Genomic DNA, 57,240 nt, shown 5'->3' with positions numbered 1-57,240 from the left:
CAGCCGCTGCTGGAGCAGCTCGGTGTGTGCCCGCTCGACCTCCGCCGCATGCAGGCCCCGCTCGTACGAGGTGGTCGCCCTCGCCGCCTCCTCGAACAGCCGGGCCACCTCGGCGCTGACGGTGGGTCCGTCACTTGCGGCGGCCGGTGGCGCGGGCAGGGCCAGCAGCAGACACATCAACGGCACAAGCAACAGCAGTCCGTGCCGGTCGCGGCGTTGGTGGCCCATTCCCTGATCGTCACACCAGATTTGTCTGATGTGCGGTATTTCGACTGTGCCGTACCGCCACCTGGCCCAACCCTCGCGCGAGGCCGTCGCCGGGTCCACCAGGCCCCGACTCACCGGTGCCTGAGGCCGTGTCAGGCAGAGGGATCTCGTCCTGAGCTCAGTGAGTCCGTGTGGCGCTATGAGGCGTGGAGAGCCGGCTCACGTAGTCGGCCGTCCAGCAGGTCCCCCGCCCGCTCGCGCTCCAGCATCCGGCGCAGCGGCCCTTCCGCCTCGGCCAGTTCCGCGTACGGCCCGCGCTGTACCGTCCGTCCTCCGTCCAGCACGACCATTTCGTCGACCGCGTCGAGTCCACGGAGCCGGTGGGTGATGAGCAGGGTCGTACGCCCCTCGGTGGCCGCCAGCAGGTCAGCGGTGAGCGCGTCCGCCGTGGCGAGGTCGAGGTGCTCGGCCGGCTCGTCGAGGAGCAGCACGGGGAAGTCGGCGAGCAGCGCGCGGGCGAGGGCGAGGCGCTGGCGCTGACCGCCGGACAGCTGGGCTCCGTGCTCGCCCACGAGCGTGTCCAGGCCGTCGGGCAGAGCGTCGGCCCACTCCAGCAGTCGGGCCCCGGCGAGTGCCGCACGCAGTTCGTCCTCGGAGGCGTCGGGGCGGGCGAGCCTGACGTTCTCACGGATGGTGCTGTCGAAGATGTGGGCGTCCTGAGCGCACAGCCCGACGAACCGCCGGACCGTGTCCCCGTCCAGGGCGGTCGTGTCCGTCCCGCCCAGGGTGTACGTCCCCGCCCTCGCGTCAAGGAAGCGCAGAAGCACCTGGGCGAGGGTGGTCTTGCCGGAACCCGAGGCACCGACGACCGCGATCCGCCTGCCCGCGGTGAGCGTCAGATCGAAGCCGCTGAGGGCGTCGTTCTGCCGGTCCGCGTGGCGGACGGCCAGACCGCGTATCTGGAGCGGGAACGCGGAAGCGGGTGCGGGAGCCGGGTGCACGGGTTCACGTACAGGCACCGGGGCGTCGAGCACCTCGAAGACCCGCTCGGCGCTCCGCTTCACCCGTTGCCGGTACTGCACGGCGAGCGACAGCCCGGTGACCGCCTCGAAGGCGGCAAGAGGGGTCAGTACGACGACGGCGAGCTCCACGCCTTCGATGCGGCCCGCGTGCACGGCCACGACACCCACGTAAGCGGCGCAGGCAACGGTCAGCCCGCAGGCGACGGCGGAAAGGCCACCACCAAGGGCAGTGGCGGACGCGGCGCGCGACGCGATCCGGGTGAGCGCGCGGTCGGCCTCCCGCACGGCGGAGATCCGGCCCTTGACCGCCCCGGCGACGGTCAGCTCGGCCGTGCCACGGAGCAGATCGACGACCCGGGTCGCCAGCGTGCCGCGTGCCGGGGCGAGCCTGCGCTCCGCCCGCCGCGCAGTCGCCCCGCCGACCATCGGCACCGCCACCCCGGCAACGAGCAGCCCGGCGGCCAGCACGGCTCCTGCCTCGGGCAGCAGCCACGCCGTGAACCCCACCGAACCGACGCCGACGACGAGGGCCGCACCCGCAGGCAGCAGCCACCGCAGCCAGTAGTCCTGCATGGCGTCCACATCGGCCACGAGCCGCGACAGCAGGTCGCCGCGCCGGGCGCGCCGCAGCCCGGCCGGCGCGATCCGCTCCAGGCGCCGGTACACCCCGACCCGGAGGTCGGCGAGCATCCGCAGTACGGCGTCGTGCGACACGAGTCGCTCGGCGTACCGGAACACGGCCCGCCCGATCCCGAACGCCCGTGTCGCCGTCACGGCCACCATCAGATACAGCACCGGAGGCTGCTCAGAGGCCCGCGAGATGAGCCACCCGGACACCGCCATGAGTCCCACCGCGGACCCCAGCGCCAGGCTCCCCAGCACCAGGCCGAGCACCAGGCGCCCTCGCAATCCCCCGGCCATCCCCCGCACCCGCGCCAGTACCCCGGCGCGCGGGGCCCCGTAGGGCGATCCGGTTTCTGCGGCCCGCGTCCCGACGAGCCCCTCACCCCGTACGGCCCGCGCGCCCTCCGCGGCGTCCTCCGACTGATGCGGCCGGACTCCGCCCGGCACCCGGCCGTCGCCGTCCGTAGCGACCTGCGAAGGCAGTGACCGCGGAGGCACGGAAGCCCGGCGGAACCTCCCTGCTTCCTCGGCCGACGGCGAGGGGGCGGACGAGGGCGCCGCCGGGGACGCCTGGAGCTCCACCACCCGGTCCGCGACGGCCAGCAGCGCCGGCCGGTGGACGACCAGCAGCACCGTTCGCCCGGCCGCCAGTCGCCGGACCGCCTCCACGATTCCCGCTTCGGTCTCCCCGTCCAGTGCCGCCGTGGGCTCGTCGAGGAGCAGCAGTGGCCGGTCGGCGAGAAACGCACGGGCCAGTGCGAGCCTTTGCCGCTGCCCTGCCGACAGCCCTGCGCCGTCCTCTCCGAGGAGCGTCTCCGTACCCTCCGGCAACGCGGCCACGAAGTCCTGGGCACCGGCATCCCGCAGCGCCGCCACGACCTCCGCGTCATCCGCGTCCGGCCGCGCAAGCCGCACGTTCTCCGCGACCGTTCCTGCGAAGAGATACGGCTGCTGCGGCACCCACGCGATCGACTCCCGCCACCGTTCCAGGTCCAGCGAGGCCAGATCCATGCCCCCTGCCCGCACCCGGCCCTCGTCCGGCGCGACGAACCCCAGCACGACGTCGAGCAGCGTCGACTTCCCGACCCCGCTCGGTCCCACCAGAGCCACCACCTCACCCGGTTCCACCACCAGCGACGCCGAGCCCAGCGACGGCTCCTCCCGCCCCGCACGACGGACCGTCACATCCGTCAGCTCCAGCCGTACCGAGTCCGGTACATCTGAGCCTCCACCGCGCGAGGGGGTCTCCAGTACCGCGAAGATCTCCTCCGCCGCGGACAACCCCTCCGCAGCCGCGTGATACTGCGCCCCGACCTGCCGGATCGGCAGATACGCCTCGGGCGCAAGGATCAGCACCACCAGGCCCGTGTACAGATCGAGTTCACCGTGGACGAGTCGCATCCCGATGCCCACCGCCACCAGTGCCACCGACAGCGTCGACAGCAGTTCGAGGGCGAACGACGACAAGAACGCGATCCGCAGCGTCTTCAGCGTCGCCTGCCGGTACTCGGACGTGATGGTCCGGATCGATTCGGCCTGCGCCTTCGCCCGCCCGAACACCTTCAGCGTCGGGAGACCCGCCACCACGTCGAGGAAGTGACCGGAAAGCCGCGACAGCAGCTTCCACTGACGGTCCATCCGAGCCTGGGTGGCCCAGCCGATCAGCACCATGAAGAGCGGGATCAGCGGCAGCGTGACCACGATGACCGCCGCCGACACCCAGTCCTCGGTGACGATCCGCGCCAGGACCGCCACCGGAACCACCACCGCAAGCCCCAGCTGCGGCAGATAGCGAGCGAAGTAGTCGTCGAGCGCGTCCACCCCGCGCGTGGCCAGCGCAACGAGCGATCCCGTGCGCTGACCGCTCAGCCATCCCGGCCCGAGCACCGCCGCCCGCTCCAGCAGCCGCATCCGCAGCTCGCTCTTGACCGCCGCGCTCGCCCGGTGCGCCGCCAGCTCGGTCAGCCACGAGACCAGCCCACGCCCCGCCGCGACAGCGGCGAGCATCATCAGCGGCGTCCACAACCCGGAGATGTCCAGACCTCGTTGGAACGCCCCGACCACCACCTCGGCGATGAGCATCGCCTGGGCGACGACCAGCGCTGCCCCGGCAAGACCGAGGACCACCACGGCCGCCATGAAGGAGCGGGTGGCCCTGGCGTACCGCAGCAGACGCGGATCGACGGGTTTCACGTGAAACATCCCTTCATCAACGGTGGCAGGTCCCCGGACGGTGCTGGGTCACGGCGCGGACCGGACTCGCTGTCAGTGCGCATCAGCAATGTGCTGAGTGCCGATCCGCTTCCGGAACACCCAGTACGTCCACCCCTGGTACACCAGCACCAGAGGTGTCGCGATCCCCGCACACCACGTCATGATCTTCAGCGTGTAGGGGCTCGACGAGGCGTTGGTCACCGTCAGGTTCCACTCGTCGTTGAGCGACGACGGCATGACGTTCGGGAAGAGGGTCAGGAACAGCATCGCGATCACGGCCACGATCGTGATGCCCGACAGTGCGAACGACCACCCCTCGCGCCCCGCCTTGATCGCCACGATCGCCGCCACGAGGGCCACCGCCGCGACGATCATCGCCACCAGGCTGGTTCCGTCGCCCTTGTCCGTCTGGGTCCAGCTCAGGAACCCGAGAGCCAGCAGGGCCGTGACCGGCCCCAGCTTCAGAGCCAGCTTCCGCGCGCGCACCCGGATGTCCCCGACCGTCTTCAGCGCGGTGAACACCGTTCCGTGGAAAGTGAACAGGGACAGGGTGACCAGTCCGCCGAGAATCGCGTACGGATTGAGCAGATCGCCGAGGTTGCCGACGTACTCCATCTCCGCGTCGATCTTCACGCCGCGCACGATGTTCCCGAAGGCCACACCCCACAGCACGGCCGGCACCAGTGAGGTCCAGAAGATCGCCTGCTCCCAGTTGCGCTGCCAGCTTTCCTCCGGCCGCTTCGCCCGGTACTCGAAGGCGACACCCCGCACGATCAGACAGATCAGGATGACCAGCAGCGGCAGATAGAAGCCGGAGAAGAGCGTGGCGTACCACTCCGGGAACGCGGCGAACGTCGCACCGCCCGCCGTGATCAGCCACACCTCGTTTCCGTCCCAGACGGGACCGATGGTGTTGATGAGGACGCGCTTCTCGGCCCTGTCACGGGCGAGCAGCTTCGTCAGGATGCCGACCCCGAAGTCGAAGCCCTCGAGGAAGAAGTAGCCGGTCCACAGGACGGCGATGATGACGAACCAGACGTCGTGGAGTTGCATGCCTCAGCTCCCAGATCTCGGTCTCAGTAGGAGAAGGCCATAGGCCGGTCGGCGTCACGGTCGTCGCCGCCGATCTTGGTCGGCGGATTCAGGTCGGCCTCGGTGAGTTCGGGAGGCCCGGCCTTGACGTACTTCACCAGCAGCTTGACCTCGATCACGGCGAGTACCGCGTAGAGCGCCGTGAAAATGATCATCGACGTGAGCACCTCGCCCGTGGAGGTACCGGGGGAGACCGCGTCCCGGGTGCGCAGCACGCCGTACACGGCCCACGGCTGCCGCCCCATCTCGGTGAAGATCCAGCCCCAGGAGTTGGCGATCAGCGGAAAGCCCAGCGTCCAGATCGCCGCAAGCCAGTAGACCCGGGTGAGCTTCGGCCCGAGCGGCTTCCGGTAGAGCACGACATGCGGCACCTCGTCCTCACCGACCCTCAGCGCCGACGGCAGCATGAACTTCTTACGGGTCAGCCAGAGTCCTGCCAGGCCGATCGCGAAGGACGCCATGCCGAAGCCGATCATCCAACGGAAGCCCCAATAGGTGACCGGGATGTTGGGCCGGTAGTCGCCGGGCCCGTACTTCTCCTGCTCGGCCTTGTTGGTGTCGTTGATCCCGGGGACGTACGACGTGAAGTCGTCGTACGCCAGGAAGGACAGCAGGCCAGGGATCTCTATCGCGACCTTGTTGTGGCCCTTGTCGACATCGCCGTACGCGAAGACCGAGAAGGGCGCAGGGCCCTCGCCGTCCCACAGCGCTTCGGCCGCCGCCATCTTCATCGGCTGCTGCCTGAACATGACCTTGCCGAGGAAGTCGCCGCTCAGGGCCGTCAACAGACCCGCGACGACGACCGTGACCAAGCCCAGACGCAGGGAGCTCTTCATCACCGCGACGTGCTTCTTGCGCGTGAGATGGAAGGCCGCGATGCCGACCATGAACGCGCCACCCGTGAGGAAGGCCGCGGAGAGGGTGTGGAAGACCTGGGTCAGAGCGGTGTTCTGGGTGAGAACGAGCCAGAAGTCGGTGAGCTCCGCACGGCCCTTCTCCTTGTTGATCCGGTATCCGACCGGGTGCTGCATCCAGGAGTTGGCCGCCAGGATGAAGTACGCCGACAGGATCGTGCCGATCGAGACCATCCAGATGCAGGCGAGGTGGATCTTCTTGGGGAGTTTGTCCCAACCGAAGATCCACAGCCCGATGAAGGTCGACTCGAAGAAGAAGGCGATCAGCGCCTCGAAGGCGAGCGGGGCTCCGAACACATCACCGACGAAGCGCGAGTAGTCGGACCAGTTCATGCCGAACTGGAACTCCTGCACGATGCCGGTCACCACCCCCAGCGCGATGTTGATCAGAAAGAGCTTGCCCCAGAACTTGGTCGCCCTTAGGTACTTCTCCTTCCCCGTGCGCACCCACGCCGTCTGCAGGCCGGCCGTGAGGGCGGCCAGCGAGATCGTCAGGGGGACGAAGAGGAAGTGGTAGACGGTGGTAATGCCGAACTGCCAGCGCGCCAGAGTCTCCGGCGCCAGAGCCAGGTCCACGTCGTCTCTCCTTACATCGGCGTGGTCACGTCGCCCTGATCACAGATCAGAGCAGCTCGCCCCTGCATATCCTCCGATATCTGGATGATCAGGGGTACGCTTGTGAACGCGTTCACATTCACAAGCAATTATGACTCATCCGAAATCCGTACGAGTGAGCGGGGTCCCTGGCTCACGGCAACCCACGCAGAAAGCCCCCGCGAGCAGGTGCTCGCAGGGGCTTTCCCGGTCTCCCCGGCCGCCTTCGGCTACATCTCCTTGCGGAACGCGCCCGCCGCGTGCAGGAACAGGTCGTTCGCCTCGCTCTCACCGATGGTGACCCGCACGCCCTCGCCCGGGAACGGCCGCACCACGACACCGGCGCGCTCGCACGCCGCGGCGAAGTCGACCGTACGCTCGCCGAGCCTCAGCCAGACGAAGTTCGCCTGCGTCTCAGGGACCGTCCAGCCCTGCTGCACCAGCCCCTCGTGCACCCGCGTGCGCTCGGAGACCAGGGCGCCGACCCGCCCGAGCAGCTCGTCCTCGGCCTGCAGCGACGCGACCGCCGCGTCCTGGGCGAGCTGGCTCACGCCGAAGGGCACCGCCGTCTTGCGCAGCGCCGCCGCCACCGGCTCGTGGGCGATCGCGAAGCCGACCCGCAGTCCTGCCAGACCGTACGCCTTGGAGAAGGTCCGCAGCACCGCGACATTGGGCCGGTGACGGTAGATCTCCGTGCCGTCGGGAACCGCCGAGTCCCTGATGAACTCGCGGTACGCCTCGTCCAGTACGACCAGCACATCGGAAGGCACCCGGTCGAGGAACCGTTCCAGCTCGGCGCGGCGCACCACCGTGCCCGTGGGGTTGTTGGGATTGCAGACGAAGATCAGACGGGTCCGGTCGGTCACCGCGTCCGCCATCGCGTCCAGATCGTGCACATCACCCGGGGTCAGCGGCACGGGGACCGACGTGGCCCCGCTGATCTGAGTGATGATCGGGTACGCCTCGAAGGACCGCCACGCGTAGATGACCTCGTCGCCCGGGCCCGCCGTGGCCTGAATCAGCTGCTGGGCGACGCCCACCGAGCCGGTGCCGGTCGCCAGGTGCGAGACGGGGACGTCGAAGCGGTTGGAAAGCTCGTTCATCAGCCCGGTGCAGGCCATGTCCGGGTAGCGGTTGAAGCCCGCCGCCGCGGCGACCGCGGTCTCGATCACTCCGGGCAGGGGCGGATACGGGTTCTCGTTGGAGGACAGCTTGAAGGCGGCCGGTCCCTCAGCGCCGGCCGCGGCGGGCTTGCCCGGCTTGTAGGTAGGAATGCCGTCCAGCTCGGCGCGCAGCTTGGGGCTCGTCTCGCTCACCGCAGGTCCTCCTCGACCATCTTGCACACTCACCAATACTGCTCACCTTATGAGGATTCCGGGCTGCTGCGAATGGGCGGAGGCGGAACGCCGGAGAAAGGGGGAGCGCTCCCCCTCCGGGCACGCGCCGGTGGCTCGCTCCGTGGCGCGCATCCCCCGTAGGGGTGAGTTGAGACCTCTTCGAGACCTCGGCCTTATGGCAGGCCCATGCCGGTCGACAACCGTGAGACCACCTTCCGTCCCTCCAACGCCCTGTGTTTCCAAGGCAATTAGGGGGGCAACACCATGCAGAAACGTGCCTGTCAACGACTGCATATGCGACCGGACCAACCGCTCGACATCGCCCTACTATCGGCTCGCCATGACAGCAGCAGGGAAGCACCAGGTGAGCCGGACAGAAGCATCGCGCCGGGGCCGCCGGCAAGGTCGGGCGGGCATCCGGGACGTGGCCGCCGCAGCCGGTGTCTCCATCACGACTGTCTCCGACGCCCTCAACGGCAAGGGCAGACTCCCGGATGCCACGCGCCGCCATGTCCGCGAGGTCGCCGACCGGCTGGGCTACCGCCCGTCGGCCGCGGCCCGAACGCTCCGTACCGGCAAGTCGGGTCTCATCGGCCTGACGGTGACCACGTACGGGGATGAACCTTTCACCTTCACCGAGTTCGCGTACTTCGCCGAGATGGCGAGAGCCGCGACCTCCGCCGCACTCGCCCGCGGCTACGCGCTCGTCATCCTGCCCGCCACCTCGCGACACGACGTGTGGTCGAACGTCGCCCTCGACGGGACCGTCGTGATCGATCCCTCCGACCACGACCCGGTCGTCACGGAGCTGGTCCGGCAAGGCCTGCCCGTCGTCTCCGACGGGCGCCCCGCCGGCACCCTCCCGGTCACCGCCTGGGTCGACAACGACCACGAAGCCGCGGTGCTCGATCTCCTCGACCACCTCGCGGCCGCCGGCGCCCGCCGGATCGGCCTGCTCACCGGAACCACGACCGACACCTACACCCGGCTGTCGACCACCGCGTACCTCAGCTGGTGCGAACGGGTCGGCCAGGACCCGGTCTACGAGGCCTATCCCGCGCACGACCCCTGCGCGGGCGCCGTCGCCGCCGACCGGCTGCTCGCACGCCCGGACCGCCCGGACGCCGTCTACGGACTCTTCGACCCCAACGGCACCGATCTGCTCGCCGCGGCCAGGCGGTACGGGCTGCGCGTCCCCGACGACCTGCTGCTGGTGTGCTGCAGCGAGTCCATGGTGTACGCCAGCACCGAGCCGCCCATCACCACCCTCTCGCTCAAGCCCCGGCGCATCGGCACCGCGGTCGTCCAGCTGCTCATCGACGCCATCGAGGGCCTCGACGGCGGGCCCGTCGAGCAGGTGATACCGACGGAACTCATCGTCCGTACGTCCTCGCAGCGGCGCTCCCCGCGGACGACGGTGAGCCATCCGCGGTCGCCCTCCCAGAACGAGACGCAGGACTGAGTGGACAGGTCGCAGGCCTAGACCAGCCCAATTGGGACGAAACAGTCAGTGAACCCGCGGTGTACCCGGATTCAGCACCCCTGGTGCATCACACAGCACGAGCCGCATTCCTATGATGGGCGCACGACACCGCGGGCCTCCCCCGACCAGGCAGGTCCGCCGGTGCACGGCGGCGCGACGGTGGTGGAGGGGTCGATGACTCAGGGGGCCGGTCAGGGACCCGTGGTGCGGACGGCGACGTTGCGTGACTTCCGGGTGCCCCCGTACGCACAGGTGCCGGTGCAGTCAGAGGCTCCGGTGCCTTCCCAGGTCCCTGCGGACGAGCAGGGCCCTGCGCATCCGCAGGGCCAGGGCCATGAACAGCCACAGGTGCGACCGCAGGCCCCGGTCCATGACCAGCAACCGCCTGCCTCCGCCCAGGAGCGCGCACCGGAGCAGCCGGCTCCGGTGCCGTCACAGGCTCCGGCCGCCGCTCGAGAGCCCGTGGCGCCCGCGCCCTCGCATGACGTCGCGGCGGCCGTGACGCCCGCAGCCCACCCGGCCGGTGTCTCCGCCCACCCCGGCAACGCCTTTGCGGACGAAGAGCAGCCCGAGGGCTACACCCCCACCGAGCGGGATCTCCCGGTGATCAGCCGCCGCGGGGACACCCTTCAGGTGAACGTGGCGCCCGTCGCGTCGGCGGACCCGGCTCCCGACGGCCTCGGCCCGCTCTATGTCGTCGGCGACGTCCACGGCTATCTCGACGAACTCGTCGCCGCACTCGCCGAGCAGGGCCTGATCGACGCCGACGGCCACTGGGCGGCGGGCAACACCCGGCTCTGGTTCCTCGGCGACTTCACCGACCGCGGTCCCGACGGCATCGGCGTCATCGATCTCGTCATGCGGCTCTCCGCGGAGGCCGCGGCCGCCGGCGGCTACTGCAAGGCCCTCATGGGCAACCACGAGCTGCTGCTCATCGGAGCGAAGCGCTTCGCCGACACCCCCGTCAACTCCGGCGCGGGCACCGCCACCTTCCAGGCGGCCTGGCTTCTCAACGGCGGCCAGAAGAACGACATGGACCGGCTCCAGGACGTCCACCTCCAGTGGATGTCCCGGCTGGACGCGGTGGTCGAGGAGGACGGGCATCTGCTGATGCACTCCGACACGACGGCCTACCTCGAGTACGGCACGACCATCGAGGACGTCAACGAGAACGTCCACGAGATCCTCAACCGGAACGACGCCGACGAGTGCTGGGACCTCTTCCGCAAGTTCACCAAGCGCTTCGCCTTCCGTGACGGCGACGGGCCGGGGGCCGTGCGCGAGCTGCTCGCCGCATACGGCGGCCGGCGGATCGTCCACGGCCACAGCCCCATTCCCTATCTGCTCGGCCAGGTGGGCACCGAGGACGCGGCCGACGGCGAAGGCGGATCGAGCCCGGTCGTCGAGGGCCCGCACGTGTACGCGGACGGGCTCGCCATCGCGATGGACGGAGGCGTGACCATGGCCGGAAAGCTGCTGGTCGTCCAGCTGCCTCTGCAGGGCTGAGGGAATCCCGGGCGGGCGATTTCCGGAAACCCCCTGTCACCCCGTGCCTTGACCGCTCTACCATCGGTTTATCCGTAGCAGGCTCTCCTCCGTTTCCGCCCAACTGCCCATTTACGCGGGCAATCCGGCCCTACGGAGCATCGGGGGATGCACATGAACAGCGCTCCGCACCTGCTGACCGAGGATCGCGCCGAGTATGAGCGCATCCTCGACGACGCGCTGCGCAACGCGCACGACCGCCCGGATCTCACCTCCGTCGGCAAGCGGCTCAACGCCGAACAACTGCGCACGATGGCGCTCAACGCCACCGCACTGATAACCAGCGCCGCCGCCGCCGAGTACGAGTACTTCGTGAAGGTCCGCGAGGAGCAGCGCTCACCCTCGACCTCGCCCGTACGGAACTCGGTGCTCGGCCCTGCGGTCGGTGACGAGGATGAGGACGGGGCGGGGGCCGGCTTCGGCGCCGTCCTCACGGTGCTGGCTCCGATCCTGGCGGGCACCGCGGCGGTGATCTTTCTGCTCGTGGGGTACGTCATGAAGGCGCTCAGCCCTGAACCCGCCTTCGCGGAAACCCTGGTGACGGTCGGCTGGTTCTTCGGGGCGCTCACTGCGGCGGGCCTCCTGGCCGCCGCTGTCGGCCTGCTGATCGCCGCTCTGCGGAACGGTGCGACGCAGGTCCCTGCCGAGGAGGCGGGCGGCGAGCTGCCCGACGAGGTCGCACGGGCCAAGGAGGCCTGGCGGCACGCGCTCCTGGAGCGGGGCGTCGTTCCGTTTCTGCGGGCCGCGCTCGCCGACCCCAGCGCCGACCCCGCTTCATCGGTCCCACCTCGCCCGGTGAACCGGATTCCCAAGATCGGCTACAGCGGCCCCGACTTCTCGAGCCCCAGCGAGGGCTCGTCGGCCACGTCCCGGCCGACGTTCACCAGCCCGGACTTCACAAGTCCGGACTTCGGCCCGCCGGAGCACCGGCCCGAGTAGTCGCCGGGCCTCCGGAGATCACTGGTCGAGACGGATCCGCTGGGCGAACCGCAGCGGCGAGATGCCCAGGACCCGGTCCAGGGCCCGCTGCAGCGTACGCTCGCTCGCGCCGACCGCCAGGGCCGCGTCCGCGATCCCCCCGGGCCTGTTGCACGGCGTCGCGGAAGGCTGCTGCGCGGGCGCTTCCACCCACTCACCGAGCGGCCCCGGCCGCCTGAGCCCGAGGCCGGGCACGACCAGCACCTCGGGCGTCCCGGCCGACTGCGGCGGGATCGAGTATCGAGGCAAGCCCGGAATCGAGTATTCCGTCAAACACCAGCACCAAGATCCTCATGTCGGAAACGGTAGAGAAAGTGTCGGATCCGCCACTGGGGAGGGTGTACAGCGGCACCGTACGTTGGTGTCACCGATCGGAACCCCCAGTAACCACACCGACCACCCTGTGGAGACCGCTTCTCATGACCACCACTCACGAATCCGTCCGGCTCGGCCTTCTTGCCCGTATCGAGGCAAAGCCGGAGCACGCTCAGGAAGTCCAGGACCTGCTGACCAACGCCGTCGCCCTTGCCGAGCAGGAGACGCACACGACGGTCTGGTTCGCCCTGCGCCTCGGCCCCACGTCGTTCGGCATCTTCGACGCGTTCGGCAGCGAGGAGGCCCGTCGCGCCCATCTCGAGGGCAAGATCGCGGCGGCCCTCGCCGACTCGGTGCCGCTGCTCGCCGAGGCCCCTGACATCCGCCCGGTCGACGTCCTCGCGGCAAAGCTCCCCGCGGCCTGAGTCACAGATCCGTCCATGCGCGGACCACGACCGCGCAGACGCGCGGGCGCCGCCCCGGAGACCCGTACCGGCGTTCCGGGACAGCGCGAGGGCCGGGGCAGCCGCAACGGCTGCACCCGGCCCTCAAGGTGCGACTGACGGATCGTCCACTCAGCCCGCAGCGGGAACGAGCTTGGGGTTGGCTCCGTACTGGTTCTCCTCCGGCTTGCCCTCGGAGGCAAGGAAGACGAGCAGGATGATGCCGCCGACGAAAGGCACGGCACCTATGAGAAGCCACCAGCCCGAGCGGCCGGTGTCGTGCAGCCGGCGAACCGCGACGGCCAGCGACGGGATCAGCACCGCCAGGAAGTAGAGGCCGTAGGGGATCTGCGTCTTGATGGCAGCGCCGATACCGGCCAGCACCAGGGCGGCGACGAGGTTGAGGAGAGTGAACATCCAGTACTCCTTGCGGCGCGCACGGCCGCCGAATCCGGCGTAGTTCTTGAGCACTGCCAGATACCAGCTCACTTCGGTTCCTCTCATGCCCCTTGTCAGGGACGCATCGTTTTCGGTCAAGCAAGGCGGAACGTATGGCACACATAAAGACGGGTCAAGAGTCGTCCGGAAACTGGTGAAAGGTTCACCTACCTGCGATGAAACCGTCTCCGTTTCGACGCTGAAGGACCGTCCGCATCACTGCAGGAACGGTGACCTACCGTCATGAATCGGCCCTCGGCGGTCACTCGGCCGGTTCGGGCGTCGAGGCAGCGGTTCCTCGCCGCGAAGGGCTGTCGATTCTGCGCGTCACCGCTGCCGGTGCGGTCGCCCTCACTGCGGGACCGCGGCCGGGAAGCTCACCACAAGTGCGGGAAGAGGACGGGTGCATGATGACTCGCCGGATGCCGGAAGTCCGGGCGGAGCCCATGGGGGCGGTCGTACCGCCCCCATGTACCCGCGATGCCCCGGCCGAAGCGATCGACCGGGGCATCGCCGTGTGTCGAATCAGTCCACAAGCGGCAGGTAGACCCGGTTGCCGCTCGCCGCGAACTCCTTGGACTTCTGGAGCATGCCCTCGGCGATCTCCGCATCCGTCGAGGCCGGCTCGTCACCGCCGAACTGCTCCGCGATGCTCCTGCTGATCTTCATCGAGCAGAACTTCGGTCCGCACATCGAACAGAAATGTGCGGTCTTCGCCGGCTCCGCCGGCAGTGTCTCGTCGTGGAACTCCCTTGCCGTGTCCGGGTCCAGGGCCAGGTTGAACTGGTCCTCCCAACGGAACTCGAAGCGCGCGTCGGAGAGCGCGTCGTCCCACTCCTGCGCTCCCGGGTGCCCCTTGGCGAGATCGGCGGCATGAGCCGCGATCTTGTAGGTGATGACACCGGTCTTGACGTCGTCCCGGTTCGGCAGGCCCAGGTGCTCCTTGGGCGTGACGTAGCAGAGCATCGCCGTACCCCACCAGGCGATCATGGCGGCTCCGATACCGGAGGTGATGTGGTCGTACGCCGGTGCCACATCGGTCGTGAGGGGGCCCAGAGTGTAGAACGGCGCCTCTTCGCAGATCTCCTGCTGGAGGTCGATGTTCTCCTTGATCTTGTGCATCGGGACATGGCCCGGGCCCTCGATCATGGTCTGTACGTGGTGGCGCTTGGCGATCGTGTTGAGTTCCCCGAGGGTCCTCAACTCCGCGAACTGCGCCTCGTCGTTGGCGTCGGCGATCGAGCCGGGTCGCAGGCCGTCGCCGAGCGAGTACGTGACGTCGTACGCCGCGAGGATCTCGCAGAGCTCCTCGAAGTTCTCGTACAGGAACGACTCCTTGTGGTGTGCCAGACACCAGGCCGCCATGATGGAGCCGCCGCGCGAGACGATGCCGGTCTTGCGGCGCGCGGTGAGGGGCACGTAACGGAGCAGCACACCCGCGTGGACGGTCATGTAGTCGACGCCCTGCTCGGCCTGCTCGATGACGGTGTCCTTGTAGATCTCCCAGGTCAGCTCCTCGGCACGGCCGTCCACCTTCTCGAGCGCCTGGTAGAGGGGGACCGTGCCGATCGGCACGGGGGAGTTGCGCAGCACCCACTCGCGGGTGGTGTGGATGTTGCGGCCGGTGGAGAGGTCCATGACGGTGTCCGCGCCCCAGCGGGTCGCCCAGGTCATCTTCTCGACCTCCTCCTCGATCGAGGAGGTCACCGCGGAGTTGCCGATGTTGGCGTTGACTTTCACCAGGAACCGCTTGCCGATGATCATCGGCTCGATCTCCGGGTGGTTGACGTTGGCCGGCAGCACCGCACGGCCGGCGGCGATCTCCTCGCGAACGACCTCGGGGGAGACGTTCTCCCGGATCGCCACGTACTCCATTTCCGGTGTGATCTCGCCGCGGCGGGCGTACGCGAGCTGAGTCACCGCCTGTCCCCCGCGGCCCCTGCGGGGCTGCCGCGGCCGGCCCGGGAACACCGCGTCGAGGTTGCGCAGCCCACCGCGCGGGGAGGTGTGCTTCACCCCGTCGTCCTCCGGGCGGACGGGACGGCCGGCGTACTCCTCGGTGTCGCCCCGGCCGATGATCCAGTTCTCGCGGAGCGGAGGCAGACCCCGGCGGACGTCCGTCTCGATGTTCGGATCGGTGTACGGCCCGGATGTGTCGTAAAGCGTCACGTCCTTGCCGTTGGTGAGGTGCACCTGACGGACCGGCACCCGGATGTCGGGGCGGGAACCCTCGACGTACCCCTTGTGCCAGCCGATGGACTTCCCGCTCTCACTCTCGCCCTCGTTCGAGCTGGAGGCAGGCGTGCGTGTGTCCTGAACGGTCATCGTGACCTACTCCCTACGCCGGCATTACCCGGTAACAGGTTCGGCGGTCGGCGCAGCTGTCCCGTAAGGATCTACGGAGGTCAGCGCCCTCTCAGCCCGGTGCTCCGAGCTCCCGCGTGTGCAAAGGCCCCACCACGCTAGCGCCCTGTCTGGCGCGGTGAACAGTGGGCCTCTTTCGTTCTTGCGATGATCTGGCTGTGACTTCCTCACAGCGAACGCCCGAACCGAACGACAGGGCCGGCGACGGCAGCGCCGGCGATCATGCCGCCGATCACGTCCATGCCCACGCACACGGCCCCGCAGCGCCCGTGTCCCGTCATCTGAGGCGGGTCATCGCCGCGGTGCTGATTCCTTTCGCAACCGCGGTTCTCGTGGGGCTCGTCGTCCTCTGGCCGGGCGGCATCCCCGGCCACGAGCGCACCGGTGTCGGGTTCGACCGGGAGACCCAGGAGGGGAAGGTGGTGAAGGTCGAGCAGGTCGACTGCAAGGACGTGAACGCCGCACAGGTGCCGCCGACCGGGGACACCTCGACCCCTGAGGGCCGCGAAGCGGTCAATTCACAGCGAGGCACGTGCGCACGGGCCACCGTCGAGGTCACAACCGGCAAGGACAAGGGACGTACGTTCGTCGAGATCGTGCAGCCGGACGCGCCGCGGCAACTGCACAAGGGCCAGGGCGTGGTGGTGGCCTACGCTCCTGACGCCCCGCCCGATCTTCAGTACTCGGTCTCCGACGTGGACCGCGGGTTCCCGATGGCGCTGCTGGCCGGGATCTTCGCGCTGGTGGTCGTTCTGGTGGGGCGGATGCGCGGGGTGATGGCCCTGATCGCGCTGGCCGCGAGCTTCGCCGTACTGACGCTGTTCATCCTGCCCGCGATCCTTCAGGGCTCGAATCCGCTGGTCGTGGCCGTGGTCGGGGCGAGCGCGATCATGCTGATCGCGCTCTACATGTGCCATGGGCTGTCCGCCCGTACCTCGGTGGCCGTGCTCGGCACACTCATCTCACTGCTGCTGATCGGGCTGCTCGGTTCGCTCTTCATCGGCTGGGCTGCACTGAGCGGGAACACGGACGACAACACCGGGCTCATCCACGGCCTGTACCCGGGCATCGACATGTCCGGGCTGCTGCTGGCAGGCGTGATCATCGGTTCGCTCGGTGTGCTCGACGATGTGACGGTGACCCAGACATCGGCCGTCTGGGAGCTGCACCAGGCGGATCCCACGATGGGGCCGCGCAGGCTCTACCAGTCCGCCATCCGGATCGGCCGGGACCACATCGCCTCGGTCGTCAACACGCTCGTGCTCGCCTACGCAGGCGCGTCGTTGCCGCTCCTGCTGCTCTTCTCGATCGCGCGATCCAGCGTGGGGACGGTGGCCAACAGCGAGCTGGTGGCAGTGGAGATCGTACGGACGCTGGTCGGATCGATCGGTCTGGTCGCGTCGGTGCCGGTGACCACGGCGCTGGCTGCCCTGGTCGTCTCCGCCGACCGACCGACGGCCGGCGCGGGTGCGGCGGCGGTACGCGGCGGCAGGGGACGCAGGCGCAAGAAGTGACGTGGCGGGCCTGACGCGGCAGACCGTGGCACGGGCAGCACACCGCCACGCACGGGGGCGGGGCGTCAGGGCGGGGCGGGAGATGCCTCAGCCCGCGTTCTCCTCCGTGAGGATGCGCCCGAGTGCCGCCTCCAGATGGTCCTCGAAGTCACCCAGCGTGCGCTCCTGCCCGAGCGGCACCAGCTTGTCGGTCCGGTCGAGAAAAGCCACCAGGGGTGCGGCACTCGCCCGGAACAGCGCCCGGTCACCGCCGACCTGGAGCCGGATGGAGACGTCGGACAGCCCCTCGGCCACGGTCGGGGCGATGCGTACATCTCCGTCCCCACTCGGCCTGTTGATGCCGTCGACGAGCAGCTCACGGCCGAAGGCCCATGTCACGGGCGCGTCGCCAGGCAGGTGGAACGTCATCCGGACCGCGTACGGATCTCCCGTCTCGTACCGGAGTTCCACCGGGATCCGGAACGAGAGCTCGTCGGAAACCATGAAGCTCATCAGGACCTCGGCCTGGACCGACTCGCGCATCAGTACCCCGCAGTAGATGAAAACAGCCAGGATGGAATCCTCCAGGCCCTCTTGACGCCATCGTGCTGCACGCCCCGGCAGATCACAAGGAGTAATTTTTCAGATACTGATAGAGACCGTGAACGGACTGAGCAGGCTTTCCACGCCGACACGAAGTTGATCAATTGCAGGGAGCAGCCGTTCTCCCTGGTGAAGCGGGAGGGAAATTGCCAGGGCCGCGGCCGTGGAACCGGCCGTGGGCATGACCGGAATTGCCGCACAGACCGTGCCGACCGCATATTCCTGTTTCTCGACGACAGGTCGCATCCGGCCTGTCGCGTCGAGCCGTTCCAACCGCTCCAACCGCTCGAGCAGGGCGGGCCGGTCGGGGACCGTGTAGGGAGTGACCGGCTGTACGGGATGGCGGTCGAGGTGGTCCCTGCGGGAGGCGGCGTCGAGCTGACTCAGCAGGCACTGACCGATCGCATGTGCATGACCCGTCTCGCGGAAGTCCGCCCGTTCGTCCGCGGCGGTCTCGTACGCGCCGTCGGCGACAGCGACGAGCTCCATCTCCCCGCTGCGGTAGACCGCGAAATAGACGGGAACGCCGAGCGCTTCCCGCCAGTGCGGCAAGGAGTCCTCGATCCAGCTGTCCCGCCTCTGCATCGCTCCGCCTGCCGCAAGCCTCACGGCAGCCTCGCCGAGGACGAACACCCCGTTCTCGCGCCGGAGATAGCCCTCGTGGGCCAGGGTCCGCAGCAGGTGGTACGCGGTCGGCAGGGGCAGGCCCGCCTCCCGTGCCAGTTGCTTGGCGGGGGCCCCTGCAGGATGGGAACCCACGGCCTCCAGCAGTCTCAGCGCACGCTGCACGGAGCCGATGAGGGTGGGTGCGGGGGCCGCCGTCTTCGCGCCCGGAGCGGGAGCGGCTCTCGTGGTCGTGTCAGGAGCAACGACAGGAGCAGGAGCTGTAGCCAAAGGTCACCCCCAGGCATGGTGACGGGCGGCACGCCCGCCCGCGGGGGCCACCCCCGCGCTCCTGCCGCGCTCCTCGGGGATGGGTCCAGGACATCCGGACCCAAACACAGCAACAACCCAGGAAGTCGTAACAAGCCGCTGTTCAACGCGATTGTCGACCCAGGATCCCCAGGGAACGGCAGGCTTTCGCCACTCTAATGGCAGCCACCGTTCGGCCGTATGGTTTCGCGTTCAAGGTTCCCCCGGGAGGGCTAACGTGCGTACGCGCTACCAGTCGCCACGCGACGACGAGGAGGAGCTCGTGAACTTCCGTACGACGTAGACGAGCCCGCCGACGAGGGCCACGAACACCAGGACCTTGAAGAGCAGTCCGATGACGATCCCGATCACAGTGGCGATAAGGCCGCCGAACACGACAATGGCGATCAAGGGGATCGCGACCCACTTCACCCACCAGGGCATCCCCGCGAGTATCTCCTGCACCGCCATCGTTCCTACCTCGCTTCTGTGAGTTGTCCTCTGGCTTCGATGCTAGGCGCGGGCAGGGGCCGGCGGAGCCTCCGCAGCCCTTGAACTCCCCTGATCCGCCCCCTAGGGAGACCCGGAGCAGCGAGTCAGCTCTCAGGCGGAGAGAAGACGACCATGACCCGCAGATCCTCGGTGATGTGATGGAACTTGTGGGCCACACCGGCCGGGACGTAGACCACGCTGCCCCGCCCGACCTGCGTCGTCTCCATCCCCACCGTGATCGAGGCACGGCCGCTGACCACGAAGTAGATCTCGTCCTGACCATGCGGCTGCTGGGGGTCGCTCTCACCCGCGTCGAGCGCGTACAACCCGGCCGACATGTTCCGTTCGCGCAGGAACTGCAGATACGCCCCGTCGTTGGCGGCGCGCTCCGCCTCCAGCTCGTCCAGTCGGAATGCTTTCATCGTCCGTCCGCCCCTGCACTTGGCCCGATCACGTCTGCCACGATCAGACACATGAAGAATTTCGTAGTCAAGACGATCGCGAATGCCGGGGCCTTGGCCGTGGCAATCTGGCTGATTCAGGACATAACACTCACCGGTACCAGCACCGGCAAAAAGGCGCTGGCCCTGATACTCGTAGCACTGCTCTTCGGCCTGGTGAACTTCTTGGTGAAGCCCGTCGCCAAGCTGCTGACACTTCCGCTCTTCATTCTCACCCTCGGGCTGTTCACGCTGGTGATCAATGCCCTGATGCTCCTGCTGACCTCGTGGCTCGCCGACAAACTGGACCTGAACTTCCATGTCGAGGGCTTCTGGACGGCAGTGCTCGGGGGCCTGATCATCTCGATCGTGTCGTGGGCACTGAACGTCGTGCTCCCTGACGACAAGGACTGAGTGGCCGATGTCCCTCCCCCACGCCTTCTCCGTCTGTTTCGTCTGCACGGGCAATATCTGCCGATCGCCGACGGCCGAGTCCGTCTTCCGTGCCCGCCTCGAGGAGGCCGGACTCGACGGCCTCGTCGCGGTGGACAGCGCCGGCACAGGAGGCTGGCACGAGGGCGACGGAGCCGACCACCGGACCGTGGCCGTCCTGCGTGCGAACGGCTACGGGTCGGGCCATGTGGCACGGCAGTTCCGCGCGGCCTGGTTCGACCGGCTGGACCTGGTGATCGCCCTGGACGAGGGACATCTGCGCGAGCTCCGACGGCTCGCCCCGACGGAGACGGACGCCGCGAAGGTGCGGCTGCTGCGCTCGTACGATCCGGCGGCCCAGGGCGACCCCGATGTCCCCGACCCCTACTACGGTGACATGGACGGCTTCGAGGAATGTCTGCGGATGGTGGAGGCCGCGAGCGAGGGTCTGCTCGCCGCGGTAAGGAACGCGATCGAGGAGCGGGCGGCATGACCGGCGGCGCGAAGGAAGAGCCGGTGACAAGTGGCGAGCCGGGCGTGGGAGACGGCACGAGGGCCGTACGTGCGGGACTGCCCGAGGCGCGGAAGCACGAACCGACGCTGCCGGGGCCGGTCTTCGCCGCGCACTACCACCTGCCGGGCGAGCCGACGGGTCCGTACACCTATGGACGCGACGACAACCCGACCTGGACGCTGCTGGAGCGTGCCATCGGCGAGCTGGAGGCACCGCAGGAACCGGACCACGGCGGCGCGGGGGAGCGGTGGAGCGTCGAGACCGTCGTCTTCGCCTCCGGGATGGCCGCCGTCTCCGCGGTGCTGCTCTCCCAGGTGCGGGCGGGCGACGTCGTCGTGCTCCCGGACGACGGCTATCAGGCGCTGCCGCTGGTGCGGGAGCAGCTGGAGGCCTACGGGGTCGAGGTCCGCACGGCACCGACGGGCGGCGACGCGCAGCTCGCGGTACTCGGCGGGGCGAAACTGCTGTGGATCGAGACGCCCTCCAACCCGGGCCTCGATGTCTGCGACGTGCGGCGGCTCGTGAAGGCGGCACACGGCGAGGGGGCCCTGGTCGCCGTCGACAACACACTCGCGACGCCCCTCGGACAGCGTCCGCTGGAGCTGGGCGCGGACTTTGCCGTGGCCAGCGGCACCAAGGGGCTGACCGGTCACGGAGATCTGCTGCTCGGCTATGTGGTCTGCCGGGACCCCGCCCTCGCCGCGCGCGTACGGCACTGGCGCAAGGTCGTCGGCGCGATCCCCGGCCCGATGGAGGCGTGGCTCGCACACCGCTCACTCGCCACGCTGCACCTGAGGACCGATCGCCAGTGCGCGAACGCACTCGTTCTCGCGCGGGTACTGGCCGGACGCGCAGAAGTGAGGGGGCTGCGCTACCCCGGGCTGCCGCAGGACCCGTCGCACAAGGTCGCCTCCGCGCAGATGCGCCGCTTCGGCTCCGTGGTTTCCTTCACGTTGCCGGACCGCGGGTTCGCGGAGCGGTTCCTGGCCGGACTGCGCCTCGTCGATGACGCGACGAGTTTCGGAAGCGTCCGCTCCAGCGCGGAACGCCGGGGCCGGTGGGGCGGTGACGCCGTCCCGGAAGGATTCATCCGCTTCTCGGTCGGGGCGGAGGACCCTGACGACTTGGTCGCCGATGTGATCCGCGCCCTGGAGGCAGCGGCGACCGACTGACTGACCGGGACGTTGTCCGGCACCCGACGGGCAGACAGACCCGCAGAGGGACGGTCCGAGCCTCCCCCCTCATGGCTCGGACCGCCCCGGCTCCACGCGCGGAGAACCGCTCGAACAAAGGCTAGTTGACTCTGCGTCAGTGTCCAATCACGCTGGCGACAGGAACCTATCGACTTATTTATAGTTGGACGATGGACCTGGCCTTGCTGCGCACATTCATCACGGTGCACCGGGCCGGCTCGTTCACTCGCGCCGCCGCACTGCTGGGCCTGTCCCAACCCGCGGTGACCAGTCAGATCCGGACCCTGGAGCGGCAGCTCGGGCGCCCCCTCTTTCTGCGTCAGGCGCGCGGTGTCACCCCCACGACCATCGGCGACGAACTCGCCCACCGGGCGGCCCCCCATCTCGACGCCCTTGTCGAGATCACCGAGGCCGGGCTGGACGAGGAGTCGGGCGTTCGGACGCTGCATCTTGCCGGGCCGCCCGAATTCACCTCCGTGCGCGCGCTTCCGGCCCTCACTCCGCTGATCTCCCAAGGGCTCGCCTTACGGACGTCCTTCGTGGGCAATGCCGAGGAGACCCTCGAAGGACTGGCGGCCGGGCATCACGATCTGGCCATCGCCACGGCACGCCCGCGGGGCGGTCTGCTCGCCGCGACTCCGCTCTGCGACGAGGAACACGTCCTGGTCGCCTCGCCGCGCTGGGCGGCGCGGCTCTGCCCCGGCGTCCTACGGGGCAAGGGCTCGCTCGTGCTGGAGCAGTTGCCGGTGGTGGAAGTCCACGAATCCCTGCCGTTCGTCTCCCGTTACTGGGCCGCTGTCTTCGACAGTCGTCCGGCCGCCGCGGGCACCGTCATCGCGCCCGATCTCAGGGCGGTCCTGGAGGCCACGGCCTCAGGTGCGGGTCTGGCCGTACTGCCACGCTATCTGTGCGAGCGCGACCTGGAGAGCGGCCGGGTGGTGGCACTGCTCGATCCGCCCGTACCTCCGCTGCGGACCTACTTTCTCGTCGTGCGCACCGGAACGCTCGCACTCCCGCACATCGCACGGGCACACGAAGAGCTGCTGCGTGCTGCCGCCGGATGGTGACAGCCGGGTGACAGCAGGTAACGCCGGGCAACAGCAGGGTGGACGGGTGTTTCAGAACGGGTGACGTGGGCCACTCTTCTGCCATGACCGAACGGCCAGTGGTCAAGCGCACCGCACGCGCCATCCTGCTCGACGGCGACGATCTCGTCCTGATCAAGCGCACCAAGCCGGGCATGGATCCGTACTGGGTCACTCCGGGCGGCGGGGTCGAGCCCGAAGACGCCACCGTCGTCGAAGCCCTCCACCGTGAAGTGGACGAGGAACTCGGCGCCAAGATCGTCGACGTGGTGCCCTGTTTCGTCGACACCGTCGAGCACATCGTGGACGGCGGGGTCTCGGGCGTGAAGGTGCAGCACTTCTTCGTCTGCCGACTGGCCGCGATGGACGAGTCGCGGCGCCACGGCCCCGAGGTGGAGGAGCCCTGCGGCGAGTACGAGATCGTCCGGGTGCCCTTCAGCCGCGTGGGGATCGCCGCCGTCCATCTCGTGCCGCTCTCGCTGCGGCACTACCTGGACGGCAATATCGAAGGCGTGCGGGCGATGCACGCTCCCGACCTGGGCTGATCCCGATCAGGACCGACGAAAGCCGTCCGCCGCGAGTCCGGTCGCGCCGGTGCGGCCGTCCGGTGGGGCGAGGTCTAATCGGCCGCCGCGACGAGATCCTCGAGAGAATCGTGGCGGATCCGGTCGAACGGGATTCCTATCCCCCTGAGCGCGTCCACACCACTGCGGATCATTCCGATCGGGCCCGAGAGATAGGCGTCGTACTCGTTCCACGGACCGTACTCGCGTACTGCGTCGGGCAGCTGGGCTCTGCCGTCGACAACAGGGCGCACGTGAAGCCACGGGTGGCTCTGCTGCAGCCGCAGCATCGTGTCGATGTCATACAGGTCGTGGTCGCTGCGCGCGCCGTAGAAGACTTCCACCGGCCGTCGCTCGCCGTGCTCGGCAACGTCCTCGACCAGGGCCTTGATCGGGGCGATGCCGGTGCCGCCACCCAGACAGAGCAGGCCGCTGTCGGTGGTGTGGTCGACGGTCATGGACCCTGCCGGTGGGCCGAGCCGCAGTACGTCGCCGGGGCGGGCGTGATGGACCAGGGCGTTCGAGACCCAGCCGGCCGGAACGGCCTTGACGTGGAAGGACAGCAGACCGTCGGAGCGCGGAGCGCCGGCGAAGGAGTAGTGGCGCCAGATCCGCGGCCACCACGGCGTCTCCAGGCTCGTGTACTGCCCGGCCAGGAAGGGATACGGCTGGTCGGGGCGCACGGTGATGACCGCGATGTCGGGCGTCCGCAGGTCGTGCGAAACGACCTCAGCATGCCACCAGGCGGGCGCATGGCGCTCGTTCTCCGCGGCTGCGTCGATCATGACCTGGGAAATCGTCGTGTACGTACGGACCCAGGCGGCCTCGGTCTCGTGGTTCCAGGTGGTCGTGGCGTAGCGGCTGAGCGCACCGATGAGCGCCTCGCCGACCGCCGGGTAGTGGGCGGGCTGGGTTCCGTACTTGCGGTGGCCGCGGCCCAGGTGCCGGAGGTAGTCAACGAGCACGGCGGTGTTGTCCATGTGCTCGGCGGCGGTGAGCAGAGCCTTGAGGAGACGGTCCCGCTGGGTGTCCATCGCGGCAGGGAACATGGCACGCAGGTCGGGGTGACGGACGAAGAGCAGGGCGTAGAAGTAGGAGGTGACCTTGTCGGCGACCGGGCCGATCTCCGCCATCGTCCGCCGGACGAGGATCGCGTCGGGGGACGCGTTGATGTCCTGCTCATACGCGGTGGGGTGTGCCGGGGATATGGGTGCGGCGCTCTGGTGGGCGGCGGCCTCGGGCGCGGGGGCCGGGGGCATGGGCGCGTAGGGAGCACCGGCCAGTGGAGCGCGGGCCTCCGACGCGTTCCGCTCTGCCGGGCCCGGGACACCTCGCGACTGCGTCGCGGAGGCCCTGTCGGCGCCGGTGCCGACCGGCCGTATCGCGGCTACAGGACGGCTGGGCGAGGCTATCCGGCCCTCCCCGTCCTCGCCTGTGGCACGGCCCTCCGTATGCGGCGTGGCCGGACCCGCGGCACCCCGCTTACGAGGGCTGAACCAGCCGCCCCCATCGTTCGTACCGTTCTCGCCTGAAGTGCCATTGTCCGCCGACGTGGTGGTCGGAGCGTCCATTGTGTGCCTCGCCTCGAGCATCTTCGGTCGGTCTACGCACTTCCGGATCCGGAACGTGCCTCAATTTCCCGCTGTGTCTCAGGACTCCTGCCGGCCACACTAACCTTTACCAAAGGAGGAATCGGGACGAGTGGGACTGGATTGTGACACTGCCCGCAACACCTGTCGTCGCAGCATGCCAGGCGGCACCTTCACGTCGGACAAAGAGCGGAAAGTCCGGGTATCCACGCCCGCTTTCCCGTTAGGCTGCATTGCCCTCATGTCTGTAGCCGCGATCAGGGCCCTCATCCCGGGGCGCGTACCCGACCGCCGAACTACCGACGCAAGCGCATGAGTTCGTAAGCCTCCCGCGGATCGCTCTTCGTGCAGGCATGTGTGGTGAGCCGGGACAGATGATGGTCCGCATTCAGCGCTACCGCAACGGGCAGCACGGCGAAGGTCTGCGCGTCGGCCATGCAATCACGCTATGCAACCACGGTCGTCCAGCTTCATCTCGAACTCTGCACAGGGCTGATTCCTGATCTTCACTTTGCTCGCCGAACCTCGTACCGAGGCGGAATAGTGCAGCCTCGCCCTGTACGCCGAGGCTGGTACGGCGGGTTACTCCCGCTGTCGGACGCGGAAAAAGCCAGGGCGCGACACCGTGTTTCACGTGAAACCACTCAAGCGTCCTGCACGGCGGGCCATCCTCGTCGTCCATGTCTCCGCATCAGCGGGCTGGCTCGGACTCTCTTTGGGGCTCTTCGGACTCAGCGTCGCCGCGGTAACCTCCGGATCTCCTGAAGCCGCTGAAGCCTCGTACCGCTCAATGGCAGTCTTTGTGAATTGGCTCATGATCCCTGTTGCACTGCTGACTTCTGGGAGCGGGCTACTACTGTCCCTCGGCACGCAATGGGGCCTCGCCCGGTACCGGTGGGTCTGGACCAAGTTCTGGCTCACGCTGATCACGACCGCGCTCACGGCCTTCTCGCTGCGGCCCGGAGTGAACGCGGTCGCAGACGAGGCCGCCGCAGGGATCCCTGTGACGGACCTGTCCGGTCTGCTGGCCGCCCCCATCGTCTCCCTGACCACGTATCTCTTCATGACCGCGATCTCGGTCCTCAAGCCGTGGGGAATGACGCGACGCGGCCGCCGCCTACGGGTCTCGGCCAGTTCCGGTAAAGCGCTGGACGAACGATCATTGCGTCCGACAGCCTGACCTTCATGTCAACACCGCTCAGCGAGCTATCCATCCGGCGGCTGACCAGGGGAGACCTGGAGGCCTGCGCCGATCTCTCCGAGGACCGCGGCTGGCCGCGGGAGGAGCACAAATGGGGCCTGCTGCTCGCCGCGGGGACCGGATACGGCATCGACGATCCTTCGGGCAAGGGCCTGGTCACCGCGTGTGTCGTGACGTCGTACGGACGAGGCTCCTCGCCCGGCCCCGGACTCGCCGCCATCGGCATGGTGCTCGTGGCGGAGCGGTACGCACGCCGGGGCGTCGGGCGCCGCCTGATGAAGCACGTGCTGGCCGAGGCCGAGGGCACACCGCTCACGCTGCATGCCACGCCCTACGGAAAGCCGCTCTACGAGGAGTTGGGTTTTGCGACGGTCGGCCGTGCGGAAATGGTCCGCGGCCACCTCCGTGCCACCGGCCCGGCGCCTCAGGTCACCACACGACCTGCGAACGCCGAAGACCTCCCCGCGATCCTCCACCTCGACGCTGAGGTCTTCGGCCTGGACCGTACCCATATGATCACTCGCCTTCCGGCCTTCGCCGACCAGTTGAGGGTCGCGGAGTCCAACGGCGTCCTCACGGGCTATGCAGCCGCCTGGCCCAACATGGAGACCCATGTCGTGGGCCCTCTCATCGCCCGTGACACCGACACGGCGAAGTCCCTCATCGCCTCACTCGCCGCGGGCACGGACCGGCCGCTGCGCACCGACATCGACGTACGGCACGAGGAACTGCTCAACTGGCTGAGGACGAACGGCCTGGAGCGGATCGCCTTCAACGCCGTCATGACGAAGGGCGCCCCCGGGCTCCCGGGTGACTGGACTCGCCGTTTCGCCCCCCTGACGGTGGCTGCGGGCTGAGGCGAGGCCGGCCCGAACGAGCCCCGCCCCGTCGGCCTCAGTGACGGAATGCGGGCACGGTTACGCGCTCCGCAGACAGCGCCTCGGCCACGGCCCGGCTCTCCCGGCGGGCAGAGCCGCGCTCAAGGGCTGCCGAGAGGACCGCGAGTCCGAGCGCCGACGCGGCGAGAATCGCACCGACCCAGTTCGGGGCGGTGAAGCCCAGACCGGCCGCGATCACGACACCACCGAGCCAGGCGGACAGCGCGTTGCCGAGATTGAAGGCACCTATGTTGACGGCTGAGGCCAGGGTCGGCGCGCCGGACGCCTGGTCCAGAACCCGCTTCTGCAGCGGCGGCACAGTGGCGAAGCCGAGGCCACCGACGAGGAAGACGGTGATCGCTGCTGCGATCTTGTTGTGCGCAGTGAGGGTGAAAAGACCCAGGACAAGGGCGAGCGAGCCGAGCGACACAAACAGCATCGGCATCAGCGCCCGGTCCGCGAACTTGCCGCCGACCAGGTTGCCGCCGACCATCCCCAGGCCGAAGAGAACGAGCAACCAGGTCACCGAGGAGTCGGCGAAGCCGGTGATCTCGGTCATCATCGGCGTGATGTAGGTGATCGCGGCGAACACGCCGCCGAATCCGAGCACGGTCATCGCCATGGCCAGCAGAACCTGCACGTTGCGGAAGGCAGCCAGTTCATGGCGAAGCCGGACGCCTTCGGGCCTGGGCTGCTCAGGTACCAGCCTGGCCACACCTGCAAGGCCCAGTACACCCAATCCGGCAACGATGAAGAAGGTCGCACGCCAGCCGACGCTCTGGCCGACGAGCGTGCCCAGCGGGACACCGACCACATTCGCGACTGTCAGCCCGGTGAACATCATGGCGATGGCGCCGGCCTTCTTCTCGGGTGCGACCAGATCGGCCGCGACCACCGAGCCGATACCGAAGAACGCACCGTGCGCGAGCGAGGCCACCACGCGGCCCGCGAGCATCACGCCGAAGACCGGGGCCACGGCGGAGAGCACATTCCCTGCGATGAACAGCCCCATGAGCAGCATCAGCATGCGCTTGCGGGTGACCTTGGTCCCCAGGACCGTCATCAGAGGTGCACCGAGGACAACGCCCAGGGCGTACCCGGTGACGAGATATCCGGCGACCGGGATGGACACCTGGAAGCCATCGGCGACCTCGGGCAGCAGCCCCATGATCACAAACTCGGTGGTGCCGATACCGAAGGCCCCGATGGCAAGGGCGAGGAGCGCGAGCGGCATGGGTTCACCTTTCCCAGAAAATTGCGTCTGCGCCTTACGAGCGACCACAATAATTGCAGACGCGGGTTAATTGCAAACGCGGGCTATTGCGTGGGTCGTCTATCCTGAAGTCGGGCCACCGCCCGGCGGCAGCAGCCCATGCCCTCATGGCGCGTCCCGGAGAAGGAGAGATCGATGACAGCGACGGATCCGGCACTCACCGCCCTCGCCCAGAGCTGGTGCGCTCTCTCCTTGCTGCACGGCCGGATCGAAGCCCACCTGGAACGGACTCTCCAGGCCAGCCACGACCTGAGCGTGCGTGAGTACTCGCTGCTTGATGTCCTCAGTCGGCAGCACAACGGCCCTGGCGGCCACCTGCAGATGAAGCAGGTCGCCGACGCCGTAGTGCTCAGCCAGAGCGCCACCACCCGTCTGGTCACACGCCTCGAGGACCGGGGACTGCTCAGCCGCTATCTCTGCGCCACCGACCGCCGCGGCATCTATACCGATGTCACGGAAGCCGGCTTGGCGCTGCTCGCCGAGGCGCGGCCCACGAACGACACCGCGCTGCGCGAAGCTCTCGATGAGGCCGCGAAGGATCCCGAGCTGACCCCTTTGGTCAGGGCGGTCGAAGCACTGCGGATCCCGACGTCCGTGTAGGACCGGCACAAGGCATCCGGATGCGACGCCCGTGCGGGACGCGCAGTCCGCACAGAACCAGGAACGACAGGCACCGGTCCTGGCGCCCCGCCCGCCCTAATAGGCTGCGGATCATGAGCGATCTGCAGATACGGCCCGCGTCCCCCACCGACATCCCTGCCATCGTGGCGATGCTTGCCGACGACCCACTGGGGGCCCGGCGTGAATCGCCGGACGACCTGTCTCCGTACACCGTCGCCTTCGAGCGGCTGGCCGCAGACCCGAACCAGCACCTGGTCGTCGCCGAACGTGAGGGCCGTGTCATCGGCACTCTCCAGCTCACCGTCATTCCCGGGCTGTCCCGGCGCGGCGCCACCCGCTCGATCATCGAAGCGGTGCGGATCCACGCCGATGAACGAGGCAGCGGCCTGGGTACCCAACTCATCGAATGGGCCGTCGACGAATCCCGCCGTCAGGACTGCCAATTGGTCCAGCTGACCTCGGACACCAGCCGTACCGACACTCACCGCTTCTACGAGCGCCTCGGCTTCGTGGCCTCCCACGTGGGCTTCAAGCTCATGCTCTGATTTCGTCCGGTCTGAGCGTGGATCGAACGCGGAGAGAATTTGTCCTCATTACGGGCCTACGATCCGGCCAGGCTCTCCATGCGCCGGCTCGGCGACGGTGTCGTGGGCTGTGTCGCACCGGGCGACGACGAGCCGGAGCCCCCGGTCGAGCCGTGGGCGGCCCTGCTCCCCAGCCTCGACCCGAGCGCCATGGCGTGGGCCGACCGGGCCTTCCATCTCGATCCCGGACACCGGCCCGCCCTCTTCGACTACGCAGGGAACGTCGGCCCTACGGTCTGTGGAACGGCGAGATCATCGGAGGCTGGGCGCAGAGGGCGGACGGCGAGATCGTTTGGAGACTGCTGTCCGACCGGGGGCGGGAGGCCTCCGCCGCGATCGAAGCGGAGGCCTCCCGGCTGACGATGTGGGTGAGCGAAAGCAGGATCACTCCGCGATTCCGAACCCCGCTGGAGCGGGAGCTGTCGGCCTGAGACTCAGGGCCGCGCCTGCTCGGTCACCCGTTTCACGTGAAACACGCCCTCAAGAACCCATTGCAACGGCTTCACTGCGGAAGGCCGCGCCAGCCTCCCTCGTCCACCCCTCCGGGGACATCAGCGGCAGGGTCGTACGGTTCGCGTGTAAACGCGAACGACCCCAGATCGAGGTGATCGAGCGAACCGTCGGCCCGACGCACGACGGTCAGCGTCTCCCCCGCGTAGTACCCGTCCAATCCGATCCAACTTCCGTCCCCACAAGCACGGAAGCGCGAGCCCCGGCCGTTCCCTCTCAGCGGATAGAGCTCCAGACCCCGGTCGGCCACCAGTTTCAGCCCCACGCCGAGTGTTCCCCAGTACCAGGGACCAGCCAGTTCAAGCAGCGTCTCATCCATCTCGGGCATCGGTCGCCACGGCTCGGGGATCCGCGGCTCGGCGTCGGCCACGATCCGCGGGAGATCGGCGGCCACTGTGCCGGTCAGCGGCCCCGAGGTGGCATTGGCGAGCGCGACAGCGGCGACGCCTTCCTCGACACTCACCCAGAAACATGCGACGAACCCGGGCAGCGAGCCACTGTGCCCGATGAGCGTGCGCCCTTCTCTCCGCACGACCTGAAGGCCGAGCCCGTAGCCGCTCTCCCATTCCCCCGCTTCCGGTGGGACGGACGGTGTGCGCATCTCCCTCACCGATTCCGCGCCCAGCACCCGGTCATCGCCATCGGCAAGAAAGCCGGCGAAGCGGCAGAGGTCGGATGCGCTCGACCACAGCTGACCGGCCGGGGCCATCAGCCCAAGGTCCTCTGCGGGTTCGGGCATCATCACGTCAGCCCAGGGATGTACCGCCCATCCGCGTGCGTGCGGGGCTTGCGGCTGGGTGGTCGTACGGGTCAGCCCGAGCGGCTCCACGATCTCCCGGCGGAGCACAGCCTCCCAGGACTCTCCACGCACTGCCTCGATCAGCGAACCGAGCACCGTATAGCCAGGGTTGGAGTAGTGATGCCGACGGCCTACGGGATGCACCAGCGGCCTGGTGCCGAGCACATCGCTCAGCTCGGGACGAAGGCTGCCCGGCGTACGCTCCCACCAGGGCGCCGGAGCTTCGGCTGCCAGTCCCGCACTGTGGCCCAGGAGTTGGGCAATGGTCACCTCGCCCACCCCTGTGCCGGGCAGATGCTTCTCCAGTGGATCAGCGAGGTCGAGCAGCCCCTCGTCCCGCAGCCGCAGGACCAACACGGCGGTGAACGTCTTGGTGATGGAGCCGATGCGGTACTGGGTGTCGGCATCAGGCGCATGACCGTCCACACAACTGCGCGCACCGCTCCAGATGTGCCGACCGTCCCGGGCGACCGCCCCCACGAAGGAGGGCGCGCGACCCTCGGACTGTGCGGTGGCGATTCGATGGAGGAGAGCCCGCTCCGTGCTCGGCAAAAGCGATTCAAAAGGTGAGGTCATGGTCAAGCTCTATCGCCACGACGCCCTTCGGGCCAACCACTCGCGGTCGATGCGCTTTCCCGGCCGGTCGGACCGGCGGATCAGCGCAGTCCGGCGAAGAGATCGTTCTCGGGTATGGCCGCGCCGGTGGCGTCCTGGACACGTACGAAGGTCTCCATGCCCATCAACTCGCCGAACCTCTCCTTGCCCATCTTGAGGAAGAAGATGTTCTCGCCCTGACTGGCGTGCGCGGCCAACGCGTCGAACTTCTGACCGCTGAACGCGGTGGTGTCCACCCACGTGGTGATCTCATCGTCGGGGAGGCCGATCTCGGCCATCGCGGCGGCCTCGGCAGGATCCGGCTCCGGCATGTCCTCATGAAACTCGCGCATGATCTCGCCGAACCGCTGCATCATCGAGCGGGGCATCGTGGTCCAGTACACCTTCGGTGCCAGCGTGGTCATCTCCAGCGCCGCCATCGTGATGCGGTGGGCCTGGATGTGGTCGGGGTGGCCGTAGAAGCCGTTCTCGTCGTAGGTGACGACCACATCAGGTCGGTAGTGCCGCATGAGTTCCGCGAGTCGGGCCGCGCCTTCCTGCACGGGGGTCTGCCAGAAGGATCCGGGGGCGTCGTTGCTCGGCCAGCCCGTCATCCCGGAGTCGGCATAGTCCAGCATCTCCAGATCGCTGACCTTCAGGACGTCACAGCTCGCCTCAAGTTCTTGACGGCGTATCAAGGCGACCGCCGCCGGATCGTGCCCGGGATCGCCCGGCTTGACACCCCCCGGTCCGTCACCGCAACCGCCGTCGGTACACGTCACGAGAACCGTGCGGATGCCTTCCGCCGCGTACTGCGCGAGAACCCCTCCGGTTCCGGTGGCTTCGTCGTCGGGGTGGGCGTGTACTGCCATGAGCGTCAAGGGCCGGTCAGTCATGAAACAGTCCTCCTGCAGAATTACGATTTGGTCCGAGTGTGCGGCGGGCGTACCGCGATCTTGGGGCCCGGATCCTGGTGGGGGGACGACCTTGTGGCTTCCGTGTTCCCCGCCCGTGCGGCGCCGGTCCCTCGGTCGATGCAACCGTGCCGACCGGCCCGGCTGTTCCCGGCGCGGCCGCTTGGCCTTCCAGGCGTCGGCGTTCAACGCGAACGAGGTACAGGCGCGACCTGCATGTCTCAGCGCCACGTCGGATCCGACTTCTATCCGGCATCAGCCGTGAGATTCCGACACGAAATTTGAGACCCTACACCGGCCGTCCGATCAGGTCTGCGCCATGTCCACGAAGCGCGAGTAGTGTCCCTGGAAGGCGACCGTGATGGTCGCGGTGGGACCGTTACGGTGCTTGGCGACGATCAGGTCCGCCTCGCCCGCGCGCGGAGACTCCTTCTCGTACGCGTCCTCACGATGCAACAGGATGACCATGTCCGCGTCCTGCTCGATGGAGCCGGACTCACGCAGGTCGGAGACCATCGGTTTCTTGTCCGTGCGCTGCTCGGGGCCACGGTTCAGCTGGGAGAGCGCGATCACCGGGAGCTCCAGCTCCTTGGCAAGCAGTTTGAGGTTACGGGACATGTCCGAGACCTCCTGCTGACGGCTTTCGGCGCGCTTGGAGCCACCGGACTGCATCAGCTGGAGATAGTCGATGACGACCAGCTTCAAATCGTTGCGCTGCTTGAGACGGCGGCACTTGGCTCGGATCTCCATCATCGACAGGTTCGGCGAGTCGTCGATGTAGAGCGGGGCCTGGGAGACATCCGGCATCCGGCGTGCCAGCCGGGTCCAGTCCTCGTCCGTCATCGTTCCGGAACGCATATGGTGCAGTGCCACCCGCGCCTCCGCGGACAGCAGGCGCATCGCGATCTCGTTACGGCCCATTTCGAGGGAGAAGATGACGCTGGGCAGGTTGTTCTTGATCGAGGCAGCCCGGGCGAAGTCCAGCGCCAGCGTGGACTTACCCATGGCGGGGCGGGCTGCGATGACGATCATCTGACCTGGGTGCAGTCCGTTGGTGAGCGAGTCGAAGTCGGTGAAACCGGTCGGCACACCGGTCATCTCACCGCTGCGCGAGCCGATCGCCTCGATCTCGTCGAGCGCGCCCTCCATGATGTCGCCGAGCGGCAGATAGTCCTCGCTGGTGCGCTGCTCGGTGACGGCGTAGATCTCGGCCTGAGCCGAGTTCACGATCTCGTCGACGTCGCCGTCCGCTGCGTATCCCATCTGCGTGATGCGGGTGCCGGCCTCCACGAGACGCCGCAGCACCGCGCGTTCGTGGACGATTTCCGCGTAGTACGACGCGTTGGCAGCCGTCGGCACCGACTGGACCAGCGTGTGGAGATAGGAGGCACCGCCGACACGCGTGATCTCGCCGCGCTTGACCAGTTCCGCGGCCACCGTGATGGGGTCGGCGGGCTCGCCCTTGGCATACAGATCGAGAATCGCCTGATAGACGGTCTCGTGCGCGGGCCGGTAGAAATCATGGCCCTTGATGATCTCCACGACGTCCGCGATGGCGTCCTTGGACAGCAACATGCCGCCGAGGACCGACTGTTCGGCATCGAGGTCCTGCGGAGGCACCCGCTCGAACCCGCCCGGGGCGCCGTCGTCCCACGGCCCGCTCTCCCGGCCGCGCTCGTGCTGCTCCTCGCGGCCACGCCCGCGGCCCTCTCCGCGTCGCGGACGGGAAACGGGCAGACGGTCGCCCGGACCGATATCGGCCCAGGGATCGTCCAGGGGCTCCGGAATGCTCACCGGCCGCCTCCCTCCCGTCCGCTCCGCGGACCTCACAGTGCCACTCTTTCTACGGCACGGCACTGACAAAACGAACGGCCCGACTCCGCTTCCGGCGCGTCGGGCGCCGGTCCACGTTAGGCCCGCAGGCACCGTCAGCCAATCTGGTTATCCACAGGCCATGTGGACGACCGACCAGATGCTGTGGAGAACCCTGCGGAACCTGTGCACGGACCGGGGGACAGCACTGTGGACAAAGTCATAGCCTCTCTCACACACCGAGTCTGACCTGCGACTTTTCCATCCACCGGCTGTGGGGGAGAAAAACTTTCCCGGTGGGATCAAGATCAGAACAAACGGCGCACAGCAGAAGGGTCACCCCAGGCACTCGTAAGGACCTCTTGAGCTTTGCATCTCTTACCTGTGGAAGATTAGATTAAGGGGCATGCCCCAAGCCCCCGCGATACCGAAGACCAGCCGACGGCGACATGATCGCGAGATCATCGCGCTCGCCGTTCCCGCCTTCGGTGCCCTGGTCGCCGAGCCGCTCTTCGTCATGGTCGACAGCGCCATCGTCGGCCATCTCGGCACCTCGCAGCTCGCCGGACTGGGGGTGGCCGCGGCCCTGCTGATGACGGCAGTGAGCGTCTTCGTCTTCCTCGCCTACGCCACCACTGCCGCGGTCGCGCGACGGATGGGTGCCGGCGATCTCGCAGCTGCCATCCGTCAGGGCATGGACGGCATCTGGCTCGCGCTGCTGCTGGGCGCGGCCGTCATCGCGCTGATCCTTCCGGCGGCTCCCTGGCTCGTCGAACTCTTCGGAGCTTCGGACACCGCCGCCCCCTACGCCATCACGTACCTGCGAATATCGAGCCTGGGTATCCCCGCGATGCTCGTCGTCATGGCTGCCACGGGGGTGCTGCGCGGCCTGCAGGACACCCGTACTCCCCTGTACGTAGCCGTCGCCGGTTTCGCCGCCAATGCCGCCCTCAATGCCGGGCTGGTCTACGGCGCCGGCCTCGGCATCGCGGGATCGGCCTGGGGCACCGTCCTCGCCCAGTGCGGAATGGCAGCCGCCTACCTCGTTGTCGTGGTCCGCGGTGCCCGGCGTCATAAGGCCTCACTCCGCCCTGATGCTGCAGGCATACGCGCCAGCGCTCAGGCCGGCGTACCTCTGCTGGTCCGCACGCTCTCGCTGCGCGCAGTGCTGATGATCGCCACAGCCGTGGCGGCTCGTCTCGGTGACACCGATATCGCCGCGCACCAGATCATCCTCTCCCTCTGGAGCCTGACGGCCTTCGCACTGGATGCGATCGCCATCGCCGGCCAGGCGATCATCGGTCGCTATCTGGGCGCCGACGACCCCGAGGGAGCACGGCAGGTATGCCGTCGCATGGTGCAGTGGGGCATCGCCTCCGGGCTGGTGCTGGGGGCACTCATCGTGGTGACCCGCCCGCTCTTCATCCCTCTGTTCACCAGTGACCCGGCAGTTCGCACCGTGCTGCTTCCGGCACTGCTGGTGGTGGCCCTCTCCCAGCCGGTCTCAGGCGTGGTCTTCGTCCTGGACGGAGTACTGATGGGCGCCGGCGACGGCCGCTATCTCGCCGTGGCGATGCTGATCACTCTGGCCGTTTTCGCGCCCGTCGCTCTGCTCGTCCCCGCACTCGGCGGAGGACTGACCGCGCTCTGGTGGGCGATGGCGCTGATGATGGTCGTCCGTATGGTCACACTGTGGCTGCGGGCCCGCTCGGGTCGGTGGATCGTGACAGGCGCCACCCGCTGATCGGCTGGGGGACCGTACGCCTTGCCTTCTGGCGACTCACTTCGGCTCAGGGTTTCACGTGAAACAGCGAGAGGGTCGCACCCCAAGTGGGGTGCGACCCTCTCATGCTCTGCGAGCGGTCGCTCAGGCGGCGACAACCTCGATGCCAAGCTTCGCGGCAACCTCGGGGTGCAGACGCACGGACACCTGGTGCGAGCCCAGGGTCTTGATCGGCGAACCGAGCTCGACGCGGCGCTTGTCGACGTCCGGGCCACCGGCAGACTTGATCGCCGTAGCGATGTCGGCCGGGGTGACGGAGCCGAAGAGGCGGCCGGCGTCGCCGGAGCGAACAGCCAGACGCACCTTCACGCCCTCGAGCTTGGCCTTGATCTCGTTGGCCTGCTCGATGGTCGCGATCTCGTGGATCTTGCGAGCGCGACGGATCTGCTCGACGTCCTTCTCGCCACCCTTGGTCCAGCGGATCGCAAAACCGCGCGGGACCAGGTAGTTGCGAGCGTAGCCGTCCTTGACGTCAACGACGTCGCCGGCAGTGCCGAGGCCAGAGACCTCGTGGGTGAGGATGATCTTCATGTTTCGGTCACCCTTCCCTTATCGCGCGGTGGACGTGTAGGGCAGCAGCGCCATCTCACGGCTGTTCTTGACGGCCGTGGCGACGTCACGCTGATGCTGCGTGCAGTTGCCGGTCACGCGACGGGCACGGATCTTGCCGCGGTCGGAAATGAACTTCCGCAGCATGTTCGTGTCCTTGTAGTCCACGTACACGGTCTTGTCCTTGCAGAATGCGCAGACCTTCTTCTTCGGCTTGCGCACAGGCGGCTTCGCCATGGTGTATCTCCTGTGTGATCAAGAAGTGGGGGTACGAGCTGCCCCTGGGACTGTCCCGGTGGGACGTGTCCCTAGAAGGGGGGCTCGTCCGAGTAGCCGCCGCCGGAGCTTCCGCCCCAGCCGCCACCGCCGCCACCCTGCTGCTGACCGCCGGCCGGCGCACTGGTGGCCCAGGGGTCGTCGGCGGGAGCACCGCCGCCACCCTGCTGGGCACCGCTGGAACCGCTGCTGGAACCGCCGCTCCAGTTGCCGCCGCCCTGCTGGCCGCCGCCGTAGCCACCCTGGCCGCCGCGACCCGTGGTCTTGGTGACCTTGGCCGTGGCGTTCTTGAGACTGGGGCCGACTTCCTCGACGTCCAGCTCGTAGACCGTGCGCTTGACGCCCTCGCGGTCCTCGTAGGACCGCTGCTTGAGTCGACCCTGCACGACGACACGCATGCCGCGCTGGAGCGACTCGGCGACGTTCTCCGCCGCCTGACGCCAGACCGAGCAGGTCAGGAAGAGGCTCTCGCCGTCCTTCCACTCATTGGTCTGACGATCGAAGGTGCGGGGAGTGGACGCGACGCGGAACTTCGCGACGGCCGCACCGGACGGGGTGAAGCGCAGCTCGGGGTCGTCGACAAGATTGCCGACGACCGTGATGACGGTCTCGCCTGCCATGGGTGAACCTCTCGGCGGGATTGCTTCTGGCTGCTTGCTGCTACTCGAACCCGATGACCTCTGAGCTAGGCGCTCAGTGGGTCTCGGGACGGAGGACCTTGGTCCGGAGGACCGACTCGTTCAGGTTCATCTGGCGGTCGAGCTCCTTGACGACCGCAGGCTCGGCCTGCAGGTCGATGACCGAGTAGATGCCCTCGGGCTTCTTCTTGATCTCGTAAGCGAGACGACGACGGCCCCAGGTGTCGACCTTCTCCACCTTTCCGTTGCCCTCACGGACGACGGAGAGGAAGTTCTCGATCAGCGGGGAGACAGCGCGCTCCTCGAGATCGGGGTCGAGGATGACCATCACCTCGTAGTGACGCATGTGGAACCCACCTCCTTTGGACTCAGCGGCCACGGTCGTTCCGTGGCAGGAGGGTCGTGATGCGTGAGCATCGATGTCTACGAGTAAATCAGGCGCCACTGACAATCGGCCTCGACGAACGAGGGACCGAATGCTGGCCCTGGGCAGACACCGGTGCAGACCGTACAGAGTACCCGCACACATGCTTCCGGTTGAAATCCGGGAACCGCCGGCCGCACCCTGTACGCATCGAGTGTGTCCGGCGTCACAATGCGCCGCGTTCCGGAAGACCAGGAGGTCTCCATGACACAGGCAATGCGACCGAACCCCTCCAGTTCCCTCTTCGCGACGGACGGCAAGCCTCATCCGCTTCAGGACACCCTGATGGTGGTGACGCTGGTCCTGGGCGCAGTGGCCTTTGTGTCCGCGCAGTTCTCCAGCCTTCATCTGCTCAGCTCATGGTCCGGACTGATCGGGATCCTCACGGGTGGCTACGGTCAGTTCATCTCGGCCACGACCCGTGAACGGTTTCTCACGGTCATCGGACTCGGCGCCTCGGCGTTCGGCTTCTTCCTCGGAATGGCGCACGGCGGGCTCTTCGGCGGTCTGATCGGCTAGCCGATCCCCCATGGCCAGACGGGGCGCTCCTCGGGCGCAGTAGGCTTCGGCGCGAGAGCCGGAGCCCCTGTACCCATGGGGACACACCTGCCGAGGAGCGCCCCGCATGAGTCTGACCCTGAGGACCATCAGCCGAGAGCAGCATCTGGCGTACATCCAGAGTCTGCCCGCGGCGAGTCACTGCCAGGTTCCGGCGTGGGCGGACGTCAAGACGGAGTGGCGCTCCGAGAACCTTGGCTGGTTCGACAAGAGCGGTGAGCTCGTCGGAGTGGGGCTCGTCCTCTACCGCCAGCTGCCCAAGATCAAGCGGTATCTCGCGTATCTCCCCGAGGGCCCGGTCATCAACTGGTACGCCCCGAACCTGGACGACTGGCTGCAGCCGATGCTCGCCCACCTCAGGAACCAGGGCGCCTTCTCCGTGAAGATGGGCCCGCCGGTCGTCATCCGCCGCTGGGACGCCCCTGCCATCAAGGCCGGAATCCAGGACCCGGACGTCAAGCGGCTCCGCGACGTGGAGGCGACCCACATCGAGCCGCGCGCCTTCGAGGTCGCGGACCGGCTTCGCAAGATGGGCTGGCAGCAGGGTGAGGACGGTGGCGCCGGCTTCGGTGACGTCCAGCCCCGCTACGTCTACCAGGTGCCGCTGGCCAACCGGTCGCTCGACGACGTGCTCAAGGGCTTCAACCAGCTCTGGCGGCGCAACATCAAGAAGGCCGAGAAGGCCGGCGTCGAGGTGGTCCAGGGCGGCTACGACGACCTCGCCGAGTGGCAGCGGCTGTACGAGATCACTGCCGTACGCGACCGCTTCCGGCCCCGCCCGCTCTCGTACTTCCAGCGCATGTGGACGGTGCTGAACAACGAGGACCCGAACCGTATGCGCCTGTACTTCGCGCGACACGACGGGGTGAACCTGTCGGCGGCGACGATGCTCGTCGTCGGGGGCCATGTCTGGTACTCCTACGGCGCGTCCGACAACATCGGCCGCGAGGTCCGGCCCTCGAACGCGATGCAGTGGCGCATGCTGCGCGATGCCTACGCCATGGGTGCGACGGTCTATGACCTGCGCGGCATCAGCGACTCGCTCGACGAGACCGACCACCTCTTCGGGCTGATCCAGTTCAAGGTCGGCACCGGCGGCGAAGCCGTGGAGTACATCGGCGAGTGGGACTTCCCGCTCAACAAGCTGCTGCACAAGGCGCTCGACATCTACATGTCGCGTCGCTGATCATTTCGTACCCTCGCTCATATCTCTGACACACCGCTGCCACCAGAAAGGTTCCGGTCCCGGCCATGGCGCTCTCCCTCTACGTCGACACCGCGCGCTGGCGGGCGCACCAGAAGTCCGTGATCGACCAGTTCCCGGGCCTCGTCCCGGTCTGCAAGGGCAACGGATACGGCTTCGGCCATGAGCGGCTCGCGGAGGAAACGACCCGCTTCGGCTCCGACATGCTTGCCGTCGGCACGACCTACGAGGCGGCCCGGATCAAGGACTGGTTCAGCGGCGACCTCCTCGTCCTCACGCCGTTCCGGCGCGGCGAGGAGCCGGTTCCGCTGCCGGACCGCGTCATCCGCTCCGTGTCATCGGTCGACGGCGTGCACGCACTGGTCGGGGCACGCGTCGTCATCGAGTGCATGAGCTCCATGAAGCGCCACGGCGTCTCCGAGCAGGACCTGGGCCAGTTGCACGCCGCCATCGAGGACGTACGCCTCGAGGGCTTCGCGCTTCACCTGCCGCTGGACCGGACGGACGGCTCGGACGCGGTCGAGGAGGTCATCGGCTGGATGGACCGGCTCAGGGCCGCCCGGCTGCCCCTGCACACCATGTTTGTCAGCCATCTGCGCGCCGAGGAACTGGCGCGTCTGCAGCAGCAGTTCCCGCAGACCCGGTTCCGCGCCAGGATCGGCACCCGGCTGTGGCTCGGCGACCATGACGCGACCGAGTACCGCGGCTCCGTCCTCGACGTCACCCGGGTCGCCAAGGGCGACCGTTTCGGCTACCGCCAGCAGAAGGCCGCGTCGGACGGCTGGCTGGTGGTCGTCGCCGGCGGCACCTCCCACGGCGTCGGTCTGGAGGCTCCGAAGGCCTTGCACGGTGTCATGCCACGCGCCAAGGGCGTCGCACGCGCAGGCCTGGCCACCGTCAACCGCAATCTGTCGCCGTTCGTCTGGGCCGGCAAGCAGCGCTGGTTCGCCGAGCCGCCGCACATGCAGGTCTCGATCCTGTTCGTCCCCGCGGACTCGCAGGAGCCGAAGGTCGGCGACGAGCTGGTCGCCCATCTGCGCCACACGACCACGCAGTTCGACCGTCTCGTCGACCGATAGGCGCTTTCCCGAGACCCAGCGGTGCCCGGGGACCAAAGGGCCGGTCAGCCCGCGGTGGACCCCCGGGTGCCCCATTCCACCCGTGGTCCCTCGACCACATGCGCCGCGTGCCGCGCCGGATGCGCCGCCCGACCGAGCGCGAACACGTCCGGAGCCCTGTCCAGCACCCCTCCTGAGGGGTCGTCGGACCCGTCCTGGCGTACGACGTCGCGCTCCGGCATCAGGATGTCCCGTACGACCAGCGCACACAGGTAGAGCGTTCCCAGCAGATGCACGGCGATCGCCAGCTGATAACCCTCCGTCGGCAACCCCTGGTGCTTGTCGCCGCTGGTCGTGTACGCGAGGTACATCCAGATCCCCAGGTAGTACGTGACCTCGCAGGCCTGCCAGATCAGGAAGTCCCGCCAGCGTGGTCTGGCCAGCGCCGCCAAGGGGATCAGCCACAGCACGTACTGCGGCGAGTAGACCTTGTTGGTGAGAATGAACGCCGCGACGAGCAGGAAGGCGAGTTGGGCGAAGCGTGGCCGACGCGGGGCGGTCAGGGCCAGGGCCGCGACGCCCGCCAACGCCAGGATCATCAGCAGCGTTCCGTAGGTATTGACCGCTTCGACCTCCAGCTGAACGCCCGTGCGCTGGGTGATGATCAGCCAGAGTGAACCGAAGTCGACCTGTCGCTCCTGGCTGAAGCTGTAGAACTTCTTCCACCCCTCGGGTGCGAGGAGCATCACCGGCAGGTTCACGACCAGCCAGGCGCTCGCCGCGCCCAGTACGGCCGCACCGTACGCCCGGTACTTGCCGGCCCGCAGGCACAGGAACAGCAAGGGCCAGAGCAACAGCGCCGGATAGAACTTGGCGGCTGTGGCGAGCCCGATGAGAACGCCGAACGCCAGCGGCCTTTCGCGTGACCACATCAGCACGGCCGCGGCCGTGAGCGCCACCGCGAAGAGATCCCAGTTGATGGTGGCCGTGAGCGCGAACGCGGGAGCGAGGGCGACAAGCAGCCCGTCCCACGGACGACGGCGGTGGGTGCGGCTGACACAGACCGCGATGACCGCGGCGCAGACGAGCAGCATCCCTGCGTTGACCAGCCAGTACATCTGCTCGCGGTACTGGACCGACCCGTCGAAGGGCAGCGTCAGCCAGGCAGCCACCTGCATGAACAGGCCGGTGAGAACCGGGTACTCGAGAAACTCCATGTCGCCCTGGAGCCGGTCGAAGTACGGAATGAGACCTTCGGAGAAGCCGCGCCCGACGAACAGGTGCGGGATGTCCGAGTAGCAGGCGTGCGTGTACTGCGAGCTCGCTCCCCGGAACCACGCCCAGTTGTAGCAGGGGATTTTCTGCACCATACCCAGCGCGAACATCCCGATCGCGACCAGCGCGATGACCCGTACGGGCGTGAACCAACTGCTGCCCAGGCGCGCGAAGCGGCCCAGGGGGCCACCGATCAGTTCGCTGCCGGCCGCCGCGACCTCGTCCCGCTGTGTGGGACGCACCACCGGCTGTTCCTGGTGCACGCTCGTCTTCTCTGGGGTCGGCATAGGTCACATCCTGCCGCACGCCGCTGTCGCCGCGTTCGTACCTGTGGACAACGAGAGCGAGGGCCGCCTCACCGGATCGGTTCCTCCGGCGAGGCGGCCCTCGTGGCTGGTGCGCGGGGCAGGTGTCAGCCTGCCGGGCCTCCGAAGAAGCCGCCGCCACCGTTCCCGTTGCCCTGGTTTCCTCCGTTGTCGCCGGTCGGGGGCGGTGACGGGCTGGTGGTCACACCGCCATCCGTTGCGCCGCCGTCGGCCGCGCCGCCCGATCCGGGACCGGCGTTGGCGCCGCCGTCCTGGCCCGCGGTGGGGGGGCAGTTCCAGTCGAACCGGCCGCAGGAGTTGCTGGGCTCGGGCGATCCGGACGGGGACTGCGAGGGCGACTGCGACGGCGTGCCGGAGGGGGACGCGGACGGCGTCGTGGAGGGCGTCGAGCTCGGAGTGGGTGAGGGCTGACCACCACCGTAGACGGCCTCGGCGTCGAGAGGCTCGGGCTCCGGGAACGGGATCGCTTCCGCGTTCTTCAGGGCACCGGACATGTACTCCTTGAAGATCTCGGACGGGAACGAAGCACCGTGGATCTTCTGCTGGCCACCCGTTCCGAACATCTCGAGGAACTTGCGCTTCTTGTTCTCCGCGTTGTCGTCCATCCGGTACATGTCGATGGCTGTCGACAGCTGGGGCGTGTAACCCACGAACCAGGCCGACTTGTTGCCGTCGGTGGTACCGGTCTTGCCCGCGACCTGACGGTCCGGGAGCCGGGCGTTCGTACCGGTGCCCTTCTCGACGACGTCCACCAGCACATCGGTCACATTGCTCGAGATGGCGGACGAGAAGGCCAGCTTGGGCGTGTCCTCGTGCTCATAGATGGTCTTCCCGCCCTTCTTCACCTTGGTGACGGAGTACGGGTCGCGCTGCTTCCCCTCGGCCGCGAAGGTCGCGTACGCCCCCGCCATGCGGATCGCGCTGGGGTCGGAGATGCCGATGGAGAACGACGGAACATTGGCCTTGACCAGACTGTTCTCCCGCAGGCCCGCCTTGATCGCCGCCTGCCTGACATTGTCGATGCCGACGTCCATGCCCAGCTGGACGAAGGGGGAGTTGGCGGAGTCGATCATGGCTTCACGCAGGGTGATGTCCTTGTACGACTTCTGGCCGTCGTTGGTCTGCAGCCACTCCTTGCCTTCCTCGTTCCGCCAGACGGACCCGTCGTAGTTCTTGATCTTGAGCTTGTTGGCGCCGTTGTACTTGCTCTTGTCCGGGTCGACGCGCCGGCGGGTCTCCACTCCCTGGTCCGCACCAAGCCCGGGGTCGCGCACACCGTCCTGCATCGCGGCGGCGAGGACGAAGGGCTTGAAGGTCGATCCGACCTGGGCACCGGTCTGGTCGGCGTTGTTGGTGAAGTGCTTGGTCGCGTTCTCACCGCCGTAGATGGCGACGATCGCGCCCGTCTTCGGATTCACCGACGCACCACCGAACTGGACGTGGGTGTCCTTCTCCGGGCGCTGCTTCGGGTCGATGTTCTTCTTGTAGATCTTCTTTACGGAGTCCTCGAGCAGCTTGACCTTCTTCTTGTCGAAGGTCGTGTGGATCTCGTAGCCGCCCTTGGCCAGCTCTTCGGCCGTGATGTCCTGGTCGTTGTTGTTGACGAAGTTGGCCTTGGCCAGATCGACGAGGTAACCGACCTGTCCGCTGAGCTGGGCGTTCTTCTTCGGCTGGACCGGATCGGGGAACTCCTTGAAAGACGCCCGCTTCCCGGCATCCAGGTGACCGTCCTTGACCATCTCGTCGAGGATCCACCTCCAGCGCTTGGTGGCGCGTACGGTGTTCTTCGCGCTGGTGGCCTCCGGGTCGATCGCCGTGGCGCCGTCCGGGTCGTAGTACGTCGCACCCTTGAGGAGCGAGGCCAGGAGCGCGCACTCACTCGCGTTCAGCTGGGTGGCGTCCTTGTTGTAGTACGTACGGGCAGCCGCCTGGATCCCATAGGCACCGCGGCCGTAGTACGCGGTGTTGAGATAGCCCTCCATGATCTCGGACTTCTCGAGATCGGCACCGACCCTGATGGAGATGAACAGCTCCTTGAACTTACGGCTCAGGGTCTGCTCCTGATTCAGCCGCGTGTTCTTGACGTACTGCTGGGTGATGGTCGAACCACCCTGGGTCTGTCCGCCCGTCGCCATGTTGAAGAGGGCTCGGCCGATACCCATCGGATCGACGCCCGCGTCGTCCCGGAAGGTCTTGTTCTCCGCCGAGATCACCGCGTTCTGCATGTCCTCGGGGATCTGCTCGATCGGAATGATCTGCCGGTTGACCTCACCGCCGGTGGCGGCCATCTGCGACCCGTCGGCCCAGAAGTAGACGTTGTTCTCCGCCTTCGAGGCGAGACTGGGGTTCGGGACCCCCACCATGGCGTACGCGATGGTCCCCGCCACCATCAGGCTGCCCAGGAAACCCACGCACAGCCCGGTCACGAGCTTCCACGACGGCATCCATCGCCGCCAGCCGTATTTGTCGTGGCGCGGATAGTCGATCAGCCGCTTCTTCCCGGGACTGCCGCCCCGGCCCGGGCCACGGCCGCCCGGTCCGCCGGGACCGCCACCGCCACGTCGGCCGCCTCCGTGGCCGCCGTAGCCTGCTCCACCGCCTTCGGCGGCTCTTCTACGACCCCCACCGCCACGCTGGGCGGCGCGCCGGGCTTCGGCGCGCCCGCCGTACGGGGGCTCCTGTCCGTACTCGTCGGAAGGGGATCCGGTGCTGGTGCCCCGGGGCGGGGCTGCGCGGCGGCCCGAGGGCTGCTGGGCGGCGCGCCTGGCCGCGGCACGTCCGCCACCCTGGGGCTGCGGCGGTTTGCGACGGTGCTCGCTCATCGAACGACTACTCCTCGGGCAGGCATGAACGCCTGGAAGCGGCAGTTGAGATCCGGTCCCCCGAAATGAATACGGACGGGCTCGGCGACGGGCTCATCCGTGAAGCATCCAGGATGACGACGCTCCCTGGCGTCGCACGGTTCCCGGTGGTCTGCATGCCGCACAGACTACGCACGTCCGAAACGCTCCTACCGGCCAGATTCACCCCAAATCAGGCAACTCAATTGCTGCGAATTGCCGATGTGACGCCGGTCACGGCGGTCCCTCTTGTCGCAGCAGGACCACCGTTCTATCGTCTGGATGTATCGAGTCGATACATCCATGCGGCATAGAAACCCGGGAAGGCGGAGGAGGCGGTCGATGAGCAGACGGTCCGGCATCCTCGAGTTCGCCGTTCTCGGCCTGCTCCGCGAAGCGCCCATGCACGGATACGAGCTGCGCAAGCGGCTCAACACGTCGCTGGGCATCTTCCGGGCGTTCAGTTACGGGACCCTCTATCCCTGCCTCAAGACGCTGGTCGCCAACGGCTGGTTGATCGAAGAGCCGGGCAGCGCCCCCGAGGACGCTCTCGCCGCCTCCCTCGCGGGACGGCGAGCCAAGATCGTCTACCGGCTGACCGCGGACGGTAAGGAGCACTTCGAGGAGCTCCTTTCCCACACGGGCCCGGACACCTGGGAGGACGAGCACTTCGCCGCCCGTTTCGCCTTCTTCGGGCAGACGGAGCGCGAGGTCAGAATGCGGGTGCTGGAAGGCCGACGCAGCCGGCTGGAGGAGCGGCTGGAGAAGATGCGCGCCTCCCTCGCCCGCACACGCGAGCGCCTCGACGACTACACACTTGAGCTGCAGCGCCACGGCATGGAGTCCGTGGAGCGCGAGGTGCGCTGGCTGAACGAGCTCATCGAGAGCGAGCGGGCGGGGCGGGATCAGCGACGTTCCCCTTCCGCCGGGGACGACGCTCAGCAGGACACCACATCTGGAGAGACGGGCGGCCTGCCCCGGCACAGGGGCGAAGTGCCCCCGGAGGGGAGCCCCTCCGGGCACCCTGACTCGCCGGATCCGTCCGATGACACCACCAAGTGAGGCCCCGCATCCGCGCAGGGTCTCGTACGAGAACAAACAGGGAGCAACCGGAATGGGTTCGGTTCGCGTAGCCATCGTCGGCGTAGGCAACTGCGCCGCCTCGCTGGTGCAGGGCGTCGAGTACTACAAGGACGCCGACCCGGCCGCAAAGGTGCCGGGCCTGATGCACGTCCAGTTCGGCGAGTACCACGTGCGGGACGTCGAGTTCGTGGCTGCCTTCGATGTCGACGCGAAGAAGGTCGGCCTCGACCTCGCGGACGCGATCGGTGCCAGCGAGAACAACACCATCAAGATCTGCGACGTGCCGTCCACGGGTGTGAAGGTCCAGCGTGGCCACACCCTCGACGGGCTGGGCAAGTACTACCGCGAGACCATCGAGGAGTCCCCCGAGGCCCCGGTCGATGTCGTCCAGATCCTCAAGGACAAGCAGGTGGACGTGCTCGTCTGCTACCTGCCCGTGGGTTCCGAGGACGCCGCGAAGTACTACGCCCAGTGCGCCATCGACGCCAAGGTCGCCTTCGTCAACGCCCTTCCGGTCTTCATCGCCGGCACGAAGGAGTGGGCGGACAAGTTCACCGAGGCGGGCGTCCCGATCATCGGTGACGACATCAAGTCGCAGGTCGGCGCCACCATCACGCACCGCGTCATGGCGAAGCTGTTCGAGGACCGGGGTGTCATCCTGGACCGCACGATGCAGCTGAACGTCGGCGGCAACATGGACTTCAAGAACATGCTCGAGCGTGAGCGCCTCGAGTCCAAGAAGATCTCCAAGACGCAGGCCGTCACTTCGCAGATCCCCGACCGGGAGCTCGGCGAGAAGAACGTCCACATCGGTCCGTCGGACTATGTGGCCTGGCTCGACGACCGCAAGTGGGCGTACGTTCGTCTCGAGGGTCGCGCCTTCGGCGACGTCCCGCTGAACCTGGAGTACAAGCTCGAGGTCTGGGACTCCCCGAACTCGGCAGGTGTCATCATCGACGCCCTGCGCGCCGCGAAGATTGCGAAGGACCGTGGGATCGGCGGCCCGATCCTCTCCGCTTCCTCGTACTTCATGAAGTCCCCGCCGGTTCAGTACTTCGACGACCAGGCTCGCGAGAACGTCGAGAAGTTCATCAAGGGTGAGGTCGAGCGCTAGCAGGACAGGCCGGAGCAGGACGGCGAACGCCGCGCGACTCCGCAGTCGGTACTTGTCCTCCCGGACATATGAGGGTCCCCGTGGCATCTGCCCGGGGACCCTCATCCTGTGTGACGCTTGCGCACATGCCTGTCGTACGTGATCTGCGCGTACTCCTGCGCCTGACGAACTTCCGCCGCCTCCTCGCGGTACGCCTCCTCTCGCAGTCTGCCGACGGCGTCTACCAGGTCGCACTCGCCACGTACGTCGTCTTCTCACCGGAGAAGCAGACTTCCCCGGGCGCGATCGCGGCGGCGATGGCCGTACTGCTGCTGCCCTACTCGCTCATCGGCCCCTTCGCGGGAGTCCTTCTGGACCGGTGGCAGCGCCGCCAGATCTTCCTCTACGGCAACCTCCTGCGAGCCGCTCTCGGCGCCGGCACCGCAGTGCTGATTGTCACCAGGGCCCCGGACTGGGTCTTCTACACCTCCGCGCTGTCCGTCACAGCCATCAATCGCTTCATCCTGGCCGGACTGTCCGCCTCACTGCCGCGGGTGGTCGATGAAGAGCGACTCGTCATGGCCAACTCCCTCTCACCGACGGCGGGCACTCTCGCCGCGACCGCGGGCGCCGGGCTCGCCTTTGGTCTACGCCTGATGGCCTCTGACTCCGACGCCGTGGTGGTCCTCCTGGGCGCGGCGCTCTATCTCTGCGCCGGCCTCGCGTCTTTGCGCATGGCGCGCACATTGCTCGGCCCTGATACGGAACTGGTGCAGCCACATCTTGTCGCCGCAGTGCTTTCGACGGCCCGCGGTCTCGTGGAGGGACTGCGACATCTGTCGGAGCGCCGGACCGCCGCCCGAGCTCTTGCAGCGATGGCACTGTTCCGCTTCTGCTACGGCGCGTTGACCGTCATGGTCCTGATGCTCTGCCGGTACGCGTGGTCCAGCACGGAGTCCGAGGGACTGACTCTGCTCGGTCTGGCCGTGGGGCTCTCGGGTGCGGGTTTCTTCGCCGCGGCCGTCGTCACACCTTGGGCGGTCGGCCGACTCGGGCAATACGGCTGGGTGGCGATGTGCGCGGGTTTGGCTGCGGTACTCGAGCCGGCCCTCGCCCTTCCTTTCGCACCCATCCCGATGCTCACCGCCGCGTTCATTCTTGGCCTCGTCACCCAGGGGGCGAAAATCGCCACGGACACGGTCGTGCAGATGTCCGTTGCAGATGCCTTCCGCGGCCGGGTGTTCTCCCTCTACGACGTGCTCTTCAACGTCGCCTTTGTCGGCGCCGCGGGTGTGGCGGCGCTGATGCTGCCTCCGGACGGCCGGTCGGTGCCGCTCGTACTCTCGGCAGCCGCGATCTACGCCGTCGTCGCCGTAACCATGGCCCATTGGCGCGAGGGCTGATGTTTCACGTGAAACATCAGCCCTCGAATCACTGATCGGCGCCATGTTTCACGTGAAACATGGCGCCGCCGCCATGGCGCCGTCACGCGACTCAGCTCTGCGTCGCCCACCAGTCCTTGAGCGCGGCAACGGCTGCATCGTGCTCCATCGGCCCGTTCTCCAGGCGGAGCTCGAGCAGGGCCTTGTAGGCCTTGCCGACCACCGGGCCGGGACCGACGCCCAGGATCTCCATGATCTGATTTCCGTCGAGGTCCGGGCGGATCGAGTCCAGCTCCTCCTGCTCCTGGAGCTGAGCAATGCGCTCCTCGAGCCCGTCGTAGGCGCGCGACAGTGAGGCGGCCTTTCGCTTGTTCCGCGTCGTACAGTCCGAGCGGGTCAGCTTGTGGAGTCGCTCGAGCAGAGGCCCGGCATCACGCACATACCTCCGCACCGCAGAGTCGGTCCACTCTCCTGCACCGTAACCATGGAAGCGCAGATGCAGCTCCACCAGCCGCGAGATGTCCTTGACCATGTCGTTCGAGTACTTGAGCGCAGTCAGCCGCTTCTTGGCCATCTTGGCGCCCACCACCTCGTGATGGTGGAAGGAGACCCGGCCGTCCGACTCGAACCGGCGCGTTCTCGGCTTTCCGATGTCATGCAGCAGTGCGGACAGACGCAGCACAAGGTCCGGCCCGCTGTCCTCCAGGTCGATGGCCTGGTCCAACACGGTCAGTGAGTGCTCGTACACATCCTTGTGACGGTGATGCTCGTCGCTCTCCAGGCGGAGGGCCGGCAGTTCAGGAAGGAAATGCTCGGCGAGACCGGTATCGGCAAGGATCGCCAGGCCCTTCCTCGCGTGCGGCGAGAGGACCAGCTTGTTGAACTCGTCACGGATTCGCTCGGCGGAGACGATCTCGATCCGGTCTGCCATCTCCTTCATCGCGGTGACGACCTCGGGTGCCACCTCGAAGTCGAGCTGAGCGGCAAAGCGAGCGGCTCGCAGCATGCGCAGCGGGTCATCGGAGAACGAGTCCTCCGGAGTGCCGGGGGTCCGCAGCACCCGCGCCGCGAGATCCGAGAGACCGCCGTAGGGATCGATGAACTCCTTCTCCGGCAGCGCCACGGCCATCGCGTTGACGGTGAAGTCCCGGCGGACCAGGTCGTCCTCGATGGAGTCGCCATAGGAGACCTCAGGCTTGCGAGAGGTCCGGTCGTACGCCTCGGAGCGGTAGGTCGTGACCTCGATCTCGAAGCGCTGGATCGCGTCCCCTACGCGGGCGTCCTTCTGGCAGCCAACCGTGCCGAACGCGATCCCCACCTCCCACACCGAGTCCGCCCACGGGCGGACGATCTTCAGAACGTCCTCGGGGCGGGCATCGGTCGTGAAGTCGAGATCATTGCCGAGCCGGCCGAGCAGCGCGTCCCGCACGGAGCCGCCGACCAAGGCAAGACTGAACCCCGCCTGCTGGAACCGGCGGGCGAGATCATCGGCGACAGGGGACACTCGCAGCAGTTCGCTGACCGCGCGATGCTGCACCTGGCTCAGGGCAGTGGGGTTGTCTTCGTTGGCGTTCGGCACAACAGAAAAGGGTACGTGCCCGCGCGGGCACGGGCTTCCCTGTTTTGCGCGCGCTCACCGCTCATCCGATCTTGTGGAGCAGTCCCCAGCACTTCGTCACAGCACACCTCGTTACCATGCCTGGACGCACCTAGCGACACCCACCAACGGCAACAGACGACAAGGGACGGACGAGCACGTGGCCGAGGCGGCAGAATTCCAGGGGATGGGTATCTCTCCTGCCCGCCGGTGGCTGCGGAGCACAGCCGCACTCATCGCGGGAGTACTACTGCTCGCCGGTCTGCTTTCTCTGCCGGCGGCCTCGCCCGCGCATGCCGCGGTGGCTGCCTCCGAGACGGGCACCGTCGATGTGTCACTGGACACACTGTCCCCCAGCGTTCCTGTGAAGGACGACACGCTTACCCTCACCGGCACCGTGACCAACAAGGGCAGGGAAGCGGTTACGGATGCGCAGGTTGATCTTCGAGTGGGACCGCGCCTGTCGGGGCGCCCCGATATCGACGAGGCGTCCGGGCGCACGAGCTATTCGCCCGGCACCGATGCCGAGAAGCTCGGTGATCCGTACGCCGTCAAACTCCCGGAGCTGGCAGCCGGGGTCAGTGAGGACTTCTCGCTGACCGTGCCGGTCAACAAGCTCGAGCTCGACGAGGACGGCGTGTACCAGCTCGCGGTGTCCCTTTCTGGGCAGACCTCCAGCGAGCCGTACGAGCAGGTGCTGGGCATCGAGCGGACTTTCCTTCCCTGGCAGCCGGAGGCCGCGGAGAAGAAGACCCAGCTCACCTTCCTCTGGCCGTTGATCTCCACGACGCATCTGTCCGCCGAGACCAAGTCCGACGAGCAGCAGACTCCCGTCTTCGAGAACGACGACCTGGCAGCAGAGCTCGCCCCCGGCGGACGCCTCGAGCAGCTCGTCTCGCTCGGCAGCGAGCTCCCCGTGACCTGGGTGATCGATCCGGATCTTCTGGCCACGGCCGACGCGATGACCCGGAACTACGAGATCAGGAACGGGACTGACGGCACGGTCCCGGGCCGCAACCAGGCCGTGGCCAAGAAGTGGCTGAGCTCGCTCGAGAAGGCGGTACAGGGGGGCAAGGTCGTCGCGCTTCCCTTCGCCGACCCCGACCTGGCATCCCTCGCCCATCGCGGAAAGGACGTCTCAGGGGCCCTCAGTCAGCTCCAGCCGGCCACCGCGGTGGCCGAGACAACGGTCGAGACGATCCTCCATGTGAAGCCTTCCACCGACTTCGCCTGGCCCGTGGACGGTGCGATCGACCCCTCGATCGTCGATGTGGCGACCTCGGCGGGCGCTCACAAGATCATCGCCCGTAGTGACAGCCTCCGGGAGACCGGCTCTGTGTCGTACACGCCGACCGCCGCGCGGCCCATCGGCGGCGGTACAACGGCCGTCGTCGCGGACTACCGGCTCTCCACCGTCTTCGAGGGGGACATGACCAAGGCGCGGAACTCGACCCTCGCGGTGCAGGAGTTCCTGGCGCAGACGCTGGCTCTGAACCTGCAGGCGCCCGGCAAGCAGCGAAGCGTCGTGGTCGCCCCGCAGCGGAGGCCGACGGCATCCCAGGCACAGACGATGGCAAGCGCGCTGCATGGCCTCGCCGGCCAGCGCTGGACCCAGCCCCATGATCTGATCGCAGCAGCGGCCGCGAAGCCCGACCCCGACGCCACCACCGATGTGCCCTCGGCTTCGCGCTACCCGGAGAAGCTCCGTGCGCGCGAGCTGCCGCTCCAGACGTTCCAGGACATCAGAACCACCCAGGGGACACTCGACAACTTCAAGGTCATCCTCACCGCCCCGGACCGCGTGGTGACCCCGTTCGGCAACGCGATCGACCGGGAGATGTCCACGTCGTGGCGGGGCCGGACAAGGGCTGCCGCCGACTACCGCAAGGGGGTGCAGACCTTCCTTGAGGATCTCACCACTGAGGTCCGGCTGATCCAGAAGTCGGCTGTTACTCTCTCGGGACGCAGCGCGACGATCCCGGTGACGGTGCAGAACAAGCTGGTCCAGGAGGTCGACCATCTTGTCCTGCGTCTGAAGTCATCGAACCCGACGCGCCTCAAGCTGGACGACGACAGTGTTGTCGCCGAGCAGCAGATCAAGATCGAGGGCGGGCACAGCCAATCGGTGAAGTTCGCCGCCGCGGCCAACGCCAACGGCCCGGTCCAGGTGACAGCGCAGCTCTACACCGAGGACGGAACGCCCTATGGCGGCCCGATGACCTTCACGGTCAGGGTCTCCGAGATCACCCCGACCGTGATGCTCGTCATCGCGGGCGGCGTACTGTTGCTCGTCCTCGCGGGCATCAGGATGTATACGCAGCGCAAGCGCGCCGCTGCCCGCGAGGGTGTCGCCACGAACGATGAGGACGACGGCCCCGAGCAGCCGAGTGACCCGACACCGGACACCGGACCGGAAAGCGGGGAGCCGTCCGGCGCGGGTGAGAAAGTGGACCGTTGAGCGATGTCATGGCCGGTCGGCCGGGGACAATGAGGTGGGGTTTCCATGAACGCGCCGTACGACGGTGACCGTGGGGAGGGCGCGGACGGTACTGCGCCGTCCCCCGGGTCTCAGTACCCCCCGCCCGGTCCCCAGGCAGCGGAGCAATCGGCGACGGATCAGGCAGCACAGACGTCGCCCGAAGCCGCGGACCCGTACCTTCAGGACACCTACGTGCACGACCCCTATCGGGCGCAGGACCTCTCCGCCCAGGACCCCGTGTCGGAGGTGCTCTACGACCGTGCTGCCCACCCTCCGCCACCGCCGGGCACCTACCAGCAGGCACAGCCGCTCTACCAGCAGCCGCCGGTCCAGCAACACGCACCGGACCCGCGGATCTGGGCTCAGACACCGCCACCCGAGCCGGACGGCCCGTCCCGTCGGCTGCCCTACGGCGACGACACCCGCACGGTCCAGTTCACCGGCATCGACGACCTGGTGACCAGGGCGGGTGAGGACGAGCCGGAGCCGGACGCGTTCGCCCATCTGTACCGCGACCAGCAAGGGTCAGCTCAGCCACCGGCCTCGTCCCAGCCGGAGGACGTCCCCGCCCCCGCCCCCGCCCCCAAGAAGGCGGGCGGCCGGGCATCGGGGCTCCTCAAGTCCAGCGCGGTCATGGCAGCCGGCACGCTTGTGTCGCGTCTCACGGGTTTCGTCCGCAGCCTCGTGATCACTGGTGCCCTCGGTGCCGCCCTGCTGGGTGACACCTACACCGTCGCCATCACCCTGCCGACGATGATCTACATCCTCACGGTGGGCGGCGGCCTCAACTCGGTCTTTGTACCGCAGCTCGTCCGGGCCATGAAGAACGACGAAGACGGCGGAGAGGCGTATGCCAACCGACTTCTGACCCTCGTCATGGTCGCCCTCGCCGCGATCGTCGTCATCGTTGTGTTCGCCGCGCCGCTGCTGATCACAGCCCTCTCGCCCACAATCGCCGGCAACCCGTCGGCGAACGGTGTCGCCGTCACCTTTGCGCGCTTCTGCCTGCCCACGATCTTCTTCATGGGTGTGCATGTGGTCATGGGCCAGATCCTGAACGCCCGCGGAAAGTTCGGCGCGATGATGTGGACCCCGGTCCTGAACAACATCGTCATCATCTTCACTTTCGGGCTGTTCATCTGGGTCTACGGCACGTCAGCCGAATCCCAGATGACCGTGCAGACGATCCCGCCGGAGGGCGTGCGGCTGCTGGGTGCCGGCACCCTGCTTGGATTGGTCGTCCAGGCCCTGGCCATGATCCCCTACCTTCGCGAGACGGGTTTCCGCTTCCGGCCCCGCTTCGACTGGAAGGGCCACGGGCTCGGGAAGACCGTCAAGCTCGCCAAGTGGACCGTTCTGTTCGTCCTGGCCAACCAGGCCGGCGTCATCGTGGTCACCCAGCTCTCCACCGCCGCGGGTGCGGCATCCGGCAAGGACGGGGCGGGCTTCCTCGCCTACTCCAACGCCCAGCTCATCTGGGGCATGCCACAGGCGATCATCACGGTGTCCGTCATGGCGGCCCTGCTGCCGCGTATCTCCCGCGCTGCGCACGATGAGGACGCCGGCGCCGTCCGCGACGACATCTCCCAGGGACTGCGGAACTCCGCGGTCGCGATCGTCCCGGTCGCCTTTTCCTTCCTGGCGCTCGGCGTCCCGATGTGCACGCTGCTGTACGCGTCCGCCGGTGTTCAGGCCGCCCAGTCCATGGGCTTCATCCTGATGGCGTTCGCTCTCGGCCTGATCCCGTACTCGGTGCAGTACGTCGTACTGCGCGGCTTCTATGCCTACGAGGACACCCGCACGCCGTTCTACAACACGGTCATCGTGGCAGCCGTGAACGCCGCCGCGTCTGCCGCCTGCTATCTCGCCCTGCCGGCCGACTGGGCCGTGGTGGGCATGGCCGCCTCGTACGGCCTCGCCTACGCCGTCGGCGTAGGCGTCGCCTGGCGGCGCCTGCGCAATCGGCTGGGTGGCGACCTGGACGGGTCCCATGTGGTGCGTACGTACGCCAGGCTGAGCCTGGCGTCCGTCCCCGCGGCACTGGCAGGAGGCGCACTGGCCTTCTTCGTCTTGAACACGTTGGGGCAAGGGGCCTTCGGGTCGCTCGTCGCACTGGTCGCCGGTGGTGTGGTCCTGCTCGGCGTGTTCTTCGTGGCTGCGAAGAAAATGCGAATCGAAGAGCTCAACGCCATGGTGGGCATGGTCCGCGGGCGTCTTGGGCGCTAAAACGGTCACTTGGCGCACAACCATCGTCCACCACTGTGTGTCGTGCATAGCGCCGGACTGTGGGCACAATTGGCATGGCTGTTGGAATGGCGCAACGGATGGGGAGGCAGGGAACGACGGTGGCGGAACGTAGCACGGCTGCCGTCGACGTGGCCGACAACAGCGGTGAGGACCCGCTGACCGCCAAGGCGGACAAGGCCGCGACCGACGGGGTGGCGGAAGCTGAAGACACGGCGGAGAAGAGCGCCGACGACACGGGCAGCGAGCGCGAGGACAGCGAGCGGCCCACCATCATGACGCCCGAGCTGCACAGCGGTCACAGGCTCGCCAGACGCTATCGGCTCGAGGAGTGCGTCACCCGTCTGGACGGATTCAGCAGCTGGCGTGCGGTCGACGAGAAATTGCGCCGCGCTGTCGGCGTGCACATCCTGCCCGCCGATCACCCGCGGGCTCGGTCCGTCCTTGCCGCTGCCCGATCCTCGGCGCTCCTGGGCGACCCGCGCTTCGTGCAGGTCCTGGACGCCGTCGAGGAGGACGACGTCGTCTACGTCGTCCATGAGTGGCTGCCCGACGCCACCGAACTCTCGGCGCTGCTGACGGCCGGGCCGATGGAAGCCCACGATGCGTACCAGCTGGTCAGCCAGCTCTCCCAGGCCATGGCAGCGGCCCATCGTGAAGGCCTCGCCCATCTGCGTCTCACGCCCAATGCGGTCCTGCGGAGCTCGACCGGCCAGTACCGCATCCGCGGGCTGGCTGTGAACGCCGCTTTGCGCGGCATCAGCGCCGAACGTCCGCAGCGTACGGACACCGAAGCGATCGGTGCCCTGCTCTACGCCGCCCTGACGCAGCGCTGGCCCTATGAGAACGACGCCTACGGCCTCTCCGGGCTGCCCAAGGGCGTCGGGCTCATCGCTCCCGACCAGGTGCGGGCCGGCGTCCACCGCGGTCTCTCCGAGCTCGCGATGCGCGCTCTGGTCAACGACGGTGCCACGGCATCCCGCCAGGAGCCGCCCTGCACCACTCCGGACGAGCTCGCGAAGGCTGTCACGGCGATGCCCCGCATCCGCCCGCCGGAGCCGACGTTCACTCCGCCGCCGGAGTACCAGCGCACTACGTACCAGCAGGGAACGTACGGCCGTCCAGGAGGCCGTCCCGGGGCCGCGGCGACGCAACCGGTTCCGGCACCTCCCGCACCGCTGGAGAGCCGTACCGGCAAGGTGCTGAAGTGGACCGTGGCCGCCCTGCTCATCGCCGCCCTCGGTCTCGGCAGCTGGCAGATCGCCGACAAGCTCCTGGACCACAAGTCCGCCGAGGAACCGGGCAACTCCCAGACGACCGACGAAGAGCAGGACGACAAACCCAAGGCACCCGTGCCGATCGCCATCCGGGATGCCGAGGAGTACGCCCCGGACGGCACGCCTCAGAACCCGGAGGGCGTCGACAACACCTACGACGACGACGGTTCCTCGTACTGGCGCACCAAGTACTACTACGACGGTCCCGACCTCGAACCGTCGATCAAGAAGGGTGTGGGAATCGTCTATGACCTCGGCGCGACCAGGGACATTTCTGCCGCTTCGATAGCGCTGCGTTACGTGGGGGACCACACCACGATCACGCTCTATGCGGTGGACTCCATCTCGCCGTCCGGTCCCGTCGAGTCGATGAAGAAGATCGCAACGACCCAGACCAAGGACAGGTCGGCGAAGCTCGCCATGCAGAACCCCGCCAAGAGCCGCTATGTGCTCCTGTGGATGACCGCGATGCCGTACTCCGCTCAGGACGGTGTGAGCGGCGCGGGCCACAAGCAGGGCATCACGGACGTGAAGTTCACCGGCTGACATCAGCGAAACGTGGGGAGGGGGCTCACCGTTGGAGAACGCCAGAACCGGAGGCGCAAGCGACCAGGAACTCCTGGAGCGCCATGTCGCCGGAGATCCGGATGCCTTCGGTGAGCTCGTTCGACGGCACCGTGACCGGCTCTGGGCCGTTGCCCTCCGCACATTGGGGGACCGCGAGGAGGCGGCCGACGCTGTCCAGGACGCCCTCGTCTCGGCCTTCCGCGCCGCCCACACGTTCCGTGGCCAGTCCGCGGTGACGACATGGCTCCATCGCATCACCGTCAATGCCTGTCTCGACCGGGCGCGCAAGGCAGCCTCCCGCAAGACGTCTCCTGTCGACGACACCGAGCGGCTGGAGCAGCTCCTCGAGCCTCATGAGTCCGCCGAGGCACCCGCGGAGCGTCAGGATCTCCACCGCGAACTGTTTGCCGCGCTGGCCAAGCTTCCTCCCGATCAACGGGCCGCACTGGTGCTGGTCGATATGCAGGGCTACCCCGTGGCAGAGGCGGCACGAGTGCTGGACGTACCCACCGGAA

Annotated in this window: 50 protein-coding genes, 1 pseudogene and 1 riboswitch (2 of these 52 cut by a window edge); of the genes and pseudogenes, 26 read left to right on the top strand and 25 right to left on the bottom strand. The window is 67.8% G+C overall.

Features of this window, described 5'->3' with window-relative positions:
- The 5 genes from ACFU5O_RS17240 to hisC all read right to left on the bottom strand — a co-directional run.
- A protein-coding gene (locus tag ACFU5O_RS17240) for a M23 family metallopeptidase (RefSeq protein WP_384240999.1) crosses the window boundary here: on the bottom strand, positions 1 to 228 show its 5' portion. The gene continues 816 nt to the left of window position 1, outside the view; 228 of the gene's 1,044 nt are visible here — the first part of the coding sequence; its start codon is at positions 226 to 228; its stop codon lies off the left edge, out of view.
- Positions 229 to 404: 176 nt separating this feature from the next.
- Complete coding sequence (gene cydD / locus ACFU5O_RS17235) at positions 405 to 4,046, bottom strand: thiol reductant ABC exporter subunit CydD (protein WP_384240997.1); 3,642 nt, start codon at positions 4,044 to 4,046, stop codon at positions 405 to 407.
- Positions 4,047 to 4,118: 72 nt separating this feature from the next.
- Complete coding sequence (cydB, locus tag ACFU5O_RS17230; protein WP_384240996.1) at positions 4,119 to 5,120, bottom strand: cytochrome d ubiquinol oxidase subunit II; 1,002 nt, start codon at positions 5,118 to 5,120, stop codon at positions 4,119 to 4,121.
- A 23-nt stretch (positions 5,121 to 5,143) separates the two neighbouring features.
- Entirely contained in the window at positions 5,144 to 6,649 is a 1,506-nt protein-coding gene (locus ACFU5O_RS17225; protein WP_384240993.1) for a cytochrome ubiquinol oxidase subunit I, read from the bottom strand.
- A gap of 248 nt (positions 6,650 to 6,897) precedes the next feature.
- Positions 6,898 to 7,983: a histidinol-phosphate transaminase gene (gene hisC, locus ACFU5O_RS17220; RefSeq protein WP_384240991.1), complete on the bottom strand. Its 1,086-nt coding sequence runs from the start codon at positions 7,981 to 7,983 to the stop codon at positions 6,898 to 6,900.
- Between the two features lie 361 nt (positions 7,984 to 8,344).
- On the opposite strand from hisC, the gene ACFU5O_RS17215 reads away from it, so the two are divergent.
- From ACFU5O_RS17215 to ACFU5O_RS17205, 3 genes are all read left to right on the top strand, one after another.
- Complete coding sequence (locus ACFU5O_RS17215; RefSeq protein ID WP_384240989.1) at positions 8,345 to 9,466, top strand: LacI family DNA-binding transcriptional regulator; 1,122 nt, start codon at positions 8,345 to 8,347, stop codon at positions 9,464 to 9,466.
- Between the two features lie 180 nt (positions 9,467 to 9,646).
- On the top strand, positions 9,647 to 10,993 hold the full coding sequence (locus tag ACFU5O_RS17210) for a metallophosphoesterase (RefSeq protein ID WP_384241114.1): 1,347 nt from the start codon (positions 9,647 to 9,649) through the stop codon (positions 10,991 to 10,993).
- 147 nt (positions 10,994 to 11,140) lie between these two features.
- Positions 11,141 to 11,971: a hypothetical protein gene (locus ACFU5O_RS17205; protein WP_384240986.1), complete on the top strand. Its 831-nt coding sequence runs from the start codon at positions 11,141 to 11,143 to the stop codon at positions 11,969 to 11,971.
- A gap of 18 nt (positions 11,972 to 11,989) precedes the next feature.
- Here ACFU5O_RS17205 and ACFU5O_RS17200 read toward each other — a convergent pair whose 3' ends face one another.
- Positions 11,990 to 12,259 (bottom strand): hypothetical protein, encoded by a 270-nt coding sequence (locus ACFU5O_RS17200; protein WP_384240984.1) that lies wholly within the window; start codon positions 12,257 to 12,259, stop codon positions 11,990 to 11,992.
- Positions 12,260 to 12,429: 170 nt separating this feature from the next.
- Here ACFU5O_RS17200 and ACFU5O_RS17195 point away from each other — a divergent pair, with 170 nt between their 5' ends.
- The gene (locus tag ACFU5O_RS17195) at positions 12,430 to 12,750 is read left to right on the top strand and encodes a putative quinol monooxygenase (RefSeq protein WP_384240982.1); all 321 of its coding nucleotides are present in this window, start codon (positions 12,430 to 12,432) and stop codon (positions 12,748 to 12,750) included.
- Between the two features lie 150 nt (positions 12,751 to 12,900).
- Here ACFU5O_RS17195 and ACFU5O_RS17190 read toward each other — a convergent pair whose 3' ends face one another.
- Both ACFU5O_RS17190 and thiC read right to left on the bottom strand, forming a co-directional pair.
- Positions 12,901 to 13,257: a DUF805 domain-containing protein gene (locus ACFU5O_RS17190; RefSeq protein WP_384240979.1), complete on the bottom strand. Its 357-nt coding sequence runs from the start codon at positions 13,255 to 13,257 to the stop codon at positions 12,901 to 12,903.
- Positions 13,258 to 13,731: 474 nt separating this feature from the next.
- Positions 13,732 to 15,531, bottom strand: a complete 1,800-nt coding sequence (thiC, locus tag ACFU5O_RS17185; protein ID WP_384240977.1) for a phosphomethylpyrimidine synthase ThiC — start codon at positions 15,529 to 15,531, stop codon at positions 13,732 to 13,734.
- Positions 15,525 to 15,657: riboswitch (TPP riboswitch) on the bottom strand. Its footprint overlaps the gene before it by 7 nt.
- A gap of 71 nt (positions 15,658 to 15,728) precedes the next feature.
- Between thiC and ACFU5O_RS17180 the strand changes: the two genes are divergently transcribed.
- Positions 15,729 to 17,084, top strand: coding sequence for a YibE/F family protein (locus ACFU5O_RS17180; protein ID WP_384240975.1), 1,356 nt, complete (start codon positions 15,729 to 15,731; stop codon positions 17,082 to 17,084).
- Positions 17,085 to 17,171: 87 nt separating this feature from the next.
- Here the strand turns inward: ACFU5O_RS17180 and ACFU5O_RS17175 are convergent, their stop codons facing one another.
- The 4 genes from ACFU5O_RS17175 to ACFU5O_RS17160 form a co-directional block, all read right to left on the bottom strand.
- Complete coding sequence (locus ACFU5O_RS17175) at positions 17,172 to 17,606, bottom strand: SsgA family sporulation/cell division regulator (RefSeq protein WP_384240972.1); 435 nt, start codon at positions 17,604 to 17,606, stop codon at positions 17,172 to 17,174.
- Between the two features lie 99 nt (positions 17,607 to 17,705).
- Positions 17,706 to 18,455 carry an IclR family transcriptional regulator gene (locus tag ACFU5O_RS17170; protein WP_384240971.1) on the bottom strand — a complete coding sequence of 250 codons (750 nt, stop codon included), beginning with the start codon at positions 18,453 to 18,455 and terminating at the stop codon, positions 17,706 to 17,708.
- A gap of 372 nt (positions 18,456 to 18,827) precedes the next feature.
- A complete protein-coding gene (locus ACFU5O_RS17165; protein ID WP_384241111.1) occupies positions 18,828 to 19,043 on the bottom strand; it encodes a DUF5326 family protein in 216 nt (71 codons plus the stop codon).
- 131 nt (positions 19,044 to 19,174) lie between these two features.
- Positions 19,175 to 19,492, bottom strand: a complete 318-nt coding sequence (locus ACFU5O_RS17160; RefSeq protein ID WP_384240970.1) for a cupin domain-containing protein — start codon at positions 19,490 to 19,492, stop codon at positions 19,175 to 19,177.
- A 51-nt stretch (positions 19,493 to 19,543) separates the two neighbouring features.
- Here ACFU5O_RS17160 and ACFU5O_RS17155 point away from each other — a divergent pair, with 51 nt between their 5' ends.
- The 5 genes from ACFU5O_RS17155 (at position 19,544) to ACFU5O_RS17135 (ending at position 23,279) form a co-directional block, all read left to right on the top strand.
- On the top strand, positions 19,544 to 19,924 hold the full coding sequence (locus ACFU5O_RS17155) for a phage holin family protein (RefSeq protein WP_384240967.1): 381 nt from the start codon (positions 19,544 to 19,546) through the stop codon (positions 19,922 to 19,924).
- Positions 19,925 to 19,931: 7 nt separating this feature from the next.
- Positions 19,932 to 20,435, top strand: a complete 504-nt coding sequence (locus ACFU5O_RS17150) for a low molecular weight protein-tyrosine-phosphatase (protein WP_384240965.1) — start codon at positions 19,932 to 19,934, stop codon at positions 20,433 to 20,435.
- A complete protein-coding gene (locus ACFU5O_RS17145; protein WP_384240962.1) occupies positions 20,432 to 21,628 on the top strand; it encodes a cystathionine gamma-lyase in 1,197 nt (398 codons plus the stop codon). The genes ACFU5O_RS17150 and ACFU5O_RS17145 overlap by 4 nt, the downstream gene beginning before the upstream one ends.
- A gap of 191 nt (positions 21,629 to 21,819) precedes the next feature.
- The gene (locus tag ACFU5O_RS17140; protein ID WP_384240960.1) at positions 21,820 to 22,716 is read left to right on the top strand and encodes a LysR family transcriptional regulator; all 897 of its coding nucleotides are present in this window, start codon (positions 21,820 to 21,822) and stop codon (positions 22,714 to 22,716) included.
- Positions 22,717 to 22,799: 83 nt separating this feature from the next.
- Entirely contained in the window at positions 22,800 to 23,279 is a 480-nt protein-coding gene (locus ACFU5O_RS17135) for an NUDIX domain-containing protein (protein ID WP_384240958.1), read from the top strand.
- A 74-nt stretch (positions 23,280 to 23,353) separates the two neighbouring features.
- Here the strand turns inward: ACFU5O_RS17135 and ACFU5O_RS17130 are convergent, their stop codons facing one another.
- A complete protein-coding gene (locus ACFU5O_RS17130; RefSeq protein ID WP_384240955.1) occupies positions 23,354 to 24,889 on the bottom strand; it encodes a globin domain-containing protein in 1,536 nt (511 codons plus the stop codon).
- A gap of 293 nt (positions 24,890 to 25,182) precedes the next feature.
- Positions 25,183 to 25,323 (bottom strand): hypothetical protein, encoded by a 141-nt coding sequence (locus ACFU5O_RS17125; RefSeq protein WP_384240953.1) that lies wholly within the window; start codon positions 25,321 to 25,323, stop codon positions 25,183 to 25,185.
- 197 nt (positions 25,324 to 25,520) lie between these two features.
- On the opposite strand from ACFU5O_RS17125, the gene ACFU5O_RS17120 reads away from it, so the two are divergent.
- A complete protein-coding gene (locus tag ACFU5O_RS17120; RefSeq protein ID WP_384240951.1) occupies positions 25,521 to 26,066 on the top strand; it encodes a DUF2269 domain-containing protein in 546 nt (181 codons plus the stop codon).
- A gap of 5 nt (positions 26,067 to 26,071) precedes the next feature.
- Positions 26,072 to 26,944, top strand: a complete 873-nt coding sequence (locus ACFU5O_RS17115) for a GNAT family N-acetyltransferase (protein WP_384240949.1) — start codon at positions 26,072 to 26,074, stop codon at positions 26,942 to 26,944.
- A gap of 37 nt (positions 26,945 to 26,981) precedes the next feature.
- On the opposite strand, the gene ACFU5O_RS17110 is transcribed toward ACFU5O_RS17115, so the two are convergent.
- On the bottom strand, positions 26,982 to 28,199 hold the full coding sequence (locus ACFU5O_RS17110; RefSeq protein ID WP_384241109.1) for an MFS transporter: 1,218 nt from the start codon (positions 28,197 to 28,199) through the stop codon (positions 26,982 to 26,984).
- Positions 28,200 to 28,373: 174 nt separating this feature from the next.
- On the opposite strand from ACFU5O_RS17110, the gene ACFU5O_RS17105 reads away from it, so the two are divergent.
- The 3 genes and pseudogenes from ACFU5O_RS17105 to ACFU5O_RS17095 all read left to right on the top strand — a co-directional run.
- Positions 28,374 to 28,838, top strand: a complete 465-nt coding sequence (locus tag ACFU5O_RS17105) for a MarR family winged helix-turn-helix transcriptional regulator (RefSeq protein ID WP_384240947.1) — start codon at positions 28,374 to 28,376, stop codon at positions 28,836 to 28,838.
- A 113-nt stretch (positions 28,839 to 28,951) separates the two neighbouring features.
- Positions 28,952 to 29,404 carry a GNAT family N-acetyltransferase gene (locus tag ACFU5O_RS17100; RefSeq protein WP_384240945.1) on the top strand — a complete coding sequence of 151 codons (453 nt, stop codon included), beginning with the start codon at positions 28,952 to 28,954 and terminating at the stop codon, positions 29,402 to 29,404.
- Positions 29,405 to 29,491: 87 nt separating this feature from the next.
- Positions 29,492 to 29,874, top strand: a pseudogene (locus ACFU5O_RS17095) (DNA glycosylase AlkZ-like family protein); the annotation flags it as partial.
- 71 nt (positions 29,875 to 29,945) lie between these two features.
- On the opposite strand, the gene ACFU5O_RS17090 reads toward ACFU5O_RS17095, so the two are convergent.
- From ACFU5O_RS17090 to dnaB, 3 genes are all read right to left on the bottom strand, one after another.
- Positions 29,946 to 31,328, bottom strand: coding sequence for a serine hydrolase domain-containing protein (locus ACFU5O_RS17090; RefSeq protein ID WP_384240943.1), 1,383 nt, complete (start codon positions 31,326 to 31,328; stop codon positions 29,946 to 29,948).
- Between the two features lie 80 nt (positions 31,329 to 31,408).
- On the bottom strand, positions 31,409 to 32,242 hold the full coding sequence (locus ACFU5O_RS17085; protein ID WP_384240942.1) for a PIG-L family deacetylase: 834 nt from the start codon (positions 32,240 to 32,242) through the stop codon (positions 31,409 to 31,411).
- A 324-nt stretch (positions 32,243 to 32,566) separates the two neighbouring features.
- The gene (gene dnaB / locus ACFU5O_RS17080; RefSeq protein ID WP_384240941.1) at positions 32,567 to 34,054 is read right to left on the bottom strand and encodes a replicative DNA helicase; all 1,488 of its coding nucleotides are present in this window, start codon (positions 34,052 to 34,054) and stop codon (positions 32,567 to 32,569) included.
- 424 nt (positions 34,055 to 34,478) lie between these two features.
- Here dnaB and ACFU5O_RS17075 point away from each other — a divergent pair, with 424 nt between their 5' ends.
- The gene (locus ACFU5O_RS17075; RefSeq protein WP_384240938.1) at positions 34,479 to 35,816 is read left to right on the top strand and encodes an MATE family efflux transporter; all 1,338 of its coding nucleotides are present in this window, start codon (positions 34,479 to 34,481) and stop codon (positions 35,814 to 35,816) included.
- Positions 35,817 to 35,939: 123 nt separating this feature from the next.
- Here the strand turns inward: ACFU5O_RS17075 and rplI are convergent, their stop codons facing one another.
- From rplI to rpsF, 4 genes are all read right to left on the bottom strand, one after another.
- Complete coding sequence (rplI, locus tag ACFU5O_RS17070; RefSeq protein WP_384240936.1) at positions 35,940 to 36,386, bottom strand: 50S ribosomal protein L9; 447 nt, start codon at positions 36,384 to 36,386, stop codon at positions 35,940 to 35,942.
- Between the two features lie 18 nt (positions 36,387 to 36,404).
- Positions 36,405 to 36,641 (bottom strand): 30S ribosomal protein S18, encoded by a 237-nt coding sequence (gene rpsR / locus ACFU5O_RS17065; RefSeq protein ID WP_003956534.1) that lies wholly within the window; start codon positions 36,639 to 36,641, stop codon positions 36,405 to 36,407.
- 71 nt (positions 36,642 to 36,712) lie between these two features.
- Positions 36,713 to 37,300: a single-stranded DNA-binding protein gene (locus ACFU5O_RS17060; protein ID WP_384240933.1), complete on the bottom strand. Its 588-nt coding sequence runs from the start codon at positions 37,298 to 37,300 to the stop codon at positions 36,713 to 36,715.
- A gap of 73 nt (positions 37,301 to 37,373) precedes the next feature.
- Entirely contained in the window at positions 37,374 to 37,664 is a 291-nt protein-coding gene (gene rpsF / locus ACFU5O_RS17055) for a 30S ribosomal protein S6 (protein ID WP_004950685.1), read from the bottom strand.
- A gap of 282 nt (positions 37,665 to 37,946) precedes the next feature.
- Here rpsF and ACFU5O_RS17050 point away from each other — a divergent pair, with 282 nt between their 5' ends.
- The 3 genes from ACFU5O_RS17050 (at position 37,947) to ACFU5O_RS17040 (ending at position 40,583) form a co-directional block, all read left to right on the top strand.
- Entirely contained in the window at positions 37,947 to 38,261 is a 315-nt protein-coding gene (locus tag ACFU5O_RS17050) for a hypothetical protein (RefSeq protein ID WP_384240931.1), read from the top strand.
- A gap of 106 nt (positions 38,262 to 38,367) precedes the next feature.
- On the top strand, positions 38,368 to 39,486 hold the full coding sequence (locus tag ACFU5O_RS17045; protein WP_384240928.1) for a lipid II:glycine glycyltransferase FemX: 1,119 nt from the start codon (positions 38,368 to 38,370) through the stop codon (positions 39,484 to 39,486).
- Between the two features lie 65 nt (positions 39,487 to 39,551).
- Positions 39,552 to 40,583: an alanine racemase gene (locus ACFU5O_RS17040; RefSeq protein ID WP_384240926.1), complete on the top strand. Its 1,032-nt coding sequence runs from the start codon at positions 39,552 to 39,554 to the stop codon at positions 40,581 to 40,583.
- Positions 40,584 to 40,627: 44 nt separating this feature from the next.
- On the opposite strand, the gene ACFU5O_RS17035 is transcribed toward ACFU5O_RS17040, so the two are convergent.
- Together ACFU5O_RS17035 and ACFU5O_RS17030 are read right to left on the bottom strand one after the other, a co-directional pair.
- Positions 40,628 to 42,124: a glycosyltransferase family 87 protein gene (locus ACFU5O_RS17035; protein WP_384240924.1), complete on the bottom strand. Its 1,497-nt coding sequence runs from the start codon at positions 42,122 to 42,124 to the stop codon at positions 40,628 to 40,630.
- Positions 42,125 to 42,249: 125 nt separating this feature from the next.
- Positions 42,250 to 44,985 (bottom strand): transglycosylase domain-containing protein, encoded by a 2,736-nt coding sequence (locus ACFU5O_RS17030; protein WP_384240921.1) that lies wholly within the window; start codon positions 44,983 to 44,985, stop codon positions 42,250 to 42,252.
- A gap of 360 nt (positions 44,986 to 45,345) precedes the next feature.
- On the opposite strand from ACFU5O_RS17030, the gene ACFU5O_RS17025 reads away from it, so the two are divergent.
- From ACFU5O_RS17025 to ACFU5O_RS17015, 3 genes are all read left to right on the top strand, one after another.
- Positions 45,346 to 46,065 (top strand): helix-turn-helix transcriptional regulator, encoded by a 720-nt coding sequence (locus ACFU5O_RS17025; protein ID WP_384240919.1) that lies wholly within the window; start codon positions 45,346 to 45,348, stop codon positions 46,063 to 46,065.
- Between the two features lie 52 nt (positions 46,066 to 46,117).
- Complete coding sequence (locus ACFU5O_RS17020) at positions 46,118 to 47,200, top strand: inositol-3-phosphate synthase (protein WP_384240917.1); 1,083 nt, start codon at positions 46,118 to 46,120, stop codon at positions 47,198 to 47,200.
- A 125-nt stretch (positions 47,201 to 47,325) separates the two neighbouring features.
- On the top strand, positions 47,326 to 48,582 hold the full coding sequence (locus tag ACFU5O_RS17015; protein WP_384240914.1) for an MFS transporter: 1,257 nt from the start codon (positions 47,326 to 47,328) through the stop codon (positions 48,580 to 48,582).
- A gap of 91 nt (positions 48,583 to 48,673) precedes the next feature.
- Here ACFU5O_RS17015 and ACFU5O_RS17010 read toward each other — a convergent pair whose 3' ends face one another.
- Complete coding sequence (locus tag ACFU5O_RS17010) at positions 48,674 to 50,140, bottom strand: CCA tRNA nucleotidyltransferase (protein WP_384240912.1); 1,467 nt, start codon at positions 50,138 to 50,140, stop codon at positions 48,674 to 48,676.
- Between the two features lie 178 nt (positions 50,141 to 50,318).
- Here ACFU5O_RS17010 and ACFU5O_RS17005 point away from each other — a divergent pair, with 178 nt between their 5' ends.
- From ACFU5O_RS17005 to sigM, 4 genes are all read left to right on the top strand, one after another.
- Positions 50,319 to 52,616: a DUF6049 family protein gene (locus tag ACFU5O_RS17005; RefSeq protein ID WP_384240911.1), complete on the top strand. Its 2,298-nt coding sequence runs from the start codon at positions 50,319 to 50,321 to the stop codon at positions 52,614 to 52,616.
- 45 nt (positions 52,617 to 52,661) lie between these two features.
- Positions 52,662 to 54,863, top strand: a complete 2,202-nt coding sequence (gene murJ, locus ACFU5O_RS17000; RefSeq protein ID WP_384240908.1) for a murein biosynthesis integral membrane protein MurJ — start codon at positions 52,662 to 52,664, stop codon at positions 54,861 to 54,863.
- Between the two features lie 119 nt (positions 54,864 to 54,982).
- Complete coding sequence (locus ACFU5O_RS16995) at positions 54,983 to 56,704, top strand: protein kinase family protein (protein WP_384240906.1); 1,722 nt, start codon at positions 54,983 to 54,985, stop codon at positions 56,702 to 56,704.
- A 31-nt stretch (positions 56,705 to 56,735) separates the two neighbouring features.
- Positions 56,736 to 57,240: the 5' portion of an RNA polymerase sigma factor SigM gene (gene sigM / locus ACFU5O_RS16990; RefSeq protein ID WP_384240904.1), read on the top strand. Its footprint extends 200 nt past the window's final position; 505 of the gene's 705 nt are visible here — the first part of the coding sequence; the start codon lies at positions 56,736 to 56,738; its stop codon lies beyond the right edge, outside the window.

It is taken from the genome of Streptomyces sp. NPDC057445, from assembly GCF_042802855.1.
GTDB lineage: Bacteria > Actinomycetota > Actinomycetes > Streptomycetales > Streptomycetaceae > Streptomyces.
The sequence above is the reverse complement of the archived record's forward strand: the minus strand, read 5'-3'. Positions and strand labels throughout refer to the sequence as shown.

Excerpts from the sequence above, each read along its gene's own strand:
- cydB (WP_384240996.1), bottom strand. The coding sequence starts at position 5,120 with ATGCAACTCCACGACGTCTGGTTCGTCATCATCGCCGTCCTGTGGACC.
- ACFU5O_RS17215 (WP_384240989.1), top strand. The coding sequence starts at position 8,345 with ATGACAGCAGCAGGGAAGCACCAGGTGAGCCGGACAGAAGCATCGCGC.
- ACFU5O_RS17205 (WP_384240986.1), top strand. The coding sequence starts at position 11,141 with ATGCACATGAACAGCGCTCCGCACCTGCTGACCGAGGATCGCGCCGAG.
- ACFU5O_RS17195 (WP_384240982.1), top strand. The coding sequence starts at position 12,430 with ATGACCACCACTCACGAATCCGTCCGGCTCGGCCTTCTTGCCCGTATC.
- thiC (WP_384240977.1), bottom strand. The coding sequence starts at position 15,531 with ATGACCGTTCAGGACACACGCACGCCTGCCTCCAGCTCGAACGAGGGC.
- ACFU5O_RS17175 (WP_384240972.1), bottom strand. The coding sequence starts at position 17,606 with ATGCGCGAGTCGGTCCAGGCCGAGGTCCTGATGAGCTTCATGGTTTCC.
- ACFU5O_RS17160 (WP_384240970.1), bottom strand. The coding sequence starts at position 19,492 with ATGAAAGCATTCCGACTGGACGAGCTGGAGGCGGAGCGCGCCGCCAAC.
- ACFU5O_RS17155 (WP_384240967.1), top strand. The coding sequence starts at position 19,544 with ATGAAGAATTTCGTAGTCAAGACGATCGCGAATGCCGGGGCCTTGGCC.
- ACFU5O_RS17150 (WP_384240965.1), top strand. The coding sequence starts at position 19,932 with ATGTCCCTCCCCCACGCCTTCTCCGTCTGTTTCGTCTGCACGGGCAAT.
- ACFU5O_RS17145 (WP_384240962.1), top strand. The coding sequence starts at position 20,432 with ATGACCGGCGGCGCGAAGGAAGAGCCGGTGACAAGTGGCGAGCCGGGC.
- ACFU5O_RS17140 (WP_384240960.1), top strand. The coding sequence starts at position 21,820 with ATGGACCTGGCCTTGCTGCGCACATTCATCACGGTGCACCGGGCCGGC.
- ACFU5O_RS17135 (WP_384240958.1), top strand. The coding sequence starts at position 22,800 with ATGACCGAACGGCCAGTGGTCAAGCGCACCGCACGCGCCATCCTGCTC.
- ACFU5O_RS17130 (WP_384240955.1), bottom strand. The coding sequence starts at position 24,889 with ATGCTCGAGGCGAGGCACACAATGGACGCTCCGACCACCACGTCGGCG.
- ACFU5O_RS17125 (WP_384240953.1), bottom strand. The coding sequence starts at position 25,323 with ATGGCCGACGCGCAGACCTTCGCCGTGCTGCCCGTTGCGGTAGCGCTG.
- ACFU5O_RS17115 (WP_384240949.1), top strand. The coding sequence starts at position 26,072 with ATGTCAACACCGCTCAGCGAGCTATCCATCCGGCGGCTGACCAGGGGA.
- ACFU5O_RS17110 (WP_384241109.1), bottom strand. The coding sequence starts at position 28,199 with ATGCCGCTCGCGCTCCTCGCCCTTGCCATCGGGGCCTTCGGTATCGGC.
- ACFU5O_RS17105 (WP_384240947.1), top strand. The coding sequence starts at position 28,374 with ATGACAGCGACGGATCCGGCACTCACCGCCCTCGCCCAGAGCTGGTGC.
- ACFU5O_RS17100 (WP_384240945.1), top strand. The coding sequence starts at position 28,952 with ATGAGCGATCTGCAGATACGGCCCGCGTCCCCCACCGACATCCCTGCC.
- ACFU5O_RS17090 (WP_384240943.1), bottom strand. The coding sequence starts at position 31,328 with ATGACCTCACCTTTTGAATCGCTTTTGCCGAGCACGGAGCGGGCTCTC.
- ACFU5O_RS17085 (WP_384240942.1), bottom strand. The coding sequence starts at position 32,242 with ATGACTGACCGGCCCTTGACGCTCATGGCAGTACACGCCCACCCCGAC.
- ACFU5O_RS17075 (WP_384240938.1), top strand. The coding sequence starts at position 34,479 with ATGCCCCAAGCCCCCGCGATACCGAAGACCAGCCGACGGCGACATGAT.
- rplI (WP_384240936.1), bottom strand. The coding sequence starts at position 36,386 with ATGAAGATCATCCTCACCCACGAGGTCTCTGGCCTCGGCACTGCCGGC.
- rpsR (WP_003956534.1), bottom strand. The coding sequence starts at position 36,641 with ATGGCGAAGCCGCCTGTGCGCAAGCCGAAGAAGAAGGTCTGCGCATTC.
- ACFU5O_RS17060 (WP_384240933.1), bottom strand. The coding sequence starts at position 37,300 with ATGGCAGGCGAGACCGTCATCACGGTCGTCGGCAATCTTGTCGACGAC.
- rpsF (WP_004950685.1), bottom strand. The coding sequence starts at position 37,664 with ATGCGTCACTACGAGGTGATGGTCATCCTCGACCCCGATCTCGAGGAG.
- ACFU5O_RS17050 (WP_384240931.1), top strand. The coding sequence starts at position 37,947 with ATGACACAGGCAATGCGACCGAACCCCTCCAGTTCCCTCTTCGCGACG.
- ACFU5O_RS17045 (WP_384240928.1), top strand. The coding sequence starts at position 38,368 with ATGAGTCTGACCCTGAGGACCATCAGCCGAGAGCAGCATCTGGCGTAC.
- ACFU5O_RS17040 (WP_384240926.1), top strand. The coding sequence starts at position 39,552 with ATGGCGCTCTCCCTCTACGTCGACACCGCGCGCTGGCGGGCGCACCAG.
- ACFU5O_RS17035 (WP_384240924.1), bottom strand. The coding sequence starts at position 42,124 with ATGCCGACCCCAGAGAAGACGAGCGTGCACCAGGAACAGCCGGTGGTG.
- ACFU5O_RS17030 (WP_384240921.1), bottom strand. The coding sequence starts at position 44,985 with ATGAGCGAGCACCGTCGCAAACCGCCGCAGCCCCAGGGTGGCGGACGT.
- ACFU5O_RS17025 (WP_384240919.1), top strand. The coding sequence starts at position 45,346 with ATGAGCAGACGGTCCGGCATCCTCGAGTTCGCCGTTCTCGGCCTGCTC.
- ACFU5O_RS17020 (WP_384240917.1), top strand. The coding sequence starts at position 46,118 with ATGGGTTCGGTTCGCGTAGCCATCGTCGGCGTAGGCAACTGCGCCGCC.
- ACFU5O_RS17015 (WP_384240914.1), top strand. The coding sequence starts at position 47,326 with ATGCCTGTCGTACGTGATCTGCGCGTACTCCTGCGCCTGACGAACTTC.
- murJ (WP_384240908.1), top strand. The coding sequence starts at position 52,662 with ATGAACGCGCCGTACGACGGTGACCGTGGGGAGGGCGCGGACGGTACT.